This is a genomic window from Nitrobacter sp. 62-23 (assembly GCF_001897285.1).
Classification (GTDB): Bacteria; Pseudomonadota; Alphaproteobacteria; order Rhizobiales; family Xanthobacteraceae; genus Nitrobacter.
In genome coordinates this window covers 1-55,782 of the sequence record NZ_MKSM01000137.1, presented here as the reverse complement: position 1 = coordinate 55,782, position 55,782 = coordinate 1, and the positions used below count along the sequence as shown (strand labels likewise).

55 protein-coding genes and 2 pseudogenes (1 of these 57 only partly in view) are annotated in these 55,782 nt (G+C 63.6%); 33 read left to right on the top strand and 24 right to left on the bottom strand.

Annotated features, from left to right (window positions below):
• Both BGO16_RS17080 and BGO16_RS17075 read left to right on the top strand, forming a co-directional pair.
• Positions 1 to 2,642 carry the 3' portion of an EAL domain-containing protein gene (locus BGO16_RS17080; RefSeq protein ID WP_292620283.1) on the top strand. It extends 247 nt beyond the left edge of the window, so the window shows 2,642 of its 2,889 coding nt (coding positions 248–2,889); its start codon lies beyond the left edge, outside the window; it ends in the stop codon at positions 2,640 to 2,642.
• A gap of 62 nt (positions 2,643 to 2,704) precedes the next feature.
• A pseudogene (locus tag BGO16_RS17075) lies at positions 2,705 to 3,231 on the top strand (DUF6886 family protein).
• Positions 3,232 to 3,435: 204 nt separating this feature from the next.
• On the opposite strand, the gene BGO16_RS17070 reads toward BGO16_RS17075, so the two are convergent.
• Positions 3,436 to 4,086 (bottom strand): YqgE/AlgH family protein, encoded by a 651-nt coding sequence (locus BGO16_RS17070; RefSeq protein ID WP_292620280.1) that lies wholly within the window; start codon positions 4,084 to 4,086, stop codon positions 3,436 to 3,438.
• Between the two features lie 137 nt (positions 4,087 to 4,223).
• On the opposite strand from BGO16_RS17070, the gene BGO16_RS17065 reads away from it, so the two are divergent.
• Together BGO16_RS17065 and BGO16_RS17060 are read left to right on the top strand one after the other, a co-directional pair.
• Positions 4,224 to 5,066, top strand: coding sequence for a protein-disulfide reductase DsbD domain-containing protein (locus BGO16_RS17065; protein WP_292620279.1), 843 nt, complete (start codon positions 4,224 to 4,226; stop codon positions 5,064 to 5,066).
• Positions 5,067 to 5,225: 159 nt separating this feature from the next.
• Positions 5,226 to 6,551, top strand: coding sequence for an oligosaccharide flippase family protein (locus BGO16_RS17060; protein ID WP_292620314.1), 1,326 nt, complete (start codon positions 5,226 to 5,228; stop codon positions 6,549 to 6,551).
• Positions 6,552 to 6,623: 72 nt separating this feature from the next.
• On the opposite strand, the gene BGO16_RS17055 is transcribed toward BGO16_RS17060, so the two are convergent.
• From BGO16_RS17055 to cysG, 7 genes are all read right to left on the bottom strand, one after another.
• Entirely contained in the window at positions 6,624 to 7,145 is a 522-nt protein-coding gene (locus BGO16_RS17055) for a CAP domain-containing protein (protein WP_292620277.1), read from the bottom strand.
• A 143-nt stretch (positions 7,146 to 7,288) separates the two neighbouring features.
• A complete protein-coding gene (locus tag BGO16_RS17050; protein WP_292620275.1) occupies positions 7,289 to 8,338 on the bottom strand; it encodes a sulfate ABC transporter ATP-binding protein in 1,050 nt (349 codons plus the stop codon).
• On the bottom strand, positions 8,328 to 9,197 hold the full coding sequence (cysW, locus tag BGO16_RS17045; protein WP_292620274.1) for a sulfate ABC transporter permease subunit CysW: 870 nt from the start codon (positions 9,195 to 9,197) through the stop codon (positions 8,328 to 8,330). The genes BGO16_RS17050 and cysW overlap by 11 nt, the downstream gene beginning before the upstream one ends.
• 12 nt (positions 9,198 to 9,209) lie before the next feature.
• Entirely contained in the window at positions 9,210 to 10,046 is an 837-nt protein-coding gene (cysT, locus tag BGO16_RS17040) for a sulfate ABC transporter permease subunit CysT (protein WP_292620273.1), read from the bottom strand.
• 24 nt (positions 10,047 to 10,070) lie between these two features.
• A complete protein-coding gene (locus tag BGO16_RS17035; protein ID WP_292620271.1) occupies positions 10,071 to 11,060 on the bottom strand; it encodes a sulfate ABC transporter substrate-binding protein in 990 nt (329 codons plus the stop codon).
• 120 nt (positions 11,061 to 11,180) lie between these two features.
• Positions 11,181 to 11,945 carry a phosphoadenylyl-sulfate reductase gene (locus BGO16_RS17030; RefSeq protein ID WP_292620269.1) on the bottom strand — a complete coding sequence of 255 codons (765 nt, stop codon included), beginning with the start codon at positions 11,943 to 11,945 and terminating at the stop codon, positions 11,181 to 11,183.
• Positions 11,942 to 13,375 (bottom strand): siroheme synthase CysG, encoded by a 1,434-nt coding sequence (cysG, locus tag BGO16_RS17025; protein WP_292620267.1) that lies wholly within the window; start codon positions 13,373 to 13,375, stop codon positions 11,942 to 11,944. Before cysG ends, BGO16_RS17030 begins: the two co-directional genes overlap by 4 nt.
• 245 nt (positions 13,376 to 13,620) lie before the next feature.
• Here cysG and cysD point away from each other — a divergent pair, with 245 nt between their 5' ends.
• From cysD to BGO16_RS17010, 3 genes are all read left to right on the top strand, one after another.
• Entirely contained in the window at positions 13,621 to 14,427 is an 807-nt protein-coding gene (gene cysD, locus BGO16_RS17020; RefSeq protein WP_292611839.1) for a sulfate adenylyltransferase subunit CysD, read from the top strand.
• A 25-nt stretch (positions 14,428 to 14,452) separates the two neighbouring features.
• Positions 14,453 to 16,378 carry an adenylyl-sulfate kinase gene (gene cysC / locus BGO16_RS17015; RefSeq protein WP_292620266.1) on the top strand — a complete coding sequence of 642 codons (1,926 nt, stop codon included), beginning with the start codon at positions 14,453 to 14,455 and terminating at the stop codon, positions 16,376 to 16,378.
• 464 nt (positions 16,379 to 16,842) lie between these two features.
• Positions 16,843 to 19,014 (top strand): malate synthase G, encoded by a 2,172-nt coding sequence (locus BGO16_RS17010; protein WP_292620264.1) that lies wholly within the window; start codon positions 16,843 to 16,845, stop codon positions 19,012 to 19,014.
• 116 nt (positions 19,015 to 19,130) lie between these two features.
• Here BGO16_RS17010 and BGO16_RS17005 read toward each other — a convergent pair whose 3' ends face one another.
• A complete protein-coding gene (locus BGO16_RS17005) occupies positions 19,131 to 19,286 on the bottom strand; it encodes a Thivi_2564 family membrane protein (protein ID WP_292620263.1) in 156 nt (51 codons plus the stop codon).
• A gap of 316 nt (positions 19,287 to 19,602) precedes the next feature.
• Between BGO16_RS17005 and BGO16_RS17000 the strand changes: the two genes are divergently transcribed.
• Positions 19,603 to 19,971 (top strand): DUF883 domain-containing protein, encoded by a 369-nt coding sequence (locus tag BGO16_RS17000; protein ID WP_292620261.1) that lies wholly within the window; start codon positions 19,603 to 19,605, stop codon positions 19,969 to 19,971.
• 106 nt (positions 19,972 to 20,077) lie between these two features.
• Positions 20,078 to 20,509: a hypothetical protein gene (locus BGO16_RS16995; protein WP_292620259.1), complete on the top strand. Its 432-nt coding sequence runs from the start codon at positions 20,078 to 20,080 to the stop codon at positions 20,507 to 20,509.
• A gap of 20 nt (positions 20,510 to 20,529) precedes the next feature.
• Here the strand turns inward: BGO16_RS16995 and BGO16_RS16990 are convergent, their stop codons facing one another.
• Together BGO16_RS16990 and BGO16_RS16985 are read right to left on the bottom strand one after the other, a co-directional pair.
• Positions 20,530 to 20,937 (bottom strand): hypothetical protein, encoded by a 408-nt coding sequence (locus BGO16_RS16990; protein ID WP_292620258.1) that lies wholly within the window; start codon positions 20,935 to 20,937, stop codon positions 20,530 to 20,532.
• 315 nt (positions 20,938 to 21,252) lie between these two features.
• Positions 21,253 to 22,059, bottom strand: a complete 807-nt coding sequence (locus tag BGO16_RS16985) for a response regulator (RefSeq protein WP_292620257.1) — start codon at positions 22,057 to 22,059, stop codon at positions 21,253 to 21,255.
• Positions 22,060 to 22,320: 261 nt separating this feature from the next.
• Between BGO16_RS16985 and BGO16_RS16980 the strand changes: the two genes are divergently transcribed.
• Together BGO16_RS16980 and BGO16_RS16975 are read left to right on the top strand one after the other, a co-directional pair.
• The gene (locus tag BGO16_RS16980; protein ID WP_292620312.1) at positions 22,321 to 22,539 is read left to right on the top strand and encodes a NepR family anti-sigma factor; all 219 of its coding nucleotides are present in this window, start codon (positions 22,321 to 22,323) and stop codon (positions 22,537 to 22,539) included.
• Entirely contained in the window at positions 22,539 to 23,084 is a 546-nt protein-coding gene (locus BGO16_RS16975) for a sigma-70 family RNA polymerase sigma factor (protein WP_292620256.1), read from the top strand. Before BGO16_RS16980 ends, BGO16_RS16975 begins: the two co-directional genes overlap by 1 nt.
• A gap of 58 nt (positions 23,085 to 23,142) precedes the next feature.
• On the opposite strand, the gene BGO16_RS16970 is transcribed toward BGO16_RS16975, so the two are convergent.
• The 3 genes from BGO16_RS16970 to dapF all read right to left on the bottom strand — a co-directional run bounded on the left by BGO16_RS16970 (position 23,143) and on the right by dapF (position 27,256).
• Complete coding sequence (locus tag BGO16_RS16970; RefSeq protein WP_292620254.1) at positions 23,143 to 24,813, bottom strand: HWE histidine kinase domain-containing protein; 1,671 nt, start codon at positions 24,811 to 24,813, stop codon at positions 23,143 to 23,145.
• A 293-nt stretch (positions 24,814 to 25,106) separates the two neighbouring features.
• Positions 25,107 to 26,384, bottom strand: a complete 1,278-nt coding sequence (mtaB, locus tag BGO16_RS16965; RefSeq protein WP_292620310.1) for a tRNA (N(6)-L-threonylcarbamoyladenosine(37)-C(2))-methylthiotransferase MtaB — start codon at positions 26,382 to 26,384, stop codon at positions 25,107 to 25,109.
• The gene (gene dapF / locus BGO16_RS16960; RefSeq protein WP_292620252.1) at positions 26,384 to 27,256 is read right to left on the bottom strand and encodes a diaminopimelate epimerase; all 873 of its coding nucleotides are present in this window, start codon (positions 27,254 to 27,256) and stop codon (positions 26,384 to 26,386) included. Before dapF ends, mtaB begins: the two co-directional genes overlap by 1 nt.
• A 281-nt stretch (positions 27,257 to 27,537) precedes the next feature.
• On the opposite strand from dapF, the gene BGO16_RS16955 reads away from it, so the two are divergent.
• From BGO16_RS16955 to BGO16_RS16910, 10 genes are all read left to right on the top strand, one after another.
• Positions 27,538 to 28,269 carry a GyrI-like domain-containing protein gene (locus tag BGO16_RS16955; protein ID WP_292620250.1) on the top strand — a complete coding sequence of 244 codons (732 nt, stop codon included), beginning with the start codon at positions 27,538 to 27,540 and terminating at the stop codon, positions 28,267 to 28,269.
• Between the two features lie 8 nt (positions 28,270 to 28,277).
• Positions 28,278 to 28,985 (top strand): SIMPL domain-containing protein, encoded by a 708-nt coding sequence (locus BGO16_RS16950; RefSeq protein WP_292620249.1) that lies wholly within the window; start codon positions 28,278 to 28,280, stop codon positions 28,983 to 28,985.
• Positions 28,986 to 29,358: 373 nt separating this feature from the next.
• Positions 29,359 to 30,900 (top strand): signal recognition particle protein, encoded by a 1,542-nt coding sequence (gene ffh, locus BGO16_RS16945; RefSeq protein WP_292620247.1) that lies wholly within the window; start codon positions 29,359 to 29,361, stop codon positions 30,898 to 30,900.
• Between the two features lie 185 nt (positions 30,901 to 31,085).
• Positions 31,086 to 31,418 carry a 30S ribosomal protein S16 gene (gene rpsP, locus BGO16_RS16940; protein ID WP_292620245.1) on the top strand — a complete coding sequence of 111 codons (333 nt, stop codon included), beginning with the start codon at positions 31,086 to 31,088 and terminating at the stop codon, positions 31,416 to 31,418.
• A 12-nt stretch (positions 31,419 to 31,430) separates the two neighbouring features.
• Complete coding sequence (gene rimM, locus BGO16_RS16935; protein ID WP_292620243.1) at positions 31,431 to 31,967, top strand: ribosome maturation factor RimM; 537 nt, start codon at positions 31,431 to 31,433, stop codon at positions 31,965 to 31,967.
• A gap of 11 nt (positions 31,968 to 31,978) precedes the next feature.
• On the top strand, positions 31,979 to 32,224 hold the full coding sequence (locus BGO16_RS16930; RefSeq protein ID WP_292620241.1) for a DUF3658 domain-containing protein: 246 nt from the start codon (positions 31,979 to 31,981) through the stop codon (positions 32,222 to 32,224).
• A 30-nt stretch (positions 32,225 to 32,254) separates the two neighbouring features.
• Positions 32,255 to 32,974, top strand: a complete 720-nt coding sequence (trmD, locus tag BGO16_RS16925; protein ID WP_292620239.1) for a tRNA (guanosine(37)-N1)-methyltransferase TrmD — start codon at positions 32,255 to 32,257, stop codon at positions 32,972 to 32,974.
• A gap of 222 nt (positions 32,975 to 33,196) precedes the next feature.
• Positions 33,197 to 33,583, top strand: coding sequence for a 50S ribosomal protein L19 (rplS, locus tag BGO16_RS16920; RefSeq protein ID WP_292620237.1), 387 nt, complete (start codon positions 33,197 to 33,199; stop codon positions 33,581 to 33,583).
• 459 nt (positions 33,584 to 34,042) lie between these two features.
• Entirely contained in the window at positions 34,043 to 35,449 is a 1,407-nt protein-coding gene (leuC, locus tag BGO16_RS16915; RefSeq protein ID WP_292620235.1) for a 3-isopropylmalate dehydratase large subunit, read from the top strand.
• A gap of 246 nt (positions 35,450 to 35,695) precedes the next feature.
• Positions 35,696 to 36,106 (top strand): hypothetical protein, encoded by a 411-nt coding sequence (locus tag BGO16_RS16910; protein ID WP_292620233.1) that lies wholly within the window; start codon positions 35,696 to 35,698, stop codon positions 36,104 to 36,106.
• A gap of 282 nt (positions 36,107 to 36,388) precedes the next feature.
• Here BGO16_RS16910 and BGO16_RS16905 read toward each other — a convergent pair whose 3' ends face one another.
• On the bottom strand, positions 36,389 to 36,685 hold the full coding sequence (locus BGO16_RS16905) for a hypothetical protein (protein ID WP_292620231.1): 297 nt from the start codon (positions 36,683 to 36,685) through the stop codon (positions 36,389 to 36,391).
• 214 nt (positions 36,686 to 36,899) lie between these two features.
• On the opposite strand from BGO16_RS16905, the gene BGO16_RS16900 reads away from it, so the two are divergent.
• On the top strand, positions 36,900 to 37,301 hold the full coding sequence (locus tag BGO16_RS16900) for a hypothetical protein (RefSeq protein ID WP_292620229.1): 402 nt from the start codon (positions 36,900 to 36,902) through the stop codon (positions 37,299 to 37,301).
• Positions 37,302 to 37,530: 229 nt separating this feature from the next.
• Here the strand turns inward: BGO16_RS16900 and BGO16_RS16895 are convergent, their stop codons facing one another.
• Entirely contained in the window at positions 37,531 to 37,866 is a 336-nt protein-coding gene (locus BGO16_RS16895) for a hypothetical protein (RefSeq protein ID WP_292620227.1), read from the bottom strand.
• 124 nt (positions 37,867 to 37,990) lie between these two features.
• Here BGO16_RS16895 and BGO16_RS16890 point away from each other — a divergent pair, with 124 nt between their 5' ends.
• Positions 37,991 to 38,389 (top strand): metallopeptidase family protein, encoded by a 399-nt coding sequence (locus tag BGO16_RS16890; RefSeq protein ID WP_292620225.1) that lies wholly within the window; start codon positions 37,991 to 37,993, stop codon positions 38,387 to 38,389.
• A 146-nt stretch (positions 38,390 to 38,535) separates the two neighbouring features.
• Positions 38,536 to 39,141 (top strand): 3-isopropylmalate dehydratase small subunit, encoded by a 606-nt coding sequence (gene leuD, locus BGO16_RS16885; protein ID WP_292620224.1) that lies wholly within the window; start codon positions 38,536 to 38,538, stop codon positions 39,139 to 39,141.
• Positions 39,142 to 39,225: 84 nt separating this feature from the next.
• On the opposite strand, the gene BGO16_RS16880 is transcribed toward leuD, so the two are convergent.
• The gene (locus tag BGO16_RS16880) at positions 39,226 to 40,260 is read right to left on the bottom strand and encodes an aspartate-semialdehyde dehydrogenase (RefSeq protein WP_292620223.1); all 1,035 of its coding nucleotides are present in this window, start codon (positions 40,258 to 40,260) and stop codon (positions 39,226 to 39,228) included.
• Positions 40,261 to 40,729: 469 nt separating this feature from the next.
• Between BGO16_RS16880 and BGO16_RS16875 the strand changes: the two genes are divergently transcribed.
• Entirely contained in the window at positions 40,730 to 41,122 is a 393-nt protein-coding gene (locus BGO16_RS16875; protein ID WP_292620222.1) for a hypothetical protein, read from the top strand.
• A 116-nt stretch (positions 41,123 to 41,238) separates the two neighbouring features.
• On the opposite strand, the gene leuB is transcribed toward BGO16_RS16875, so the two are convergent.
• Positions 41,239 to 42,351, bottom strand: coding sequence for a 3-isopropylmalate dehydrogenase (gene leuB, locus BGO16_RS16870; RefSeq protein WP_292620221.1), 1,113 nt, complete (start codon positions 42,349 to 42,351; stop codon positions 41,239 to 41,241).
• Positions 42,352 to 42,552: 201 nt separating this feature from the next.
• Between leuB and BGO16_RS16865 the strand changes: the two genes are divergently transcribed.
• Positions 42,553 to 43,770, top strand: coding sequence for a YbfB/YjiJ family MFS transporter (locus tag BGO16_RS16865; protein WP_292620220.1), 1,218 nt, complete (start codon positions 42,553 to 42,555; stop codon positions 43,768 to 43,770).
• A gap of 115 nt (positions 43,771 to 43,885) precedes the next feature.
• On the opposite strand, the gene BGO16_RS16860 is transcribed toward BGO16_RS16865, so the two are convergent.
• The 3 genes from BGO16_RS16860 to BGO16_RS16850 all read right to left on the bottom strand — a co-directional run bounded on the left by BGO16_RS16860 (position 43,886) and on the right by BGO16_RS16850 (position 45,989).
• Positions 43,886 to 44,395, bottom strand: coding sequence for a superoxide dismutase family protein (locus BGO16_RS16860; protein ID WP_292620218.1), 510 nt, complete (start codon positions 44,393 to 44,395; stop codon positions 43,886 to 43,888).
• 84 nt (positions 44,396 to 44,479) lie between these two features.
• The gene (locus BGO16_RS16855; RefSeq protein ID WP_292620217.1) at positions 44,480 to 45,265 is read right to left on the bottom strand and encodes a molybdopterin-dependent oxidoreductase; all 786 of its coding nucleotides are present in this window, start codon (positions 45,263 to 45,265) and stop codon (positions 44,480 to 44,482) included.
• 94 nt (positions 45,266 to 45,359) lie between these two features.
• On the bottom strand, positions 45,360 to 45,989 hold the full coding sequence (locus BGO16_RS16850; protein WP_292620216.1) for a cytochrome b/b6 domain-containing protein: 630 nt from the start codon (positions 45,987 to 45,989) through the stop codon (positions 45,360 to 45,362).
• 164 nt (positions 45,990 to 46,153) lie between these two features.
• Between BGO16_RS16850 and BGO16_RS16845 the strand changes: the two are divergent.
• The 5 genes and pseudogenes from BGO16_RS16845 (at position 46,154) to BGO16_RS16825 (ending at position 51,467) form a co-directional block, all read left to right on the top strand.
• Positions 46,154 to 47,664, top strand: a pseudogene (locus tag BGO16_RS16845) (malonyl-CoA synthase).
• 215 nt (positions 47,665 to 47,879) lie between these two features.
• Complete coding sequence (gene sdhC, locus BGO16_RS16840) at positions 47,880 to 48,278, top strand: succinate dehydrogenase, cytochrome b556 subunit (RefSeq protein WP_292620214.1); 399 nt, start codon at positions 47,880 to 47,882, stop codon at positions 48,276 to 48,278.
• A gap of 29 nt (positions 48,279 to 48,307) precedes the next feature.
• Complete coding sequence (sdhD, locus tag BGO16_RS16835; RefSeq protein ID WP_292620308.1) at positions 48,308 to 48,682, top strand: succinate dehydrogenase, hydrophobic membrane anchor protein; 375 nt, start codon at positions 48,308 to 48,310, stop codon at positions 48,680 to 48,682.
• Positions 48,683 to 48,685: 3 nt separating this feature from the next.
• A complete protein-coding gene (sdhA, locus tag BGO16_RS16830) occupies positions 48,686 to 50,506 on the top strand; it encodes a succinate dehydrogenase flavoprotein subunit (protein ID WP_292620213.1) in 1,821 nt (606 codons plus the stop codon).
• Positions 50,507 to 50,684: 178 nt separating this feature from the next.
• On the top strand, positions 50,685 to 51,467 hold the full coding sequence (locus BGO16_RS16825) for a succinate dehydrogenase iron-sulfur subunit (protein ID WP_292620212.1): 783 nt from the start codon (positions 50,685 to 50,687) through the stop codon (positions 51,465 to 51,467).
• A 33-nt stretch (positions 51,468 to 51,500) separates the two neighbouring features.
• Here BGO16_RS16825 and BGO16_RS16820 read toward each other — a convergent pair whose 3' ends face one another.
• The gene (locus tag BGO16_RS16820) at positions 51,501 to 51,929 is read right to left on the bottom strand and encodes a CAP domain-containing protein (protein ID WP_292620211.1); all 429 of its coding nucleotides are present in this window, start codon (positions 51,927 to 51,929) and stop codon (positions 51,501 to 51,503) included.
• Positions 51,930 to 52,125: 196 nt separating this feature from the next.
• Between BGO16_RS16820 and BGO16_RS16815 the strand changes: the two genes are divergently transcribed.
• Positions 52,126 to 52,362, top strand: coding sequence for a hypothetical protein (locus tag BGO16_RS16815; protein WP_292620210.1), 237 nt, complete (start codon positions 52,126 to 52,128; stop codon positions 52,360 to 52,362).
• Positions 52,363 to 52,610: 248 nt separating this feature from the next.
• On the opposite strand, the gene BGO16_RS18210 is transcribed toward BGO16_RS16815, so the two are convergent.
• Positions 52,611 to 53,054, bottom strand: coding sequence for a hypothetical protein (locus tag BGO16_RS18210; RefSeq protein WP_363092324.1), 444 nt, complete (start codon positions 53,052 to 53,054; stop codon positions 52,611 to 52,613).
• A 413-nt stretch (positions 53,055 to 53,467) separates the two neighbouring features.
• On the opposite strand from BGO16_RS18210, the gene BGO16_RS18205 reads away from it, so the two are divergent.
• Positions 53,468 to 54,451: an OmpA family protein gene (locus BGO16_RS18205; protein WP_363092322.1), complete on the top strand. Its 984-nt coding sequence runs from the start codon at positions 53,468 to 53,470 to the stop codon at positions 54,449 to 54,451.
• Positions 54,452 to 54,539: 88 nt separating this feature from the next.
• Here BGO16_RS18205 and BGO16_RS16805 read toward each other — a convergent pair whose 3' ends face one another.
• Positions 54,540 to 55,769 (bottom strand): argininosuccinate synthase, encoded by a 1,230-nt coding sequence (locus BGO16_RS16805; protein WP_292620306.1) that lies wholly within the window; start codon positions 55,767 to 55,769, stop codon positions 54,540 to 54,542.
• Positions 55,770 to 55,782 lie beyond the last annotated feature (13 nt).

Genomic DNA, 55,782 nt, shown 5'->3' with positions numbered 1-55,782 from the left:
ACTGGGTGGTGTTCGCGCTTGCCAACAACACCGACGACCAGCTCGACCGCCTGATCGTCGCGCCGCATTATCGCCTGGTGTCGTCGGGACTGCTGTGGCCGGACCTCGGACAATCGCGCATCGCGACCATCACCCCCTCGACCGGCGACCGCCCCGAGCGGCAGGAGAGCGCCACCGCCGACGTCTTCCGCATCACGCTCGATCCCGGCGCCGTCATCACCTTCGTCATGGAGTTGCGCACCGACAAGCTGCCGCAGCTCTATCTCTGGGAACCCGACGCCTACAAGGACAAGGTCAACTCCTTCACCCTGTATCAAGGTATCGTCATCGGCATCTCCGGGCTGCTGGCGCTAGTGCTGACAATCCTGTTCGTGGTCAAGGGCAGCATCATGTTCCCGGCGGCCGCGGCGCTCGCCTGGGCGGTGCTGGTCTATATCGGCGTCGATTTCGGCTTCTGGGGCAAGGTGCTGGACATGTCGGCCGGCGCCGAGCGGATCTGGCGCGCCGCGGGCGAGGCGATCCTGGCCGCGACGCTGCTGGTGTTCCTGTTCGCCTATCTCAATCTCAATCGCTGGCACGTGCGCTACTCGCACATCACGCTCGGCTGGCTGGCGTTCCTCGGCTCGCTGGTGGCGCTGGCTCTGTTCGATCCCGCCGTCGCCTCCGGCATCGCGCGGATGTCGCTGGCGCTGATCGCGGTGTTCGGCTTCGGGCTGATCGTCTATCTCGCGATTCACGGCTTCGATCGCGCGGTGCTGCTGATCCCGACCTGGTTCCTGCTGGTGGTGTGGGTTGGCGCCGCCGCCATGACGATCGAAGGCAACGTCACCAACGACATCGTCGGCCCGGCCTTGCTCGGCGGCCTCGTGCTGATCGTGATGCTGATCGGATTCACGGTGATGCAGCACGCTTTCGCCGGTGGCGGCGCCGCCGCCGGCGTGGTCTCCGACGTCGAGCGCCGCGCGCTGGCGCTGACGGGCTCGGGCGATCTGGTGTGGGACTGGGACGTCTCCGCCGACAAGGTCTTCACCAGTCCCGAGACCGAAAGCCTGCTCGGCCTGAAACGCGGCGCGCTCGAAGGCCCGGCGGCGACCTGGCTGGAGGTGCTGCATCCCCTCGACCAGGATCGGTTCCGCGCGGCTCTGGACAGCGTGCTCGACCAGCGCCGCGGACGTCTGGTGCAGGACTTCCGGCTGCGCACGCCCGACGGCCATTTCATGTGGTTCGCGCTGAAGGCGCGTCCTGTGGTCGGATCTGACGGCGAGGTCTCACGTGTGGTCGGCACCCTCACCGACGTCACCGAGACCAGAAAAGCCGAAGAACGCATGCTGCACGACTCGGTGCACGACAATCTGACCGGGCTGCCCAACCGCAAGCTGTTCATCGACCGCCTCAACGCGGTGGCGACCTTCGCCAAGACCGTGCCCGGCTTGCGGCCGACCCTGATGGTGATCGATCTCGATCGCTTCAAGCAGGTCAACGATTCCGTCGGCATCGCGGTCGGCGATTCGATCCTGCTGACGCTGGCGCGGCGGTTGACGCGCATCCTTAAACCCCAGGATACGCTGGGCCGGCTCGCCGGCGACCAGTTCGGCCTTATCCTGATGTCGGAGCAGGACCCATCGCGCATCACCGCGTTCGCCGAAACCATGCGCAAGACCATCCGCGCGCCGATCGGCTTCAATGACCGCGAGATCTTCCTGACCGCCTCGATCGGCGTCGCACTGAGCGACCCGCAAACGCCGTTGACGGAGGAGATCGTCAAGGACGCTGAACTGGCGATGTACCATTCCAAACGCATCGGCGGCGACCGCATCGACATTTACAAGCCCGCGATGCGCGCCCGGAAGAACGACCGGCTGACGCTGGAAGGAGACCTGCGGCGGGCCCTGGAACGACGCGAAATCACCCTCCTCTACCAGCCGATCGTCCGCCTGGAGAACCGCTCGATCGCCGGATTCGAAGCGCTGGCGCGCTGGGACCACCCCAAGCTCGGGCGGATGGCGCCGGACGAGTTCATCACCATCGCCGAGGAAGCCGGCCTGATCGTCGATTTGGGCACATTCGTGATGGACCAGACCGCACGCCAGCTCGCGATCTGGCAGCGCGCCATGCGGTCGCGCGCACCGATCTTCGCCAGCGTCAATGTCTCGTCACGCCAATTGCTGCGCCACGACCTGATTCAGGACGTCCGTTCCGTTCTGTCGCGCTCCTCGATCGCGCGCGGCACGCTCAAGCTGGAACTGACCGAATCGCTTGTCATGGAGAATCCGGAGCATGCCGCGCATATGCTGCAACGGATTCGCGAACTCGGGGTCGCCCTCGCGCTGGACGACTTCGGCACCGGCCATTCCTCGCTGTCCTACCTCCAGCGATTTCCGTTCGACACCATCAAGATCGATCAGTCGTTCGTTCGCACCACGAGTCGCGGCAGCCGGCCGGTTATTCTCAAGTCGATCATCGCGCTGGCGCACGATCTCGGCATGGATGTGATCGCCGAAGGCGCCGAGACCGATTCCGATGCGGTGGAACTCTATCAACTGGGCTGCGAATACGCGCAAGGCTTCGCCTTCGGCGAGCCGATGGACGCCGATGCCACCATGCGGCTGCTGGCCCAGGAGCGGCTCGAGGCCGCGAGCTGAAGCGTGACGAAGCGGGGCTGAATCAACGTCTCCGCTCTGGCCGGACAGGTTGAGTAGCCAACATGCGCCTGTTTCACTTCAGCGATGATTCCGCCATAGCCACCTTCATGCCGCGTTCGGTGATGGTGCCGTCTCAACGCGCGCCCGGCATGGAATGGCTGAATGCCCCCTTGGTATGGGCCATCGAGGAGCGGATGGATTTTATGTACCTGTTCCCCCGCGACTGCCCGCGCATCCTGATATGGGCAACCGAACAAACAAACGACGCCGACAGGATGGAATGGCTAGGCGAGTATCGCGCAGCCGCTTACGTCGAACGTGAACAGCTTCCCGGTCTCACGAACGTCGCGATACACCGCTACGATCTACCCACCGATAGCTTTGAGGATTTGCACGATGCAGGCATGTGGGTTAGCCGGGTGGCCGTGAAGCCACTAGGTTGCGACACCCTTCTCAACCTGCCGTCAACCTTCGCCCCCGGGGCGTGGACCTGCGGGTGGTCGATAGCCTGCTTCCCTTGAAACCTCTTTGGGAAACGACCCTTCACACCAGCGGAATCAGGCTGCGCAATGCGAAGGGATGGGTGTAGGCAGCGATCTTGTCGCGTAACTCCTAAAACCCCGCTATGCTGCGGGCTTCGGGATTTTCGCGACACGCAACATAATAGTGCACGAACAGCTTGCCCGTGCCTTCTCCCATTGCCGGTTCCCGCGGCGCAGCGCTTGCCCGCACTCGCTCATCGCGGATCAGGTCAGCGCATAATGCCGCGGCCATAAAAACAGAAACCGTCCGCTCAGGCGTGGCCGGCTTCGTTCGACAACATGCCGGGATCGATGCCGATCTTGTGCAGCGCGCGGGCGTATTTGTCCTCGATGTCGCGGCCGAAGATCAGGTCCGGATCGGCCGGACAATGTAGCCATCCGTTGTCCTGGATTTCGGTCTCGAGTTGGCCCGGCGCCCAGCCGGCGTAACCAAGCGCGAGAATCGCATGTTTCGGGCCGGCGCCTTTCGCGATCGCTTCCAAAATATCGAGCGTCGCGGTCAGGCAGATGCCCTCGTCGATCGGCAGCGTCGCATCCTCAATGAAGAAATCGCTTGAGTGCAGGACGAAGCCACGGCCGGTTTCGACCGGGCCGCCCTTCATCACCTTCATCGCCTCGGCGGTTTCCGGCAGCTTGATCCGGTCGGACCTCTTGATGATGTCGAGTTGCACCAGCAGATCGGTGAAGTCGACGCTTCCGGCGGGCCGATTGAGGATGATTCCCATCGCGCCCTCGGAGGAATGCGCGCAAACATAGATCACCGAGCGCGCGAACCGCTCATCTTCCATGACCGGCATCGCGATCAGCAACTGGCCGTCCAGATAGCTCCGATCCGCATCGTCGGCGTCCGCATCGTCCGCCTGACGACGGTCCCTGCCGGGCCTCTTACGGGCTGGATTCATCAGCAAATGACCCTCATGTTGCCCTCACATCCTGATATTGGACGTCCATTCTGTCAATCAACCTCCCCGCCATGACTAAGCAGCGGATCACAAGCATTTCAATGGTTTGGCGCGGCACCAGCCTGTAAGGACGTCGGATGACCACCAGGATTACCCTCCATGCAAGATCCGGCGTTGCGGTCGGGTTGCTGGCGCTCGCGCTTTCGGCTGCTGCGGCGGCTCAGGACGCCTCGCCCTGGCAGCAGGGCAACCACTCCGCGGTCCGCCTGCTCGCAGGCTCGCGCAGCGGAGCGGTGCTGCTCGGCGGCGTCGCGTTTCAGCTTGAGCCGGGCTGGAAAACCTACTGGCGCACGCCGGGCGATTCCGGGGTGCCTCCGCATTTCGATTTTTCCAGGTCGGACAACGTCGACGCCGTGACCGTGCTGTGGCCCGCGCCGTCGAAATTTCCCGACGGCGCGGGCGGGCATTCGCTCGGCTACCACGATCAGGTCGTGCTGCCGCTGCGCATCGCCGCCAAAAACGCCGACAAGCCGATCACGCTCCGTGCCACCATCACTTATGCCGTGTGCGCCAAGCTGTGCGTTCCCGTCGAGGCCAACATCGAGCTTCCTTTCGTCAGCGTCGCCAGCACGGAGGACAGCACGCTGGCGGCCGCGCTCGACACGGTGCCGAAGCCAGCCAGGGTCGGCGATCCCAATCCGCTGACGATCCGTGACGTGACACGCAAGGGACAATCCACCGTGACCGTCGATGTGGCCACCTCTGACCCCAAGGACGACGTCAGCCTGTTCGTCGAAGGCCCGACGCCGGACTGGGCGCTGCCGATTCCGACGCGGCTCAATCGGGCGCCGCGCGGCGTGAAACGGTTTTCGTTCAAGCTCGACGGCCTGCCGCCGGACACCAAACCGGACGGCGCCGCCCTGAAACTGACGCTGGTGGGCGGCAAGCAGGCCTACGAATTCAACATCAATCTGGACTGAGTGCGGAATCCCCGCCGACAGCGCGTCCGTTCATCTCCCGCCCAACCGAATCTTAACGAATCCTTGCTAACTCCAGACCGTGGCGCACTCCCGCCTCACGAGGATTCCGCCGTGGCCGTAACGGACGCTCCATCCGCACCCGCGAGGCGATCGCCCGTCATGGTCGGACGGTTGCGCGCGATGCTGAATGGATCAAACGAGGCTTCGCTGACAAAGCGCCTCGCCGGCACAATCTTCATCATCCGCGTCATCAGCGCCGGGCTCGCCTATGTCGCGCAGATTCTTCTGGCGCGCTGGATGGGCGGCTCCGACTACGGCGTCTATGTCTATGTCTGGACCTGGGTGCTGCTGCTCGGCAGCATGATGGACTTCGGCATCTCGGCCTCGGCGCAGAAGATCATTCCGGAATATCGCGCCAGCGGCGACGAGGCGCGGCTGCGCGGCTTCCTAAGCGGCAGCCGCTGGATGACGTTCATCGTCGCCGCGCTGATCTCGCTGCTGCTCGCGGGCCTCGTCAGATTGTTGTCGCCGTGGATCGATGCAGCGACGGTCCTGCCGCTCTATATCGGCTGCCTGACGCTGCCCGCCTTCGTTGTCGCCAACACCCAGGACGGCATCGCGCGTTCGCACGACTGGATGCGGCTCGGACTGATGCCGCAATTCATCGTGCGGCAGTCGCTGATCATCGGTTTCACCGCCGGCGCCTTTGCCCTCGGATTCCATCTCAGTGCCGCCATCGCGATGCTGGCCAGCACGGCGGCGGTGTGGGTCGCCATGATCGGACAGATGATCGTGCTCAACCGCAGGCTTGGCACTGTCGTCACGGCGGGCCCGAAGCAGCACGATTTCCGCGGCTGGCTCGCGGTGTCGCTGCCGATCCTCCTGGTCGAAAGTTTCTATCTGCTGCTGTCGTATACCGACGTGCTGGTGCTGCAGCAGTTCCGTTCCTCCGAGGAGGTCGGCGTCTACTTCGCCGTGGTCAAGACGCTGGCGCTGGTGTCCTTCATTCACTACGCGATGTCGGCGACGACCGCTCACCGCTTCACCGAATATCACGCCGCCGGCGACAGGGAGCGGCTGTCGGCCTATGTGACGCATGCGATCAAGTGGACGTTCTGGCCATCGCTCGCCGCGACGCTGGTGCTACTCGCGCTAGGCAGGCCGATGCTGTGGCTGTTCGGGCCGCAGTTCGTCGCCGGCTACAGCATCATGTTCGTCGCCGCGATCGGACTCGTGGTGCGTTCCGCCATCGGCCCGGTCGAGCGGCTGCTCAACATGCTCGGCCATCAGCACGCCTGCGCATCGGCTTACGCGCTGGCCTTCGGCATGAACGTCGTGCTGTGCTTTGCGCTGGTGCCACGCTACGGCGGCCACGGCGCCGCCGCCGCCACCTCGATGTCGCTTGCGTTCGAGACGGTGCTGCTGTTCTGGATCGTGCGGCGCAGACTGGGCCTGCATGTGCTGGCGTTCGGGAAGAAGACGTAGCGGCGGGCTCTTTTCTCTTTCCTTTCGCCCCGTCCTCTCCGCTTGCGGGAGAGGGAGATCACCTCGCACCGGCTATTGCGCAGCGAGGACGGGTGAGGTGGACGCGAGAACCAGGGTCCAGAACACCTTGTATTTGCTGTCCGGAGCATAGGTCGCGGCAATGCCCAGTTTTGTGACGCCGTTCTTCAGCATGTTCGCCCGGTGAGGCGGTGAATCGCGCCAGCCCGAGAACGCCTCGGCGAGGGTATGATAGCCCGCGCCGATATTCTCGACCGCCAGCGTCGCCGGATAGCCCGCCGCCGCCAGCCGCCTCGGCAACGTCCCGGCCACGTTGTGGTCCATCTTGTTGCGCTTGGCCATGGCCATGGATTGCGTTTCGGCAACCTGCATCAGTTCCGGATCAACCGTCACCGGGCCAAGGCCGTTATTGGCGCGGTAGCCCGAAATCATGGAGGCCGCGACAGCAGGATCCAGCTTCGCCCCGCCGTGGGCCATGTCGAGGTAAAACGCCGGCTGCTCCGGAGCAGGCGGCTTGTCCGCGGCGCAACCGGCGAGAACCAGAAAGCCGAAAATCGCGGCAAAGGTGCGGATCATTCTTATGTCCTGAATCCGAAGTTCGCCTCACCAGGCTGTGCCTTCCGTAGCGAACTTCGGATTCGAAAGGACACGACCAACTTAAATCTGCCAGCGGTCCTTCGAGTTGTTGCATACCAACCGTGGCTGAAAGGTGAACGATCTCAGGCCGGGTCTGCGAAAATGCGATAGCGCCGCGGCTGCAAACCGACAACCTCGCCATCGCGAAGCTCGCGGTCGCGCGGCACATCGATTTCAATGATGGTTTCGCCCCGGTTGCCTGACACGGCGATGTCAGCCCGCTGGATTGGGCCGAAGGTCCGCACCCGCCGCACGGTCCCTTCGAGGCCACCCCAGCCGGGCGGGCTGATCTGCATGTCGTGGCGGCGAACGAACAGCTTCGAGGGTCCCATATTGCCGCGCTCGGCGGCGATATTCAGCGGCGTGTCGCCCAGCCGTACCCGGCCGTCGTCAACCTCGACCGGCAGCACGATGGACTCGCCGATGAAGCCGTGGACGAACGCCGTCTGCGGATTGTCATAGACGTCCGTCGGCGTTCCGATCTGCTCGATGCGTCCCTTGTCCATCACAACGACGCTGTTGGCGACTTCGAGCGCCTCCTCCTGATCGTGGGTCACGAAGATGGAGGTGACGTTGATTTCCTCGTGCAGCGAGCGCAGCCAGGTCCGCAATTCCTTGCGCACCTTGGCGTCGAGCGCGCCGAACGGCTCGTCGAGCAGCAGCACGCGCGGCTCGATCGCCAGCGCGCGCGCAAGCGCAATGCGCTGACGCTGGCCGCCCGAAAGCTGGCTCGGATAGCGGCTCGACAGCCAGTCGAGCTGAACCAGGTCCAGCAGCTCCTTGACCCGCGCGCGGATGGTGGCTTCGTCCTTGCGAACGGAACGAGGCTGCACGCGCAGGCCGAACGCGACATTTTCGAACACCGTCATGTGGCGGAACAGCGCGTAATGCTGGAACACGAAACCGACGCTACGCTCGCCGGGCGCGCGCGACAGCGCATTCTCGCCGTCGAAGGCGACCTCTCCGGAATCCGGCCAGTCGAGCCCGGCGATGATACGCAGCAGCGTGGTCTTGCCGGACCCCGACGGGCCGAGCAGCGCCATCAGCTCGCCATGCGGCACCGTGAGATCGACGTGATCCAGCGCGGCGAAGTCCCCGAACTTTTTCACGATATTGCGGACTTCAATGCTCACTCGGTCGTTGCCCTTCGTCGAGATGCCGTTCGAGAACAGTCTTCGCCACCAGCGTGACCAGCGCCAGCAGGGCCAGCAGCGAGGCGATCGCGAACGCCGATACGAACTGATATTCGTTGTAGAGGATTTCAACCAGCAGCGGCATGGTGTTGGTCTCGCCGCGGATGTGCCCGGAGACGACGGACACCGCGCCGAACTCGCCCATCGCGCGCGCATTGCACAGCAGCACGCCGTAGAGCAGGCCCCACTTGATGTTCGGCAGCGTGACCCGGAAGAAGGTCTGGAGCCCTGAGGCTCCCAGCGACAGCGCCGCTTCCTCCTCTGCCGTCCCCTGCTCCTGCATCAGCGGGATCAGCGCGCGCGACACGAATGGAAACGTCACGAAGGTGGTCGCCAGCGCGATACCCGGCAGCGCAAACAGAAGCTGAATGTTGTTATCCTGCAGCCAGGGTCCGAGAAAACCCTGCGCACCGAACAGCAGCACGAACACCAGACCGGAGATGACAGGGCTCACCGAGAACGGCAGGTCGACCAGCGAGATCAGGAGCGTCTTTCCCGGGAATTCGAATTTCGCGATGGCCCAGGCGGCGATCAGCCCGAACACCAGGTTGAGGCCAACCGAAATCACGGCGACTATCAATGTCAGCTTGATCGCCGACTGGGCTTCCGGATCGGCAAGCGCGGCGAGATAGGCGTACGTCCCTCTGGCGAACGCTTCCGCAAACACGATCACCAGCGGCAGCACGATGAATACCGTGAGAAACAGGATCGTGAAGCCGATCAGCAGACCACGCACCCAGCGCGGTTCGGAGCGGGCATCGGTCCGCTCCAGCGGCACCGCGATCGCGGGTTTGGGCATCGACGTCGCCTCTCAATGCGCCGGAACGCGCAGTTGCGCCCAGCGTTGCATCCGGTTGACGGCGAAGATGACCAGGAACGCCACCAGCAGCATCACGACGGCGATCGCGGTGGCGTCGGCATAGCGGAATTCAGACAGCCGGATCACAATCAGCAGCGGCGCGATCTCCGACACGTTCGGCAGGTTGCCGGCGATGAAGATCACCGAACCGTATTCACCAACCGCGCGCGCGAATGCGAGAGCAAAGCCCGTCAGCAGCGCGGGCAAAAGGCTCGGCAGAATGACGCGGGACACTGTCTGCCAGCGGTTGGCCCCAAGACTCGCGGCCGCCTCCTCGATCTCCGGATCGAGATCGATCAGCACCGGCTGCACGGTGCGAACCACGAAGGGAATGCCGATAAACACCATCGCGACGAAGATGCCGAGCGGCGTGAACGACACCTTGATGCCGAGCTCGGCCAGCGGCGCGCCGAGCCAGCCGTTCTGCGCGAACAGCGTCGTCAGCGCGATCCCCGCAACGGCGGTCGGCAATGCGAACGGAACATCGACGATCGCATCGAAGATGCGACGCCCCGGAAAACGGTAACGGACCAGCGCCCAGACGATGATGCCGCCCATCACCAGGTTGACCAGCGCGGCGAGAAACGCGAGCCCGAATGAAATCTTCAGCGCGTTCAACGTTCGCCGGCTGGTGACGATGTCAACGAACTGGGCGAGGCTCAATTCGAACGACTTGAGGAACAGACCCGCAAGGGGAAGCAGGATGATGATCGAAAGCCATGTCAGCGTCAGCCCCATGGTGAGGCCGAAACCCGGCAAGGTCCGTCGTCGTCCCGATCCTCCTTTCACGTCGCCCCGCTCCGCCCCGTCGCATCAGTCCTGGTAGATCTGATCGAAGATGCCGCCCTCGCCGAAATGGACCTTCTGCGCCTTGGTCCAGCCGCCAAACACATCGTCGATCTTGAACAATTCAACCTTGGGAAAAGCATCGGCATACTTCTTGATGATCTCGGGATCGGTCGGACGGTAGAAATTGCGCGCCGCGATCTCCTGGGCGTCCGCAGTATACCAGTATTTCAGATATGCCTCGGCGACGGCGCGCGTTCCTTTCCTGTCCACCACTTTGTCGACGATAGCAACCGGCGGTTCCGCCAGAATGGAGACCGACGGCACGACGATCTCGAACTTGTCCTTTCCGAATTCCTTGAGCGCGAGAAAGGCTTCGTTCTCCCAGGCGAGCAGCACATCGCCAACGCCGCGCTCGACGAAGGTGACGGTCGAGCCACGCGCGCCGGTATCGAGCACCGGAACGTGCTTGTAGATATCGGCGACAAATTGTCTTGCCTTGTCCTCTCCACCGAATTTCTTCAGCGCATAGCCCCACGCCGCCAGATAATTCCAGCGCGCGCCGCCGGAGGTCTTCGGATTCGGCGTGATGACGCTGACGCCCGGCTTGATGAGATCGTCCCAGTCCTTGATGCCCTTGGGATTGCCCGTGCGCACCAGAAAGACAATCGTCGACGTATAGGGCGAGGAGTTCTGCGGCAACCGCTTCTGCCAGTCCTTGGCCAGCAGCCCGCGCTCGGCGATCGCGTCGATATCATAGGCCAGAGCCAGCGTGACCACATCCGCCTGCAAACCGTCGATCACCGAACGCGCCTGCTTTCCTGACCCGCCGTGGGACTGCTTGATCTCGACGCTCTTGCCGGTTTCCTTCTGATAGTGCGCGGCAAACGCCTTGTTGAAATCGACATAGAGTTCGCGCGTCGGATCGTATGACACATTCAACAGCGAGACGTCGGCCGCGTAGGCAGAGCCAGCCCAGATCAATCCGGCCAAGACCATAAAGCTACGACGAAGCATTTTCATCTCCATAAGGCCCGCTCGCGCGATCATCGCCGCGGGCCCATGAAACTCGTCAAACGGCAGCTTCAAGTCAACGAAACCACATTTCAATGTTTGCGGCGGCGCAGGATCATTCCACTACGAAGTCTTCATCGTGTGGATGCCGCATTCCGTCTTGGCTCTGCCGCGCCAGCGGCCGGCGCGCGCTTCCTCGTCCGTGGTCGCGCGCGAGGTGCATGGCATGCATCCGACGGAACGGAATCCCGAGGCGACAAGCGGGTGCGGCGGCAGTTTCGCCGACGCATAGATCGCCTCGATGTCTTCGCGCGAGGCGTTCGCGAACGGATTGAATTTCAGCCGCGCGCCGTCATCCTCGACCACCGGAATGTCGGCGCGCAAGCCACCCTGAAACCGCTTGCGGCCATTGATCCAGGCGTCGAAGGAGGTCAGCGCGCGCGCCAGCGGCTCCACTTTCCGGATACGGCAGCAGGCGTCCGGATCGGTGAACCACAACTCGCGATCGGGGTCCTCGCTCTTCAACGCATCCTCGGACGGTTGAATGGAGCGAACGTCTTTCAACCCGAGCGCGGCGATCAACGTGTCGCGATAGGCGAGCGTTTCCTCGAACAGCCATCCGGTGTCGAGGAAGATCACGGGAACGGCCGGATCGACCTCCGCCATCACCTTCAGAAGCGCCGCCGATTCGGTGCCGAATGACGACACCAGCGCCAGGCGGTCGCGCCCGATCGCGCGCAGCGCCGCCCCGATCACCTCCGCCGGCGAGGCATCGCCCAACGCGTCGTTCAGCGCCGCCGCGGACGGCAACGCAGACCGCGCCACCGTCGACGCCGATCGTATCGCCGCGCGTGCCGCGGCGCTTTCATTATCGCGCGAAGACGTCATTCGGCGGCCATCTGGAATGTCTGCAACAGTGGCGTCAGGTTTGAATCGCGCCACGGCGCGGAGCGCGAAACCACGTCGCCGATCACAAGAATCGCGGGACCGCCGTCGATCCGGCGAACCAGCGCCGGCAGGCGATCCAGGGTGCCGACGACGGCTTTCGCATTGGGGCAGGTGGCGCGCGCGAACACGCCGACCGGGGTTTCCGGCGAACGTCCGGCCGCGAGCAGCCCGGAACAGATCGCATCGGCCGCCGTGATTCCCATGTAGACGACGACCGTCATTTTCCGGTCGGTCAGCGCCGACCAGTCCACACTCTCTGCATCCCGCGCTTTGTGAGCGGTGAGGAAGGTGACGCGCAGCGCCTCGTGACGGAAGGTCAGCGGCACCTCTGATTCCGCAGCCGCACCGAGCGCGGCCGTGATTCCCGGAACCACCGAACAGGCGACACCGGCCTCGCGCAGGGCCTCGACCTCTTCGCCGCCACGCCCGAAAATGAAGGGATCGCCGCCCTTGAGACGGACGGCGCGCTGCCCCGACTTCGCCGCATCGATCAGCAGGCGGTTGATCGCGTCCTGGCCGATGCCGGGCTTGCCGACGCGGCGACCCACCGGGACCCGCGCGGCGTCGCGGCGCGCGCGATCGAGGATTTCCGGCGAGACCAGTTCGTCATAGAAGACGATGTCGGCGTCCTGCAGCGCGCGCAGCGCCTTGACGGTGAGCAGATCCGGATCGCCCGGCCCCGCGCCGACCAGCGTGACGCGGCCTTCGGCCTGTCGCGACGCCTGTTCGCCCGCGTAAGCGGACGGATCCGCGATCGCTGTCAGCGCGTCGTCGGCCTCATTGGAGCGGCCGGCGAGAACCGCAGCGCCGATCGGACCATCGACGACACGCTCCCAGAAGCGGCGACGCAACGGCGCATGAGCAATGCGATCGTGAACCGGCTTGCGCCAGCGCCCGATCAGCGCTGCGAGATCGCCGATTCGCGCCGGCAACAGCGCCTCGATGCGCTCGCGCACGCGGCGCGCCACCACAGGCGATGCACCGCCGGTGCCGACCGCCACCACGACCTCGCCGCGATCGACGACCGCCGGAACGATGAAACTCGAATGCGCGGGATCGTCCATCACATTGACGGGCAAACCCGCCGCCCGCGCTCGCGCCGCCACCGCAATGCCGATTTCGCCGGCACCTGCGCAGAACACCGCAATGATTTCGTTCAGCCCGATCGTTGCGGGGTCGTCTACACGCTCGATCCGCGATGCGGCGGCAGGATCGAGACCGGCGACCGCGAAGTCGCCGTCGGTTGCATGCCAGCGCACCTGCGCCTCCGCGGCAAGCAGCAGGCGCAGCCTGGCCCGGACCGGATCGCCCGCTCCGACCAGAAGGATCGGACCGGCGCGCGAATCGAGAAAGATCGGAAGGAATTTCATTCGGTTCTTCTTCTCCCCAACAGCGGGGTTGACTGAAATTATTTTCTATTTATGTATCTTGCAAGCGCATCAAACAGAAAATTATTTCTTCTATGTGGGTACAAAAGTATAGAATTTCCTACTTCCAAATACCCCACAGAAGAGATGCATCTTCTCAGCCCCCCGGATCCGCAATTTTGGCTACCGCTGACGTCGACAATCAGCGGCTCGGCCGTCGATCGCGCATGTAAGCCAAGGAGCAGGCCATGCAGCCTGGAATGGACCACCTCGATGCGCTGGAAGCGCAGAGCATCTACATTTTCCGGGAAGCCTTCGCCCGGTTGAAAAAGCTCGCGCTCTTGTGGTCGCTTGGCAAGGATTCCAACGTGATGATCTGGCTGGCGCGCAAGGCCTTCTTCGGCCGCGTGCCGTTCCCCGCGCTGCACGTCGACACCGAGAAGAAATTTCCCGAGATGTACGCGTTCCGCGAGCGCTATTCCAAGGAATGGAATCTCGATCTCAAGGTCGATTACTGCCCGCCGATCGACGCGGTCGACCCGACGTTGCCGCCGGCCGCGCGGTCAGCGGCGCGCAAGACCGAGGGATTGAAGCTCGCGCTGAACAAATACGGCTTCGACGGCCTGATCGCCGGCATTCGCCGCGACGAGGAAGCGACGCGCGCCAAGGAGCGGGTGTTTTCGCCGCGCGGCCTTGAGGGCGGATGGGACGTGCGCGACCAGCCGCCGGAATTCTGGGACCAGTTCAACGCATCGCCGCCGCCAGGTGCGCACTTGCGTATCCATCCGATCCTGCATTGGACCGAGGCCGACATCTGGGCCTACACCAAGCGTGAGAACATTCCGATCATTCCGCTCTATCTGGCCAAGAACGGCAAGCGCTATCGCTCGCTCGGCGATGCCGACATCACTTTCCCCGTCGCGTCGACCGCCTCGACCATCGATGAGATCCTGATCGAGCTTGAAGGCAGCAAAATCCCGGAACGCGCCGGTCGCGCGCTCGATCATGAAACCGAAGACGCGTTCGAGCGGCTTCGGGTCGCCGGCTATCTCTGACCTGAATCGAATTGAGCGTTTTCCGATGAATATGATCGCCCCCACCATCGCACCGAATACCATCCTCGCGACACCGAACGGCACCACACGTCCACAGGTCCGCATCGTCATCGTCGGCCACGTCGACCACGGCAAGTCGACGCTGGTCGGACGGCTGTTGCACGAGACCGGCAGCCTGCCCGACGGCAAGCTGGAGATGCTGAAAGCCGTCAGCGCTCGGCGCGGCATGCCGTTCGAATGGTCGTTCCTGCTTGATGCGCTGCAGACCGAGCGCGATCAGGGCATCACCATCGACACCACGCAAATCCGCTTCCGCACCCGTTCGCGCGACGTGGTGCTGATCGACGCGCCCGGCCACGCCGAGTTTCTCCGCAACATGATTACCGGCGCGGCGCAGGCCGACGGCGCGGTGCTGATCATCGACGCGCTCGAAGGCGTGCGCGACCAGACCCGGCGGCACGGCTATCTGCTGCATCTGCTCGGCGTCAAACAGGTCGCGGTCGTCGTCAACAAGATGGACCGCGTCGATTTCAGCGCGGAACGCTTCGGCGCGATACGCGACGAGATTACCGCGCACCTGACCGGCCTCGGCCTCGCGCCGACGGCGGTGATTCCGATCTCCGCGCGCGACGGCGACGGCGTTGCCGACCGCACCGCGAAGATTGCATGGTACAAAGGGCCGACCGTCGTCGAAGCTCTCGATGCGCTGCTCCCGGCGCGGCCGCTGGACGAACTGGCGCTGCGGCTGCCGGTGCAGGCGATCTACAAGTTCGACGATCGGCGCATCGTCGCCGGCCGCATCGAGTCGGGCAGCCTGGCCGCGGGCGATGAGATCGTCATCATGCCGGCCGGCAAGATCGCGAAGATCCGCAGCATCGAGGGCTGGCCGGCACGTCCGGCGGGCGCGCAAAGCGCCGGACGGTCCGTCGGCATCACGCTCGATCGCGAACTGTTCGTCGAGCGCGGCGACGTCATCGCCCATGTCGGGTCGGCGCCGCGCGATACGCGGCGGATTCGCGCGCGCATCTTCTGGCTGCACGAGACCCCGCTTGCGGCCGGCGCATCCATCCTGCTGCGGCTCGGCAACAAGGAAACCCGCGCCGTCGTCGTCGCCATCGAGAAGGCGGTCGATCCGGGCGAACTGGCAAGCGCCGAGGCCAAGGCGATCGCGCGCAATCATGTCGGCGAAATCGACATCTCGCTGGCGCAGCCGCTCGCCGCCGATCCTTACGTCGACAACCCCCGCACCGGCCGTCTCGTGATCGAAGTCCAGGGACGCATCGCCGGCGGCGGTCTCGTGCTGAGCGTCGACGCGGGACAGCGCGCGGTGCCGGTCGATATCGTGCCGGTGGAATCGGCGCTGCGCCCGGATGAGCGCTCCGCGCGCTATCGCCACAACGGCGCGGTCGTCTGGCTGACGGGACTGCCCGGTTCGGGGAAATCGACGCTGGCGCGCGCGCTGGAGCGAAAACTGTTCGGCGACGGCGGTTCGCCGATCCTGCTCGACGGCGACACGCTGCGCGCCGGACTGAACGGCGACCTCGGCTTCTCGCCGCAGGACCGCACTGAAAACATCCGTCGGCTCGCGGAAGTCGCTGCCCATCTCGCGCGCAACGGCCATGTGGCGATCGTGGCGGCGGTCTCGCCGTCGCGCGAGGATCGCGCCGCCGCGCGGCGCATCGCCGATTCCGCCTTCCGCGAGGTCTATGTCGCAACGCCGGCTGATGTTTGCGAGAGCCGCGACCCGAAGGGCCATTACGCCAAGGCGCGCGCCGGCGTGCTGCACGGATTCACCGGCATCGGCAACGACTACCAGCCACCGGAATCGGTGGAACTGACGATCGATACATCATCACGCACCGTGTCTGAGGCCGCTGGCGAGATCGAGCGGATGCTGATCAGCACCGGCATTCTGTTCGACGAACTGACCGACGTCGCCGCCAACATCTGAGCCCGCGAATTCCGCAGGTGCTGGACGTGGACGACCGCCGCGAGTTGCATCGCGGCGGTCGTTTGGCTTTTCAGCGGGATTATTCACCTTTTGTAGGGGCGCACGACGCCGGCTTTGGCGCTAGAGTCTGACCCGACTTGGTTGGATCAGACTCTAGTGGAGTGAATTTGACATTCGCTACCCACTTTGCAGCGAACTTGTCAGGCGAATGTCAAATTCAAAACTCCACTAGAAACCTGATAGTTGCTAGTGGTCCTTTGATTCTAACATTTGCAAGAACTCCCTGCCGCAACGGGATGCAAATGTTAGAATTGGACCACTAGCTTTATCCTTTTGATTGAGCATGATCATATCCGAAAGCCGGTTCCCATTTGTCGGGATCATGCTCTCAAAGTCGATTGACGCCGAATTTTTGCAAGCCGCCTTGAGGCAGCGTCGGCGCTGTTTCTCGTGAGACCTCCGACATGACCCGCATTGACGCTCACGGACTGAAGATCGCGCCGGTCCTGTTCGATTTTATCGAGCAAGAGGCCACGCCCGGGACCGGCATTTCGCCGGATGCCTTCTGGGCCGGGCTTGCCGCCATCGTCCGCGATCTTGGGCCGAAAAACCGCGAGCTGCTGGCGGTGCGCGACGCGCTGCAAGCGAAGATCGACTTCTGGCATCGCGCCAACAGAAGTCATCCGTTCGACATGGAAGCCTACACCGCGTTCCTGAAAGAGATCGGCTATCTACTGCCCGAGCCGGAGACCCACTCGGTCGAAACCGCCGATGTCGATGAGGAGATCGGAAAGATCTGCGGCCCGCAATTGGTGGTGCCGCTGACCAACGCGCGTTACGCGCTGAACGCCGCCAACGCGCGCTGGGGCAGCCTTTACGACGCATTGTACGGCACCGACGCCATTCCGCATGAGGCCGGCGAGGCCAGAGGTTACGACAAGGCGCGCGGCGACAAAGTGATCGCGAAGGCCAAGGCGTTTCTCGATCAGGCCGCACCGCTAGCGGCCGGCAGCCATGCCGACGTCGTGGGATACGTCGTGACCAATGGAGCGTTAAGGGCGAGACTCCATGACGGCGGCGAGACCGGCCTGACCTCGACATCGCAGTTCGCAGGCTATCGGGGCGATGCCAGCGCGCCGTCCGCGATCCTGCTGGTGAACCACGGCCTGCACATCGAGATTCAAGTCGACCGCGGCCACGCCATCGGCAAGGACGATCCTGCCGGAGTCGCCGACGTGATTCTTGAGGCCGCCGTCAGCACCATCCTCGACATGGAGGACAGCGTCGCCGCCGTCGATGCCGAAGACAAGGTTCTGATCTATCGCAACGTCCTCGGCCTGATGAACGGCACCCTCACCGACACTTTCGAGAAGGGCGGCAAGACCATTGCGCGCGCCCTTAACGCCGATCGGGTCTACACCGCGCCTGACGGCGGCGAGCTCAGGCTGCACGGCCGCAGCCTGCTTCTCATTCGCAACGTCGGCCATCACATGTTTACCGACGCGGTGCTCGACGGGAACGGTGCCGACATTCCGGAAGGCATGCTCGATGCCGCGGTGTCCGGCCTGCTCGCGATTCATGATCTCAACGGCGCTTCGAAAACGAGGAACAGCCGGACCGGCTCGGCCTATGTCGTCAAGCCGAAGATGCATGGACCGGACGAGGTCGCGCTGGCCTGCGAGCTGCTCGCCCGGGTCGAGAACATGCTGGAGCTGCCCGAGAACACACTCAAAATTGGCGTCATGGACGAGGAGCGCCGCACCACGGTCAACCTCAAGGCCTGCATCCAGGCGGCCGCAAAACGCGTCTGCTTCATCAATACCGGCTTCCTCGACCGCACCGGCGACGAGATCCACACCTCGATGGAAGCGGGACCCATGGTCCGCAAAAACGAGATGAAGGCACAGCCCTGGATGAAGGCGTACGAAGACTGGAACGTCGACATCGGCCTGATCGACGGCCTGCCCGGCCACGCCCAGATCGGCAAGGGGATGTGGGCCGCGCCCGACAGGATGGCCGACATGCTGGCGCAGAAGATCGGCCATCCCCAGGCCGGCGCCACCACCGCATGGGTGCCGTCGCCAACCGCAGCGACGCTCCACGCACTGCACTATCATCAGGTCGATGTGCTGAAACGCCAGCAGGAGCTGAAAGCCGGCGGCCGTCGCGCAGAACTTGCCGACCTCCTCACGATCCCGGTCTCGCAGTCGAACGGGGCGCCCGACGATGTGAAGCAGGAGATCGACAACAACTGCCAGGGCATTCTCGGCTATGTGGTGCGCTGGATCGATCAGGGCGTCGGCTGCTCGAAAGTGCCTGATATTCACGATGTCGGCCTGATGGAAGACCGCGCCACGCTGCGCATCTCCAGCCAGCATCTGGCGAACTGGCTGCATCAGGGGGTCGTCACCAGGGATGAGGTAATGGAGTCGCTGAAGCGCATGGCCGCCGTCGTCGACGGGCAGAACGCCGGGGATGCCCTCTACAAACCGATGGCGCCGCAATTCGACGGGATCGCCTTCCAGGCCGCATGCGACCTGGTGTTCAAGGGACGCGAACAACCGAACGGCTACACCGAATACATCCTGACCGGGCGGCGGCGCGAGGCCAAGGCCAAAAATCAAGGCGTAGATTGAAGGCGAGAGGCAAGACTCAGTCAGGACGCCGGCTGAGGGGCTGATCCTGTTACCGGAAGGAAACGTCCCCGCCGCAGCCGCCGGGGACATTCTTATCCAGAGCGCTGACGTCGGTTTCAGAATATCGGAAGATACCTCAGCGCCGAGACAACACCCAGCACGATAACGGCGACGCGGGCAATCTGCTTGCCGCGGACGTCCAGCGGCGCCACGCTGATGAAGTACAGCACAAGAACAACGACGAAGAACGTAATCAGGACGCTGATGAGCATTGTTGCCTCTCCAAAATTAATCGCAAGATTTCAAGACGGAGAAAGCGCCCTCGCGACATTTGGCGCGCGAGGCAATCCCGACAGGGCCTGAAAGTTCCGCCGAGCGGCGCAGGACGCGTCGGGCAATCCTACCCTGTCCGCACTATCGACCTCGTGGAGATCGATGCGGCGCCGTCATCGCTTTCCGGTCTGCTGCTCGCCGCCAAGGCGTCGTCGAACAGGGGCAGGCTCGCCAACCGTCTGACGGACAGGGCGCGGAACTTAAGCCGTAACGGCACGTTGGTTGCGCATATCCTTTCGGTTTCAGGAGCGTTGGATGGCAAGCGATGACGAGGAAGCAATGAAGAACTTGACTGATAAAGCGACTTACGACCGCCTTGAGAAGGATTTATCAGCCGTGAAAAACGATATCTCCGCCCTGGCGGATCAAGTCTCCGACGCGCTTGGTACATTCACTGGCTCTGCTAAAAAACAGGCTCGCCGCGGGTACAAGCAGGCCAGAGCCAATGTGGATTCCGTCCTCTCCGATGTGTCGGAGCGCGGCAACGCGGCGTTTGATGCGGCACAGAACGCCGTAAGCTCCATCGAGGACACGCTGGAAGAAGCGATCCAGCAACGCCCTCTCGCAACGGTCGGGCTTGCCATCGGCCTGGGATTTTTGATCGGCGTGACCTGGCGTCGATGAGGCGCAGGTAATTTCAGTTTGGTCGGGCTGCGGCGAACCTTGTCGCCGCGGCTCTGATTCTGCCAATCATTTCAACAATCAATTTTCAAGCCGGGCGAGGCGTTGAATGTTTCAGCGGGCGATCGATGACCTCAAGGAAAGCGCGGGCAATGCTGTGCGGCTCACCTCCGTCGCCGCCGTGGCGGTCGTCGCAGGCTCCATCACCATCGTGTTTTTATGTGCCGCTGGGTTTGTCTTCGTGCTTCAGAACTACGGCTTGATCGAGGCTTGCCTCGCCGGCGCGGCTATCTTCTTCCTGATCACCATGATCGCGGTCGCGATCTATGCGATCCGGCGAAACGCCATGAAAAAAAGAGCAGCCGCAAGAACCAGAGCGACGGCGCAAAACTTTTTGGCTGATCCGATGGTCGTGGCGGCCGGACTTCAGTTGGCCCGCACGGTCGGCATCAAAAAGCTGATTCCGATCCTGGCCATCGGCGGCTTGGCGCTGGGATTACTTGCAGGCCGGCGCGACCGTGGTGACGATGCCGGCACCTGATGTCATGATAACGACAAACCTCAGGTGACGCAGCGGCCGGGCTCGAGTTGCCGGGCGATATCAGTCAAAACACTTACCACCGGCTCGCACGCGATCGCCCGTCGGGCCTGTGAGGCGGGCGCACGACGGACGCGTGGGCTAGTACCGCGTTCACCCACCACGAGGGAGTTGTCGCCCGGAATCCGGATCACGATCGACGCATCCGGCAGACTGTCAATCCGAATGGAAACGGTCCGGCCCTCCACCGGCGTTGATCGGACAGAACCGCGATCGGACTTCGCGGTGCGATTGATAACCGCAGCAGCGGTTACGTCAGCACGCGTAGCGAGATCGCGACCTGGGGGATGGTGCCCCGGGGGAAGGTGCATCGCGCCGAAGGGCAGGATCACCGCCAGCGCACCGAGGACGCCCGTCGATACCTGAAACATCATTGCCTCACCCGTTGTGTTCCGGCCCACCACGAAGTCACGCCACGGTGTATGGGCCGAACCGCGAGCAATAACGCGATCCTCGAGACATCGTTCATTCATGGATCGGAAAAAAGAGAGCGAAGCGGAACGCATCCCCCATCGTCGCGTTGTCGGCTCAGCCGGTCATCCTCCCCCTGCCCGCCCGACCGGCGACGAGGACGCGGCTGATAGTGATGCCAGCCGCGTCCGTTTTTTTGCAACCCGCAAACTTTGCGCTCCTGCAAGCGCGACCGGAGATCGCCGGCCGCGGGTGCGATCGTCCGCAGCCGTGCGTCAGGATGCGGCGGCGCGGGGTTCCCGGTTGCGCGAGTTTCGGTGGAAGAACAATGCCTGGCTGGCGACCGCCGAGACCATGGCCGGCTGGAACGGCTTCGAAATGAGGAACGCCGGCTCGGGCCGCTCCCCGGTCAGAAAGCGCTCGGGATAGGCTGTGATGAAGACGACCGGCACCTCGACGACGCGCAGAAGTTCGTTCACGGCATCCAGGCCGGAGCTGCCGTCAGCGAGTTGGATGTCGGCCAGAATGAGACCGGGTTTGCGGGTTTTGGCCATGGCGACCGCGTCGCTGTGGGTGCGGGCGACGCCGATCACACGGTGTCCGAGATTCTTGACGAGACTCTCCAGATCCATCGCGATGAACGTCTCGTCCTCGATGATCAGGACGTCGGTTGCGATTTCCGCCGCCATCTCGCGGCCGGCCATATCGCTCAGTCTGCGAACTTCGGCCACGCTGGTCTGCAGGACGAACGCGGCCTCCTCCTCGGAAAAACCTTCGAGCGACAGGAGCAGGAACGCCTGACGTGGCAAAGGCGTAATATTTGTCAGCCGCCGCTCCGTCGGCGCCAGCGCCGGCGCCTCGTCGACGCCATCGTTGATCGACACCGAATTCCAGATTTGAGTGAACAGCCGGAACAGCCCCGCCCGCGACCCGTGCCGCTCGTCGAGCACGGTTGGATCCTGAAGCAGCGCCTCCAGCATGGCTCCGACATAAGCGTCTCCGGAGGCCTGATTTCCCGTCAGGGCGCGGGCGTAACGTCGCAAGAGCGGCAAATGCTCGGCAACAACCTGTGATCGAAACATCCCGTCCATCCTTTATGAGACCCCGTCATGCCGGGATCAGGCATCGCTTCTGTTTGAGCGACGCACGGCACAAGGCAGCAGCCGATGCCCGTCCGTCGCCGCGCTTGTTTACGCTCAAGCATGACAAAAGTTCCCCGTCCCCGGAACTTTCCCTTGCGCTTCGCATTAGCCCGTACGAGTTCCGCAAACACGGTCGGCCTTCAAAACGGGAGAAATTCTCGATTTTTCAATAGCTTGGAACTTTGGGAATGAAACAAAATGATGAAAGATTCGAAGCCATCACCCGGCAAGGGCGGCCTTAACGCCGAGATTCAGTCCAGAATCGGACATCAGCTTCGCGCGATGTATGACGACGTCGTGAGACAGGGCGTCCCCGACCGGTTTGCGGAATTAATCCGAAAGCTCGATGGATCGGGGTCAAGTCATCCACAAGTAACCCCCGCGGGCGATTTCGACACAAAAGATAACGGGAGGGACTAATGCCTCTCACGGATTCACTTCGCGAGGATATCCTGGCATCCGTGCCGAACCTGCGGGCCTTCGCAATTTCGCTGAGCGGAAACGGCGATCGTGCCGACGACCTGGTGCAGGAAACGCTGCTCCGCGCGCTTGCCAACATCGATTCGTTTCAGCCCGGGTCGAATCTTCCGGCGTGGCTGTTCACGATCCTGCGCAATCTGTTCCGCTCGGATTATCGCAAGCGCCGGCGCGAGGTGGAGGATTCCGATGGCAGCTACGCCAAAACGCTGAAATCGCAGCCGAACCAGAACGCTCATCTGGAATTCGAGGAATTCCGGGCCGCGCTCGACAAGCTGCCGCAGGATCAGCGCGAAGCCTTGATCCTGGTCGGTGCTTCGGGGTTCTCCTACGAGGACGCCGCCAAGATCTGCGGATGCGCCGTCGGCACCATCAAGAGCCGCGTCAACCGCGCGCGATCGAAGCTGAGCGCGCTGCTTTACGTCGAGGGTGCCGAGGATTTCGGCCCGGACGACACCGTTCGGGCGGTGATCGGCAGCGGCCGATAATCCGGCCACAAGGCTTCGGCGCAATTCGGGTCGGCTGCCCCCTGCGTGTCCATTCAACTTATCGGCTTGATGGGGTCGCGGACCTGATCGGCGCAGATATTTGCAGCGTGCGATCTCTCTCGGTCATGTCCACGACGGTTTCCATGGGAGCGGCGAGTTCGTAGACATAACTCACCTCGGTAAAATACCGCTTGGAATAGCCACCAAGCGCCTCCGGCGCGACGCGGTCCAGCAGGATGATCCCAAAATCGCTGTCCTCGCGGCGGGTGGCGGCGCTGGTGTTGAATTCCTCCCATCGAAAGCGAAACATCGATTCACTGCCCTCGCCCTCGACCTCCCAATGCGCGGCAATGTGCGGATGCTTGCCGACCAGCGAGAGGCCTTCGTCGGAATGCGACGCAAGTTCGAAGAATAGCAATGACAGGCTCTGCGCCGCGCGCGCGCTCACGGTGATGTCGGGACCTTCGATCGCGATGCGGTCGGCGTTGGGGATGGCGCGCGCCTCGAACAGTCCTCTCAGTTTGACGCCCTGCCACTGGGTCTCGCTGAGCAGAGAGACCACATTGGACATGGCGTGGATCCGGCCAATCAGCAGCTCACGGGCGACTTCGATGTCGGAGCCGTGTCGCAGCGTACGCGTGACAATCGATTGAATCACGGCAAGAATGTTTTTGACCCGGTGATTGAGTTCGTCGATGACGGCGGTCAAACGCCGCTCAAACCCGATTCGAACCTGGATTTCCCGGCTGAGCCGCAGATTATTGTAGGCGACATATCCGAACAGGCCGCAAATGATGGTCGTCAGCGCCAGACCGATCGCGGCCACCACCACGGCGAGCCTTTGCGCGCGAAGGGCCGCATTGGTTTTCGGATAATAGCCAAGCGACCAGTCCCGTCCGCCGAACGTCACCGTCCGGAGCACCAACGGAACGGGATCAGCCGCCCTTCTGAGCCGTGAGGTGACGTTGCCGCTATCGTCGGCGACCCATTCGGTCGCCGGGTTTCGCGGATCCTTCAGGACAACGGAGAACAGCGACAGTTCGTCGTTTGTCAGCATCAGCGACGCAAGCCGATAGGAAAACGTAATAAAGCCGGCCGCCTTCTCGTTCCCGTCCGGGAAGACCGGTGTCGCGATCACGAGGCCGATCGGCCCGTCGGGCCGCAGCAGATTGACCGGATCCGACACCACCGACGTCTTCGTCTGCATCGCACGGTCGAGCATCGGTCCCAGGATGGGATGCTCGTCGAGCGAGCGGCCGACGAATGCGCCCGTTTCAGCGTTTTTCGGTTCGACGTCCATCACCACGTCGATCGGCTTGTCGAGCGAGCGCAAATCGCGCGGCGTGTCGTCGAAGCTGCGGATTTGCGGATTTGGAAATCCGGCCGACGCCATCGCCGCCTCGGCCTGCGCAAACTCATCCGGCTGAAGACGTGCAACCCAGGTGGCGACGACGAAATCGGTCTTGAAGGCATAGATCGAGGCCCTCAACGGGTGAAGCATGTTGGCCCGCACGGCGGCGGGTGATCCGAACAATCCCGAGGCGACCCGCGCCAGCAGCTCTCGCTCGATCAAGCGCTCCTGCACCAGGCTGGCATGAACGTCGATCGCGCGCGACAGCGCGATCCTGTCGATCGTCAGCTCCTGATCATGAGCGCGCCAGGCCGCAAGGCCGGAGAGAAGAACCCCGATAACCGCGACAAATCCGATGACAAATCCCAGCCGAACCACACGCCTACCCGGAAAATCAGGAGAATGAAGCCGCTCGCACCATCGGCCGGCCTTTGCAGTTTAGCAGCAGCGCCCCCGCCCTGAGGATGCACCACGTCAATCGCCCCGCGCCAGCCTGGTTCCGTCCTACCGGGCAAAACCCGGGACGATCGTTAACAGACTCAGGCTGGCCGAGTCGGGTATTTATGATGGCGAAAGCCCACTCACCTTCCGTGACGCGCATCTTCGTCGCGGCGAAACGTCGGGCGCGGGATCGGGCCTGTCGGCAGGCGCCAAATCAACCTTACGCGCAGCTAAACCGCGGGCCGTAGTCGGGCGCCATCGTGCCCCGCAACCCTCAGCATTCGCACCGCGCCGGGCGTTTCCCCCGCAACCGCGACCGGGATAAAATGCTCGGTGCGGCCCTGGGTGGCGCTTTCGATCAGCACCTGACGCGTCGCCCCGACCTCCGCGGCCAGCCGCCGACGCAGCGCTGCTTCTGCCGCCGCGCGCAGCCGCCTCGCGCGATCCCTGATCACCTCGCCCGCGACCTGCGGCATCCGCGCCCCCGGCGTCCCCGGGCGCGGCGAATAGGGAAACACATGCAGGAAAGCCAGATCGCACGCCGCGACGAGATCCAGCGAGCGCGCGAACATCGCCTCGGTCTCGGTGGGAAAACCGGCGATGATGTCCGCGCCAAAGGCGATGCCCGGCCTCAGCCGCCGCACCTGCGCGCAGAAGTCGATGGCGTCCCGGCGCGAATGCCGCCGCTTCATCCGCTTCAGGATCATATCGTCGCCGGATTGCAGCGACAGATGCAGATGCGGCATCAGCCGCTCCTCGTCGGCGACCGCATCGAGCAGGTCCCGGTCGGCCTCGATCGAATCGATCGACGAGATTCGCAGCCGCCTCACCTCGGGCACGTGGCGGAGGATCCGCTTGACCAGTCCGCCCAGCCGAGGCGCACCGGGCAGATCGGCTCCGTAGCTCGTGAGGTCGACGCCGGTCAGCACGATCTCGGCATGACCGGCATCAGTGAGCGCGCGCACCTGATCGACCACCGCGCCCATCGGCACCGAGCGCGAATTGCCGCGCCCGAACGGGATGACGCAGAAGGTGCAGCGATGATCGCAGCCGTTCTGCACCTGCACGAAGGCGCGTGGCAGGCCGGATTGAAAGCCCTCGACGAGGTGTGGCGCCATCTCCCTCACCGCCATGATGTCGGCGACCGCGACTTTTTCTTCGTTGGCGATCCCGAAACCGGATGCGGCCGCGAATGCGGTCCGTGCCTCGCGCCAGGCATCACCCCGCATCTTGTCATCGTTGCCGACCACGCGATCGACTTCCGCCATCCCCGCGAACATCGCCGGCTGGATCTGCGCCGCGCAGCCGGTAACCACGATGCGCGCCGACGGCCGCTCGCGCCTCAGCCTGCGGATCGATTGGCGCGCCTGCGCTACCGCCTCGTTGGTGACCGCGCAACTGTTGACGATGACGACGTCATCGAGGCCGGCCTCGCTCGCGTTGCGGCGGATGACTTCGGATTCGAAGGCATTGAGCCGGCAGCCAAAGGTGACGACATCGACCGGCATCACGCAACAGACGCGAACAATGCCGGATCGAACCTGCCGGCATACTCGAACACGGCCGGACCGGTCATCAGCACGTGATCGTCGCGCTCGCGCCACTCGATGGCCAAGCCGCCGCCAGGCAGCGTCATCTCGACCGCGCGGTTGGTCCGCTTGAGCCGCGCCGCCGCTACCGCGGTCGCACAGGCCGCCGAGCCGCAGGCCCTGGTCAGTCCCACGCCGCGCTCCCAGGTCCGCATCACGATGTGATCGCGATCCTCGATATGCGCCAGCGTGATATTGGCGCGCTCGGGAAAGATCGGATGATTCTCCAATAGCGGCCCGAAGCGTTCGAGGTCATAGGCGTTCACGTCATCGACCCAGAAAATCGCGTGCGGATTGCCCATGCTGACGACCGAGGGCGAATGCAGCACGGGCGCATCGATCGGCCCGACCTGCAGTTCGATGTAGCGGGTATCGCGGAATTCCTCGGCGAGCGGAATGTCCCGCCAGCCAAATTTCGGTGGCCCCATGTCGACGGTGTAGAGACCGGCCGCGGGCCCCTGCCAGCAGTTCAACAGCCCGGCGCGGGTCTCGAAGGTCAACGCAGCCTTGCCGGTGGCCTCGAACACCTGCCGCGCCACACAGCGCATGCCGTTGCCGCAGGCGTTCGCTTCCGACCCGTCATTGTTGTAGATGCGGACGAAGGCTTCCGTGCCGGGTAACCGCGGGGATTGCAGCACCATCAACTGATCATAGGGAACGCCGGCCGGCGAAGCGACGGCGCGCGCCTCCTCGGAGGTCACCGCGGCGGCACTGTCGCGCAGATCGACCACGACGATCTCGTTGCCGATGCCATTCATCTTGCTGAAAGCGTGGTTAGCGAGCGCGCCCATCTCCGGCATCCATTTTCCGCCATCCGTCCTCCGCTTTATATGGCGAATATCCGGTGATTGGCCAGCGCCCGGCATCCGCACGGTCAATGCGATATCCAGTCCGCGCCCCACGCCCGCCACGATGCGGCATGACATATTTTCTCATGACATACTCCGTCGCGAGTCGGATATCAGAGCAGCCTGCCAGGCATCGCATAATTCCGCCGCAACGGCGGCCAAGGGTCAGGTCTTGCGGATATCGGTCAGCGCGAGACGTCGGCCAGCACCAGGGAGACCCGTCAATGAACCGCCCCCGCCTTTTTCGTCACCTCGCGATCGCAATGATCCCGGTGGCCATGTCCCTGGGGCTTTCCACCGTGCTCGCCCAGACCCCGCCCGCGACGCCCCCAGGCGCGACGGCGCCGCCAGCGACTCCGGCCCCTCCGGCTGCGCCCGCCCCGCCCGGAACGGCGACACCGACGACGCCGGCTCCGCCGCCGGCCGAAGTCCAGACGCCGGCGAACCCGACCGCAGAGGCGCCGAAGCCGGCGGTCACCGCGCCGGCACAAACCGCCGATCCCTTCGGCGAGGAATTCACGCTGACACCGAAGACAGTCCTGACCTTGCGAAACACCGCCACCTGGGACACCGCGTTCGAGACGCTGATCGATTCCTTCAAGTCGCTTGCGGCCGTTCTCGACAAGCGGGGCGTCAAGGCCGCCGGCAACATGATGATCGTCTATACCTCGACCGACGACAACGGCTTCTCGTTCCTGGCGGAAGTCCCGGTCGACCAGGAGCTGAAGGACCTGCCCAAGAACATGAGCATGGGAAAATCACCGGAGGGCAAGGCGCTGAAATTCGTGCATCGCGGCTCCTACGACAACATGGACAACACCTATGAGGCGATCACCAACCACCTTGACGACAAGAAGCTCGAGGCCAAGGATACATTTATCGAGGAGTACATGACCGATCCGCTGAAGACCGAGGAAGACAATCTGGTCATCAACGTCTATGTGCCGCTGAAATGAGGACCGTCATGCAGAACCGGATTCCGCTCACGATGGCCGTTGCCACCGTCGCCGCTCTGGCCGCGATGCCGGCGCAAGCCGATGGTACGCCGCCGCCGACCATCTCGGTGACCGGCGAGGCCACGATCTCGGCTCCCCCGGATCTCGCGCAGATCGAAGCGGGCGTCTCGACCGACGCCAAGACCGCGCGCGAAGCTGCCAGCGCCAATAATGACGCCATGGGCAAGGTGCTGCTGGCGCTGAAAAGCGCAGGTCTTTCCGAAAAGGACTACCAGACCTCGCGACTGTCGCTGCAGCCGCAATATGCCAATCAGAACCGCCCGGGACCCAGTACCCTCTCGGGTTTTCGCGCCACCAACCACGTCACCATCAGGCTGCGTGATGTCACCAGGATCGGCAGCGTGATCGACGCGGTGACCGCGGCCGGCGCCAACGATATCGGCGGCATCAACTTCATGGTCTCCAATGCTTCGAAGCTGCTCGATAACGCACGCGCCGAGGCGGTCACTGATGCGCGGCGCAAGGCCGAGATCTATGCCAAGGCCGCGGGCGTCACGCTCGGCGCACCCGTCAGCATTTCCGAGCACGGCGCAGCGATGCCGGTTTTGTATCGCCGCGCCGCGGCGCCGATGGCCGCGGAGGCCCCGATCGCACCCGGCGAGGAAACATTGCGCGTGACGGTCGGCATATCCTGGGAGATCAAGGCGACGCCATAACCAGCGGTCCCGGTCAAAACAGGGTCCGCCGGCGGTCCGGCATCTCGTTTTCCGCCAATCGGCTTGACTTTGGCGGGTCGCCGCCTGTAAATCCGCCGGAATTCTCGGAAAGACTCTTCTTTTCGACCCGCCGACCGGCCGCAGGGGCCGGAGGTCAACGCCCGACAGCGCTGTGCGCCCTCGGGCGCAAACGTGTTTTGGGTTTGCGTCTCACAGACCCTCGGTCGTCATGCCCGGACTTAATTCCGGGCATCCACGACTTAAATTGTCTTCAAACGGGACGAGACGTGGGTGGCCGGCATAGGCGAGCAAGGCAACGCCGTTCTTCGAACGACTATGCCCGGCCACGACGAAGAGAAGACGGGAACAGCTCATGTTCGACAATCTGTCGGAAAGGCTTGGCGGCATTCTCGATCGGCTGACGCGGCGCGGCGCGCTGACGGAAGCCGATGTCGACGCCGCCATGCGCGAGGTGCGCCGGGCGCTCCTGGAGGCCGACGTCTCGCTCGACGTGGTGCGCAGCTTCACCGACAAGGTCCGCAAGCAGGCGATCGGCGCCACCGTGGTCAAATCGGTGACGCCCGGACAGATGGTGGTGAAGATCGTCCATGACGAACTGATCGCCACGCTCGGCGCCGACGGCCAGACCATCGACCTCCATGCAGTGCCGCCGATCATCATCATGATGGTCGGCCTGCAAGGTTCCGGCAAGACCACCACGACAGCCAAACTGGCGCGACGGCTGACCGAGCGCGACAAACGCAGGGTCCTGATGGCCTCGCTCGACATCTACCGCCCGGCGGCGATGGAGCAGCTCGCGGTGCTCGGTCGCGACCTCGACATCCAGACGCTGCCGATCGTCGCGGGCCAGAAGCCCGAACAGATCGCGCGGCGCGCGCTGGAGGCCGGCAAGCTCGGCGGCTACGACGTGGTGCTGCTCGACACCGCCGGCCGCACCACGCTCGACGAAGACATGATGTCCGAGGCGGCGAACATCAAAGCCGCCGCGCATCCGCACGAAGTGCTGCTGGTGGCGGATTCGCTGACCGGCCAGGACGCGGTGAACCTCGCGCGGTCCTTCGATGAGCGCGTCGGCCTCACCGGCATCGTGCTGACACGAGTGGACGGCGACGGCCGCGGCGGCGCGGCGCTGTCGATGCGTCAGGTCACCGGCAAGCCGATCAAGCTGATCGGCACCGGCGAAAAGACCGACGCGCTGGAGGATTTCCACCCCTCCCGCATCGCCGGCCGCATCCTCGGCATGGGCGACGTGGTCACGCTGGTCGAAAAAGCCGCCGCCAATATCGACGCCGAGAAGGCCGCGCGCACAACCGAAAGGCTGCGCAAGGGCCAGTTCGACCTCAACGACATGCGCGAGCAGTTGTTGCAGATGGCGAACATGGGCGGCGTCTCCGGGTTGATGGGCATGATGCCCGGCATCGCCAAGATGAAGAACCAGATCGCAGCGGCCGGTCTCGACGACAGGATCATCAAGCGCCAGGTCGCGGTGATCGATTCGATGACGCGGCAGGAGCGCAAGCATCCCGATATTCTCAAGGCCAGCCGCAAGCGTCGTATCGCCGCCGGTGCCGGCCAGAAGGTCGAGGAGGTCAACAAGCTGCTCAAGATGCATCGCAGCATGGCCGACATGATGAAGATGATGGGGACCGGCAAACGCGGGCCCCTCGCCGGCATCGCGCAGGCCATGGGGTTCGGCGGCGGCATGCCGATGCCGACGCCCGAACAGATGAAAGCGCTCGCGGAAAAAATGCCGAAAGGCGCCGACGGCCAGCCGCAATTGCCGAAGGATCTGGCGGCGGGACTGCGCGGCGGCCTGCCCAACCTTCCTGGCCTCACCGGACTTGGCGGCAAGCCGCCGCTGCCGGGTCTCGGCTTTCCCCGGAAGAAGAAATGAGCGGAACGGTCTCACAGATTTCGCTGCCGTATCGTCCGCGCAAGCGGACGATCCAGTATTCCGCAACGCTTCGCTTTCAAACGAACGTCTTCAACTACTGGATGTCCGCCGTCGCCGGCATGACGACCTCCCCTCGCTTTAACAACACAAGCAACTCATCAGACAGACTTCACAAGGAGAACCAAATGTCCGTCGTCATCCGCCTCGCTCGCGCCGGCACCAAGAAGCGGCCGGTCTATCATGTCGTCGTCGCCGACTCGCGCTATCCGCGCGACGGCCGCTTCATCGAGCGGCTTGGCCACTTCAATCCGCTGATGCCGAAGGATAATGCCGACCGCCTCAAGCTCGACCTCGACAAGGTCAAGGCCTGGCTCGCCAAGGGCGCGCAGCCGTCCGACCGCGTGGCGCGTTTCCTCGATGCCGCCGGCGTCAAGAAGCGCGCGGCGCGCAACAATCCGGAGAAGGCCGTGCCGCGCAAGGAGCGCAAGGCGCAGGCCGAAGCCGCCGCGAAGGCCTGAGGCTGAACCGGCATGACGGCGCGCGTCTGCGTGGCCCGGATCGGCGCCGCGCACGGCCTGCGCGGCGAGGTGCGGCTGTGGACCTTCACCGAAGACCCGATGTCGGTGACGCGATACGGCCCGCTCTCGACAAAGGATGGCGCGCGGCAGCTTGAGGTCGCGCACGCGCGGACCGCCAGGGACCACCTCGTCGCAACGTTCACAGGCGTGACCACGCGCGAGGACGCCGAGCGGCTCAACGGCATCGAGCTCTACATCGCGCGCGACAGGCTGCCCGCGACGGACGAAGGCGAATACTATCACGCCGACCTGATCGGCCTCGCCGCGGTCGATGCGGCCGGCACGCCGCTCGGGACGGTGGCCGCCATCCATAACTTCGGCGCAGGCGACATCATCGAGATCGCGCCCGCACATGGGCCGACGTTGATGCTGCCGTTCACAGACGCCGTGGTGCCGGTCGTGGACCTCGCCGGCGGACGCGTGGTGATCGAGATGCCTGGCGAGATCGAGGGCGAGGAGCCGGATTTCGACCCTCCAGGCGTTCGATAGCGGAGGCAATTATGCAGCCCGAGCCCCCAGACGATCTCAATCACATAATTCTCTCTTTCGTCAGAAGCGATTGGCGGAAAGTTGCACTTGTTGTTGGAAGTGTTTTGCACTGGTGCGAGGATCGCCAAATCAAAATGGACGAGCAAGAGATCGTGAAGAAAATTGTTGCTTTGATCGACGCCAAGAAGATCGAAAATCAAGGAGACATCTCGGATTGGAGGCGGAGCGAGGTCCGCTTCAGACAGTCAGATAGCTAGGACAATTCCTCTGATGCGATCCGCAGATCAATGACCTGGCGCGCGACCGTCCTGACGCTGTTTCCCGAGATGTTTCCCGGCCCCCTCGGCGTCAGCCTCGCCGGAAGGGCGCTGGCTGGCGGCCTGTGGGCGCTGGAGGTCCGTGATATCCGGAACTCCGCCACCGATCGTCACCGCAGCGTCGACGACACGCCAGCCGGCGGCGGCCCCGGTATGGTGCTGCGCGCCGATGTGCTGGCCAGGGCCATCGACGCGGCGGAGGTTTCGCCGGACAGGCCGCGCCTGCTGATGAGCCCGCGAGGTCGGCCATTGACCCAGTCGCGCGTGGCGGAACTCGCCGGGGGAACCGGACCGCTGATCGTTTGCGGGCGGTTCGAGGGCGTCGACCAGCGGGTCATCGAGGCGCGCGGGCTCGAGGAGGTGTCCATTGGAGATTATGTGCTGTCAGGAGGCGAACTCCCTGCGATGACGCTGATCGACGCCTGCGTCCGGCTTCTGCCGGGGGTGATGGGCAAGGCAAAATCCGGCGCGGACGAGAGTTTTTCGCACGGACTGCTCGAATATCCCCAGTACACCCGCCCGCAGGAGTTCGAGGGTCGTCCGGTTCCGGACGTTCTTCTGTCGGGCGACCACGCCAGGGTCGACGCCTGGCGGCAGGCGGAGGCCGAGGCCCTCACACGGGCTCGGAGACCTGATCTCTGGGCCGCGAGGAGCCGTCAAATTCCGCCAAAAAGCAAGACAGGCGGGTGACAAAGCCCCGGCTTTGCTCTATAGGGAGCCCGAAATCCGCGCAGCGAGCGTTTTCAGGCAAAGTGGAATCCGGTTTGCCGGTCGAAAATGCTCTCACTCGTTGAGTTGCGCGTATTCTGTTCGCAAAACCGGTATCCACTTTTGCGAAATACGCGCCACGGGATAGATGAATTCCGCGCAGCCCGCTGATACGGCCGGGCGCGCCGCCGATGGAGATTTGCAATGAACATCATTCAGCAGCTCGAAAAAGAGCAGTTTGACAAACTGTCGGCGACCAAGGCGATTCCCGAGTTCGGCCCCGGCGACACCGTGATCGTCAACGTCAAGGTGGTGGAAGGCGAACGGACCCGCGTGCAGGCCTATGAAGGCGTCTGCATCGGCCGCTCCGGCGGTGGGCTCAACGAGAGCTTCACGGTCCGCAAGATTTCCTACGGCGAGGGCGTCGAGCGCGTGTTTCCGCTGCTCTCCCCGATGATCGATTCGATCAAGGTGGTGCGCCGCGGCAAGGTGCGCCGCGCCAAGCTTTATTACCTGCGCAACCTGCGCGGCAAATCGGCCCGCATCGTCGAGAAGCAGGACAAGCAAGATAAGCAGGCCGCAACGAGTTGAGCGCCCTCCCGCTCCGCCTGCAACATTTTTGAAAGCGCGGCCGCGGCCGCGCTTTTTTATTGCTTCGCTCGCGCCTATCTATCCGGAATGCAGGCTTCGCCGATCGTCAGAGCGTCGCTTCTGATGAAAACAGCAAGGCTCCACGATTTTGTTTTGACGCGTTTTCGTCACGCGAACCGGTACCCATCCTCGGGTCAAGTCCGAGGACATGCTTCGTTCGAAAACGCTATAGATTGTCGCGGCGGACGCGGTCGTGGTAAAAGACGAACATGGTAACGGATCATATCAGTAGCGACATCGGCCGATACATGGCGCGCATCGTGATCGACGACCGCAGCCGTTTGCCGGGGCGCTTCTTCGGACGGTTCGCGACATCGGCGTCCTGACGCTGCGTCCTCGCCGACGATTGTCCCGCGCGCCCGCTGCGACTGCTCGAAGACTTCCAATAGGCTCACGTCCATGTCCAAACCGACCACCCTGTACGACAAGATCTGGAACGATCATCTGGTCCACGAAGCCGAGGACGGCACCTGCCTGCTCTACATCGACCGCCATCTCGTGCATGAGGTGACGTCGCCTCAGGCGTTCGAGGGCCTGCGCGTTGCCGGCCGCAAGGTCCATGCGCCGCAGAAAACGCTCGCCGTGGTCGATCACAACGTGCCGACGACCGATCGCACCAAGCCCAATCCTGACGCGGAGAGCGCCGAGCAGATCGCGGCCTTGGCGCAGAACGCCCGAGATTTCGGCATCGAATATTACAACGAGTTCGACAAGCGTCAGGGCATCGTCCACGTCATCGGCCCCGAGCAGGGCTTCACCCTGCCCGGCACCACCATCGTTTGCGGCGACAGCCACACCTCGACCCACGGTGCGTTCGGCGCGCTGGCGCACGGCATCGGCACCTCCGAGGTGGAGCATGTGCTGGCGACGCAGACGCTGATCCAGAAGAAAGCAAAGAACATGCGCGCCGTCGTCGACGGCCGCTTGCCCGACGGCGTCACCGCCAAGGACATCATCCTCGCCATTATCGGAGAAATAGGCACCGCGGGCGGCACCGGCTACGTGCTGGAATACGCCGGCGATGCGATCCGCGCGCTGAGCATGGAAGGCCGCATGACCGTCTGCAATATGTCGATCGAGGGTGGCGCGCGCGCCGGCCTCGTCGCGCCGGACGAGAAGGCCTACGCGTTCCTCAAAGGCCGCCCCAAGGCACCGAACGGCGCCGACTGGGATGCCGCGATGCGGTACTGGGAGACGTTGCGCAGTGACGACGGTGCCCACTTCGATCATGAGATTCGGCTCGACGCCGCGAAGCTGCCGCCGATCGTCACCTGGGGCACGAGCCCCGAGGACGTGGCGTCGATTACCGGCGTGGTTCCGGATCCCCGCAAGATCGAGGACGAGGCCAAGCGCCTCTCCAAGGAGCGTGCGCTGCATTACATGGGGCTGACCGCGGGCACGAAGATCACCGACATCAGCGTCGACCGCGTGTTCATCGGCTCATGCACCAACGGCCGCATCGAGGATCTGCGCGCGGCGGCGAAGATCGCCGACGGCAGAACCGTGAACGGCAATGTCAACGCCATGGTCGTGCCGGGCTCCGGCATCGTCAAGGAACAGGCGGAAGCCGAAGGCCTCGACAGGATCTTCACCAAGGCCGGATTCGAATGGCGCGAGCCGGGCTGCTCGATGTGCCTTGCGATGAACCCCGACAAGCTGAAACCGGAGGAGCGTTGCGCCTCGACCTCCAATCGCAATTTTGAGGGACGGCAAGGTTTCAAGGGCCGCACGCATCTGGTATCGCCGGCGATGGCGGCTGCGGCTGCGATCGCCGGACATTTCGTCGACGTGCGCGATTGGCATTGAGACCCCGCGTGACGTACGCCATTCGCGGCGGCACGCAATGCGCGGATCCGCCGATCGAAAGCGTCGTCAACATGGATGCGATGGAGAATCCATTCTGACTCGACTGGCGGGTTGCCTTTGCCGGAGAATTCCGTCACTCGTAACGACGTAATGAAAAAAACCAAGACCAAAGCCCCTGCCCGTAAGGCAGCGAAAACGGCGCGCCCATCCACCAAAGCGAAGGCATCGGTAAAGGCGACCACAAGAATGCTTCCCAAGACACCCACAAAGCCGGCGACCGCAAAGGGCAAAGTCGCAAGGTCGACGTCGGTCGCGAAAAGCAGCGGCAAGACCGCACCGCGTACGGCTGAAAAGCCGTCATCGACCGCGCCGCGCGAGGCTCTCACCCTCCCGCCGAAGCCAGCCCCCGTCACCGCGCCGATTCCAGCGTCCACGGCCGCGTCGCCGCCGGCTGTGCCGCCCAAACCGGTAGGTGGTCCGCCGCGCGCCGACGTGCCGCCACAAACCGGCTTTACGCTATTGGTCGACGGGCATTTCAAAAATCAGTTCGAGACGCTGGCCCAGGCGAAGCACGCCGCCACCGACTTGAAATCGCGTTTTCCGATGCTGCGAATTGCGATCTACGACGCAGCGACCAAGACACGGTTGCCTGTCTGAGCGACATCGCTTCTGTCTGAGCGCATCACTGAGCCGGCGCGCGGGCATTGTAAGCGCATCGTGACGCATGATGCGGCGAGCGTATTTCAAACGCCGCTTCAAGGCACAGCGACGCCTTATGGCGTTTTCGAGCGAAATGTCCTCGGGCGCGAGCCGGGCATGGACACCGGTTCGCGTGAAGAAAACGCGCCAAACAATAATTCAGAGCTTCGCCCTCTGACTGAACAGAAGCGAAGCTCTCGTCTGAAGCCGATGGTCTTCCGGAGCTTCGACCCGTGGTCCTCACCAGGATGGATCGAGGCCGTAACCGAAGCCGAACGGGAAAAACGGCGCCGGCCCCCGCGGCACGTAGAAAGCCGGCCTTTCGTAATAACGCCGGCCGTGCACGTAAACGCGCGGGCGATGGTGCCGATGGCGATAACTCCGGCCGGAGCGATGGACCGCACTCACGTCGGTCACCGCCGCGGACTGCGCGGCAACGGCTCGCGCGCGCACGGTCGCCTCCGCACTGTGGACAGATGCCGCGCCCGACAACGTCATGATCACCACCGCCAGGCTCATGCCGAGATATGTCTTCATGGCAACTCCCTATAGAATTCACACGATAGAACCTGATCCAACCGGATTGAAGCAGGGTCCCATCTAACCTTTCTGAAATCTACCCTCTGATTGAGCATGATCTTGTCCAAGACCGGTTTCCACTTTTCGAAAATCATGCCTGTAACGTTTTTCGAGCGAAGCATGTCCTTGGTCTTATACCGGTTCGCGTGAAGAAACGCGTCAATTCAAGATCATGGGCCATCGCTTCTTCGCGCACGGTCCGTCCGACCTTACGGTTGATCACAGCGCGCTGTCTCAAAAAACAGGCCCGCGATGCGGGCCTGTTCGACTTCCTGAAACGAGATTCTCCAGCCTGATCAGATCAGCGCCAGTGACGATGATGTCGATGGTGGTGATGATGTCGATGATGCCAGTGGTGGTGATGTCGGGGATGGTGCCAATGGCGGGGCTGATGCCAATGGCGATGATGCCGCCAATGGGAATGGGGATGATGCCCCCACTGCACCTGTGTGGTCAGCTTGCCGGCGTCGCCCTGCTCGGCCGCGGCGATACCCGGACTGACCGGCGTTGCCGCCTGCGCCTGCTGCGCGGGAGTCGCCGCAACCAAAAGCGCGCCAAGAGCGGCAAACCCTAAAATTTTCTTCAGATGCATTATGGGACCTCCATGGAAGAACATCGATAACCACGACCGACAGCAGATGGTTCCGTTTCCGCCGCGCTACGTGCGACGCAGGCTAGGAGCAACGATCTGAATACGATGTGAATACACCGTCGTAATTATGCGAGGCGACAATGCGCCGCACGCACCCGCAGCCCCACGCACGTTGAAAACGAATTTATGAAGCCGGCCCGCCCGCGGATCGTCAGCCGTGGCGCCAGTAACAGGTCATCCGCGGGACAATCACCGTACCGCTCGGGCGAAACTCCTGCACATAGTGAGCGGTGCAGTCGCGCACGGCGTCGGGACCGGGATTGTAGCTCGGATAAACTCCGCGATCGTCCTCGCGATAGATGCGCACGCGCGGCCGCCGCGTCTGGGCCGACAGGTCCGAGGGCGCGGCGCGATCCGCGCTACGCGCCGCGGTCTGCGCCTGCGCACCGTAGACAAACAGCAGCGTACCCGGCACCAGCAACAACAGTAACAGCAGCAACATTGCTGCCCCCGCCGCAAGCCCCGCCGCCGTCATCCTGACGTTCATGACCGTGCCCCGATTGCCCCTGCAGCGAACGGTCTCCGATTGCCGCGCCCGCGTCAACCGCAAGAGAGCGCCCCGATCGCAAAAAACCGGTGCGATGACGACGAAACACGGGTTAAACAGACTCATGTGGACGTCCGCCAAAGCCCCCTCGCTGGCTGACATGGAAGCCATGGCGCACGAGGCGTTTGCGCGCCTGCCCGAGCGTTTCCGCCGGCTGTGCGAGGGTCTCATCATCCGCGTCGAGGATTTCCCCACCGACGAGGTGCTGGACGAAATGGAGGCCGGCAGCGAATATGATCTGCTCGGACTCTTTCAGGGCACGGGCCTGCCGTTCCAGAGCAACGACGATATTGCCAGGCTGCCCAATCTGATCTGGCTCTACCGCCGTCCCATCATCGACTACTGGGCCGAGCATGATGAAACGCTCGCTGGTATCATCAGCCATGTGCTGGTCCACGAAATCGGCCACCACTTCGGGCTCTCCGATGCCGACATCGAGGCGATCGAGGCGCAGGCGGGTTAGAGCGTTTTCAAGCGAAGCATGTCCTCGGGCTTGACCAGAGGATGGGCACCGGTTCGCGTGAAGAAAACCGGTCAATGCAAAATCACCGATGGACCTTGGATCAAGGCCGGGATCGGGATAGAATTGCTGCTCACGAGGACACTGCCATGGACAAGTTCACAACGCTGGAAGGCGTCGCGGCGCCGCTGAAGATCATCAATGTCGACACCGACATGATCATTCCGAAGCAGTATCTGAAGACCATCAAGCGCACCGGCCTTGGCAGGGGACTTTTCTCGGAACAGCGCTACAGGGAAGACGGCTCGGAAAATCCGGATTTCGTTCTCAACAGGCCGGCCTATCGCAACGCCAAAATCCTGGTCGCCGGCGACAATTTTGGCTGCGGTTCGTCGCGCGAGCACGCGCCGTGGGCGCTGCTCGATTTCGGCATCCGCTGCGTGATCTCGACTTCGTTCGGCGACATCTTCTACAACAACTGCTTCAAGAACGGCATTCTGCCGATCCGCGTGACGCAGGTCGACCTCGACAAGCTGTTCGACGACGCCGAGCGCGGCGCCAACGCGACGCTGACCATCGATCTCGCCAATCAGGAAATCCGCGGTCCCGATGGGGGCAAGGTGACATTCGACATCGATCCGTTCCGCAAGCACTGCCTGCTGAACGGACTCGACGACATCGGCCTGACGATGGAAAAGAAGGCGGCGATCGACAGCTTTGAGGACAAGGCGAGGCGCGAACGCGCCTGGGCCTGACCACTGTCGCCGCCCGACGGCATAGGTCGCCACCTATGGGGACGCTCGAACGAGGCGGAGATTGCTCGCAAAGCGCAGTAACCGTCAGGCAGCCTTCTGCTTGGCGCTGATCAGCTTGCGGTTGATCAGGCACTCGGCGATCTGCACCGCGTTCAATGCCGCGCCCTTGCGAAGATTATCGGAGACGACCCACATCGACAGGCCATTCTCCACCGTCGCATCCTCGCGGATGCGGCTGATGTAGGTAGCGTCCTCGCCGGCCGATTCGTACGGCGTGACGTAGCCGCCCGGCTCGTGCTTGTCGATCACGAGACAACCCGGCGCGTTGCGCAGGATGCTGCGCGCCTCGTCCGGCGTGATCGGCTTTTCGAACTCGATGCTGACGGCCTCCGAATGGCCGATGAACACCGGCACGCGTACGCAGGTCGCGGTCAGCCTGATTTTGGGATCAAGAATCTTCTTGGTCTCCGCCATCATCTTCCATTCTTCCTTGGTGTAGCCGTCCTCCATGAACACGTCGATCTCGGGGATGACGTTGAAGGCGATACGCTTTGGAAACTTTTTGTTAACCAGTTCGCTCGCGGTGTAGACAGACTTGGTTTGCGCGAACAACTCGTCCATCCCCTCCTTGCCAGCTCCGGACACCGACTGGTAGGTCGAAACCACGACGCGCTTGATGGCAGCCTTGTCGTGCAGCGGCTTCAACGCCACCACAAGCTGCGCGGTCGAGCAGTTCGGATTGGCGATGATGTTCTTCCTGGTGAAACCCGCGACCGCGTCCGCGTTGACCTCGGGCACGATCAGCGGAACGTCCGGGTCCATCCGCCAGGTCGACGAGTTGTCGATCACGACCGCGCCGGCCGCGCCGATCCTCGGCGACCATTCCTTCGAGACGGCGCCGCCGGCCGACATCAGGCAAATATCGACGTCGCTGAAGTCGTGATTTTCCAGCGCTTTGACTTTGAGGGTTTTGTCGCCGTAGGACACTTCGGTGCCGACGCTGCGGCGCGAAGCCAGCGCCACCACCTCGTCAGCGGGGAATTTCCGCTCGTCCAGAATGTTGAGCATTTCACGCCCGACATTGCCGGTCGCTCCGACCAGCGCGACTTTGTAACCCATCGTTCACTCTCCGAAGAAATCGCCTTCCCGGGTCGCCTGCGCGCGAAACGCGGAAAGACGCTGCGCTTCTATGCGAGAAACGCCCTCAAGACAACGCCGGACCTGGTTCCTGACATCACCGATTCGGTCCGAGCAGTCCGCCAACGCTCCCTTGGGTTTTGCCCGCTTCGCCGGGGCTGGCGCGAGAAGATGAAACTGCTGGTCCGAATGGTTCGCGGCACCGCGCCCCATGCCAACCCGCGCATGGGCGCGGCCATGCCGACAGCGGCTTATATCTAACTGAAAAGAAAGGCACATCTGTTTCAGCACGCCATGCCGGACATGCGCTCACATTAGCGCCGATGCGCGTCGGATCGAGGCAACGTTTCCGGCCCGGCTGCATTATTCTCCCAAGGTGTGGCCCGATTGGCCTTGTGGCGCGAGCCCCCCGGACGATAAAAAGGTGGTCAATCGGATCGATGAGGACACGATGACTGTGAAATTCTCCGCCGCGACCGGGCCTGCGAAAAACGTCGCGCTGTTGCTTGCGGCGGCGGCCTTCGTCGCGGTCGGCTTCGGCGCCACCGACGCGAGCGCGGCAAAACGCAAAGTCTATGATCGCAGCGGCGCTTATGGTTCGAGCGGACCGAATGTGTCCTACCAGTCCGGCCCGCGCACCCGTGTCTATATCTCCAAGCGCTCGTGGCTGGATGCCGGCACCGAAGTGCTGCCCGGCGAGCGCAAATTCACCGACTATGCCTTCCCGCCGGCCATCGGTTATCCCTCGTTCGCCCGCGAAAACCTGAACCGGCCGATCGACCGGCAGCCGCTCAGCCCGCCGTCCGATCTCGGCGGATATCCGACGGCATTTCCGTTGTACTGAACCAAACCTCGGCGTTTTTTAAGTAATTTAAGAAAAATGCCCGGCACGACCGGGCATTTTTGTTAAGTGCCGCATTCGATGGTCGTCCGCGCAGGCAGGGGCGACGCCGTTCGAACTCAGGCGTGCAGCGCCTGAAGTTCCTTCAGCACCGCCTCGCCCATCTGCGAGGTGCTGACAACGGTCGAACCCTCGGATTTCAGGTCGGCCGTGCGCAGGCCCTTGGCGAGCACCGCCGCGATCGCCGCATCGAGCTTGTCGGCGAGTTCGCCCATGTCGAAAGAATAGCGCAGCGCCATCCCGAACGACGCCAGCATCGCGATCGGATTGGCCGCGCCCTGCCCCGCGATATCGGGCGCTGAGCCGTGCACAGGCTCGTAGAGCGCACGACGCTTTTTGGTGCTCGCATCGACGTCACCGAGCGAGGCCGACGGCAGCATGCCAAGCGAACCCGTCAGCATCGCCGCGATGTCGGAAAGCATGTCGCCAAACAGGTTGTCGGTGACGATTACGTCGAACTGCTTGGGACGGCGCACGAGTTGCATGCCGCCAGAATCCGCGAGCTGATGCTCGAGCGTGACGTCGGGGTATTCGCGCTTGTGAACCGCGCCGACGACCTCCTTCCACAATACGCCCGACTTCATGACGTTGTTCTTCTCCATCGACGTCAGCTTGTTGCGGCGCTTGCGGGCGAGATCGAAGGCGACGCGCGCGATGCGCTCGATCTCGTAGGTGTCGTAGACCTGGGTGTCGACGGCGCGCTTCTGGCCGTTGCCGAGATCGGTGATGGTTTTCGGCTCGCCGAAATAGACCCCGCCGGTCAGTTCGCGCACGATCATGATGTCGAGCCCCTCGACCAGATCCCGCTTGAGGCTGGAGGATTCCGCGAGCGCCGGATAGCAGATCGCCGGGCGCAGGTTGGCGTAGAGCGCGAGGTCCTTGCGCAACCGCAACAGGCCGGCTTCCGGCCGCACCTCGTAGGGCACCGGGTCCCACTTCGGGCCGCCGACCGCGCCGAACAGCACGGCGTCGGCGGCGAGCGCCCTCGCCATGGTGGCGTCGGTGACACTGACCTTGTCGGCGTCATAGGACGCACCGCCGACGAGCCCGTCCTCGGTTTCGAATTTGACGATGCCTTGCGCGTCCAGCCACCCGATCAGCCGCTTCACCTCCGCCATCACCTCCGGGCCGATGCCGTCGCCGGGCAGGAGAAGCAGCTTGTAAGTCGCCATGACGAAGTCCTTGCGAGATGGATTGCGTTCTTCCGGACGCCGAGTGCAAACGCCGGCGATACGGGAGCCAGATGTCAGATATGGATTCCGGGTTCGCGCTCGGCACGCTTCGGAATGACGGAAATGCCGATTGCTAGGACGGCGTTGCGCCGTTGGCAAGACGCCTTTGCGCCAATTGCCTCGCCTTCCGAAGCTGCCACAATGCGCTGCCGGAGGTTCGAGTTGAGCGCACTAGACCCACAAAACGCGCCTGCGAGCCCCGCGCGGCTGATTCTGATCCTGTCGCTTGCGGCCACCGTCGGCCTCGGCTTGGGCCGATTCGCCTATTCGCTGGTGCTGCCGGACATGCGCGACAGTCTCGGCTGGTCCTATTCGGCTGCCGGCTTCATGAATACGATCAATGCGGCCGGCTACCTCGCCGGCGCGCTGATCGCGGCCTCGGTCGCAAAGCGCTTCGGAACCGTGGCGAGCACGCGCTGGTCAACGGCGGCCGCAGCCGTCTCATTGGCGCTCTGCGCGCTGACGGGAAACTTCATCGTTCTCAGCTTCGCCCGCTTGATCGTCGGAATCGCCGCGGCGATCGGATTCGTCGCCGGCGGAACATTGGCCACGACGATCGCGCAGTCGCAGCCGGCACGATCGAACTTCCTGATCAGCCTGTTCTACATCGGCCCCGGCATCGGCATTCTCTCATCGGGTCTCGTCGCGCCGTTCGTGCTGCAATATTTCGGGCCCGGATCATGGTGGATCGTGTGGTGGGTGATGGCCGCGCTCGCTTTTGTGATGACGGTGCCGATGTTCCTCGCACGCTTCGACGTCGCTGCGGGCGGTCCGCAGACCGCACGGGGGCGCTTCGCGGTTGGCCCCGCCATCATCTTCCTCGCAGGCTACTTCCTGTTCGGCGCCGGCTATATCGCCTACATGACGTTCATGATCGCCTATGTCCGCGACGGGGGCGGCGGCGCGCTGGCGCAAAGCGCGTTCTGGAGCCTGATCGGCCTGAGCACGCTTGCTACGCCGTGGATCTGGCGGCGCACCTTCGGCCTCGACCGCGGCGGTCTCAGCATGGCCATCGTCCTCGGCGTCAACACCATCGGCGCGGCGCTGCCGCTGCTGGGCCATACGCCGCTCTTGCTCGGATTGTCGGCGCTGGTGTTCGGCGTGTCGTTTTTCGCGGTGGTGACATCGACCACCGCGTTCGTGCGCTTCAACTATCCGCCCGCGGCATGGCCCACGGCAATCGCGGCAATGACCATATCCTTCGGCATCGGACAGACGGTCGGACCTGTCATGGTCGGCGCGATCACCGACGCCATGGGCAGCCTGTCCTACGCGCTCAACGTCTCGGCGGCGATGCTCGCGGCCGGCGCGATCCTGTCTGCGTTCCAGCGGCGACTACGGCGCGATCCAACATCCTGAGTCATTTGGAGTGAGGCGTGAAACGCCCCTCACCCGGAGCCTTCGGCTCCGACCTCTCCCCCGGCGGGGAGAGGTAAGGAGACCGCCATCCCGATCCACCTGACAGTGATGGACTCTACTGGATGACGCCACAGGCGATGCGGCCGCCAGCCTCGCCGGTCGGGTCGGTCTTGTAGTCGTCCGCCGCCGCGTGGATGACGATGGCGGTGCCGTCCGGCTTCAGGACCGAATTCGGCTTGTCCTTGTCGAGCGTGACGGCCGTGTTGACCACTTCGAATTTTAATTCGCCCGAGGCGGGCACGACGAGGTTCGGCATGTCGCCGGCGTGGTGACCATCGGCCGCCATCATGCCGTGCTTCTTGTTGGCGGGATTGAAATGACCGCCAGCCGACGTAAACGGCGGCTCGCATTTGCCGACCGCGTGAATGTGAAAAGCATGATCGCCGGGCGGCAGGCCTTTGAGGGCAGCCTTGAGCAGAACCCCGTCATCGACCTGCGTCAGTTCGACGGTGCCGACGTCGGCGCCCTGGGCGTTTTTCAGAGAAGCCTTGGCGGAATTGGCCGAAGCCGCGGTCGCGGTCATGGTCACGAGAGTCGCCGCCGCGAACAGGGTACGAGCGATCATGGAAAACCTCCGGCTGGGGAATCAGGGCTTCGGATATCGGTGCGGCCCACCTATAGCAGCCGGAAATGGCAGCGGCCAGTCGCGTCAGATGCCGCTAAAGGAATTATAACCTTGGTCCTCCCAGTAGCCGCCCTTGTAGTCGTTGGTGACCTCCATCGAGACCACGTATTTCGGGTTTTTAAAGCCGAGCTTGGTCGGAACCCGGATCTTCATCGGATAGCCGTACTTGCGCGGCAGGATTTCGCCGTCGAACTTGAACGTCATCTGGGTCTGCGGATGCAGCGCGCTCGCCATGTCCAGCGGACTGTTGTAGCCGTCGACATCCGCGCACTGGAACCAGCAATATTTCGCACGGGTGTCTGCGCCGACCAGTTTGAGAAAATCGCGCAACGGCGTTCCGCTCCAGCTTCCGATTGCGCTCCATCCCTCGACGCAGACGTGCCGGGTGATCTGCGTGACCTCGGGCAGCTTGTAAAGTTCGTCGAGCGTCCATGATTTGACGTTGTCGACAAGCCCTCGCACCTCGAACGTGTAATCCTCGCGGTCGATGTCCGGCGCTTCATCCTCGGAATAGTAGCCGTTGAAGGGAAACGGCCGAGTGATGTCGGCTTCCGTATAGGTCGGCGCCAGCGTGTTCGGATTGAAGATCGCGGCCTGCACCTTGTCGTTGAACTTTGAAACCTGAGTGAGCAGCTTCTCCGCCGAGAAGCTGTCCGATACGTCGCACCCGGTCAGCAAGGTCAATGCGCCGAGGCTGGCGCCCCCGGCGATGAAACGGCGGCGCGCCGGATCGGGCAGCAATTTCGCCGCGTCCCTGACAAGCAGCTTTTTGTCGACGCCCGGGATCAGAAGCGAACGGAGACGGCGCATGACTAGCTCTCCCAGAGCATGATCCCGAAAGTGGAAACCGGTTTTCAGATAAGCTCATGCTCAATCAAAAGAATCAGGCCAGGTCCGATCAGACCTAGCGACCTGTAACCATCGCGCGCAGGCTTTTTGGCACCAGCAGCGCGAGCGCGACATGCACGACCAGAAACGCGACGATCAGCGCCATGCAGGCGAAATGCACATAGCGCGCGAAATCATAGCCGCCGAACACCGCCGTCAGCCACTGAAACTGGACCGGTTTCCAGATCGAGAGGCCCGACAGCACCACCACGATCCCGACAAGGATGATGGCGGCGTACAACAGCTTCTGCACCTGATTGTATCTCGACAGGTCGGCATGGGACAGCTTGCCGGTCAGCGCCGCTTTGGTATCGGCCGCAACGCCCGATGGCGTGATCGGCCATAGCTTCCGGCGGAAGCGCCCGGTGGCGAGCCCGAGACCAAGATAGACGAGACCGTTGACCACCAACAGCCACATCGCCGCGAAATGCCACAGCAACCCGCCGGCGAGCCAGCCGCCGAGCGTGATCGAACGCGAGAAGGTGAAGTCGAACAGCGGCGAGGCATTGTAGATCTGCCAGCCCGACATGATCATGACGATCATCGCCGCCGCATTGATCCAGTGAACGACGCGCACCCACGCCGGCTGAATAACCTTGACGGGAGGAGAGGCGGTGCGGCCGTCGCTGGCTGATATGCTTGTCATGAGAAAATCCACGTCCGTCGGCCGTCAGTGGCGCATGAGGAAGATGTATAGATATTGTATGCCGGTATTGGTTGCGGCATCGCCGAATATCACCGGATCGAGACACCAACGCGTCACAACTTAGCGATCAGGCCGACGGGATCAAAGCCAGCAGGAACTCCGCCATGACCGCCAACCTGTTTTCGCGCCTGTTCGACGATCTCGACGACGCAGACCGGCTCGCGATCGAAACGCCGGACGGCCGCCGCATCACCTATGGCGATCTGATCGCGTTTTCGGGGCGGCTGGCCAACGTGCTGGCGGCGCGCGGCCTCAATCCGGGCGACCGCGTCGCCGTTCAGGTCGAAAAGTCGGTACCGAATCTCGCGCTCTATCTTGCGGCGTTGCGCGCCGGGGCGGTCTATTTGCCGCTCAACCCGGCCTACACCCTCAACGAACTCGACTATTTCATCACCGACGCCGAGCCGTCGCTAGTGGTCTGCGATCCGTCGAAAGCGGAAGACCTCGCGGCGATCACGGCGAAGGTCGGCGCCAGGGTCGAAACGCTTGACGCCAATGGAAAAGGATCGCTGACGGAAGCCGCAATGGCGGCACGGCCCGAATACATCACGGTCGCGCGGGCCCGAGATGACCTTGCGGCGATTCTCTACACCTCCGGCACCACCGGACGCTCCAAAGGCGCGATGCTGACCCACGACAATCTGGCATCGAACGCTCCAGCCTCGTCGACTGCTGGCGCTTCACCGACCAGGACGTGCTGATCCACGCGCTGCCGATCTATCACACACACGGACTGTTCGTGGCGAGCAATGTCACGCTGCTGGCGCGCGCCTCGATGATCTTCCTGCCGAAGTTCGAGCCCGGCCTCGTCATCGAACTGATGGCGCGCGCCACGGTGCTGATGGGCGTGCCGACGTTCTACACACGCCTGCTGCAAAATCCGGCACTGACGCATGAATCGACCAGCCACATGCGGCTGTTCATCTCCGGCTCGGCGCCGCTGCTCGCCGACACGAACCGCGAATGGTCGGCCCGTACCGGTCACGCCGTGCTGGAACGCTATGGCATGACCGAGACCGGCATGAACACGTCGAACCCCTATGACGGCGATCGCGTTCCCGGCGCTGTGGGGCTTCCCCTGCCCGGCGTCTGCGTCCGCATCGCCGATCCCGAAACCGGCAGGGAACTGCCGCGCGAGGCTATCGGCATGATTGAGGTCAAGGGCCCAAATGTGTTCAAGGGCTATTGGCGGATGCCGGAGAAGACCACGGCGGAGTTTCGCCCCGACGGCTTCTTCATCACCGGCGACCTCGGCAAAATGGACGAGCAGGATTACGTACACATTCTCGGCCGCGGCACCGACCTCGTGATATCGGGCGGCCTCAACGTCTACCCGAAGGAAATCGAGAGCGAGATCGACGCGCTGCCGGGCGTGGTCGAGACCGCCGTCATCGGCGTGCCGCACCCGGACTTCGGCGAGGGCGTCACCGCTCTCGTGGTCCGCGACAAGGGCATCGAGGTGACCGAGGCCGGGGTGCTTGGCGCGCTTGAGCAGCGGGTGGCCAAATTCAAGATGCCGAAGCGCGTGATCTTCATTGACGAGCTGCCCCGCAACGCCATGGGCAAGGTGCAGAAGAATATCCTGCGCGACACCTATGCTGATCTCTATGAGTGAAGTTAGCCCGGAGCAGCCATGAATCGCGCTTCAGGATCCGGTCCACTGCGGGGTATGTTAAGGAAAAGTGAATGCGCTAGCCCTGAACTGCCATTCGCAAATAGCGATTTGAGCGTTGCGCAGGCTGTTTTGACTCCATAAGTATATGTGCAGAATTGCTTGTCGCGGAATCCCAACCGGGTGGCGCCGCGCGCCCGCAACCAGCGAAGGCATCGATGACTATCAGAATCGAACGTCCGCTTTCGCCGCACATACAAATTTACCGCTGGACCCTGACGATGACATTGTCCATCGTCCACCGCGCGACCGGCATGGCGCTCTATTTCGGAACCCTGCTCCTGGTCTGGTGGCTGTTTGCGGTGTCATCCGGGCCCGGCGCCTACGCTGCGGTCCAGTCGTTCACCGCGAGTTGGATCGGCCAGCTGATCGCATTCGGATACACATGGGCGCTGATGCACCACATGCTGAGCGGCGTTCGGCACCTGGTCTGGGATCTCGGTTATGGATTCAAGCCCGCTGAGCGGGAATGGCTCACCCGGGCAACGCTGATCGGCGGCATCCTGCTCACGGTGCTGCTGTGGATCGTGGCCTATGCGATCGGAGGCGGACGATGACCATGCAGCCGCTTTCCCGTCCGAAGTCGATGCGGACGCCGCTGGGACGGGTTCGCAACCTCGGCGCCGCCCATTCCGGAACCAAGGACTTCTGGCGGCAGCGCGTGACCGCGGTCGCCATGGTCCTGCTGATCGTGCCGATGGTCGTGGTCATGATGATCCTGCTCGGCCGCAACCAGGCCGGCGCGGCGCAGATTCTCGGCTCGCCGCCGATCGCCATCATCATGCTGCTGTTCGTCATCGCCAGCATCTGGCACATGAAGATCGGAATGCAGGTGATCATCGAAGATTACGTGCACGACGAGAAGATCAAGCTGATGTCGATCATGGCCAACAATTTCTTCTCCGTCACACTGGCGCTCGCCGCCACTTATGCCATCTTCAAACTGTCATCCGGAGTGTAGTGCATGGCCGGAAACGGCAGCGCGGCGGCCGCCAACGGCAAGGCCTATCCCATCGAAGACCACACTTATGACGTCGTCGTCGTCGGCGCCGGCGGAGCCGGCCTGCGGGCCGTCGTGGGTTGCGGCGAGGCCGGCCTGCGCACCGCCTGCATCACCAAGGTATTTCCCACCCGTTCGCACACCGTTGCGGCGCAGGGCGGCATCTCCGCCTCGCTCGGCAACATGCACAAGGACGACTGGCGCTGGCACATGTACGATACCGTCAAGGGATCGGACTGGCTCGGCGATCAGGACTGCATCGAATACATGGTGCGCAACGCGCCGGAGGCGGTCTACGAACTCGAGCATTGGGGCGTGCCGTTCTCGCGCACCGAAGACGGTAAAATATACCAGCGCTCGTTCGGCGGCATGACCATCGATTACGGCAAGAGCCAGGCCCAGCGCACCTGCGCTGCTGCCGACCGCACCGGCCATGCGATGCTGCACACGATGTATGGCCAGGCGCTACGCCACGCCGCGGAATTCTTCATCGAGTTCTTCGCCATCGACCTCATCATGGACGATCAGGGCGTCTGCCGCGGCGTGATCGCGCTGAAGCTCGACGATGGCACCCTGCACCGCTTCCGCGCCCAAACCACCATCCTCGCCACCGGCGGCTACGGACGCGCCTACGCCTCCTGCACCTCGGCGCACATCTGTACCGGCGACGGCGGCGGCATGGCGCTGCGCGCAGGGCTGCCGCTCCAGGATATGGAGTTCGTCCAGTTCCACCCGACCGGCATCTACGGTTCGGGCTGCCTCGTCACGGAAGGCGCGCGCGGCGAAGGCGGCTATCTCGTCAACGCCGAGGGCGAGCGTTTCATGGAACGCTATGCGCCCTCCGCCAAGGACCTCGCCTCGCGCGACGTGGTCTCGCGCGCGATGACGATCGAACTTCGCGAAGGCCGCGGCGTCGGCAAGAAGAAAGACCATATCTTCCTGCATCTCGACCATCTCGACCCCAAGGTGTTGCACGAGCGGCTGCCCGGCATCTCGGAGTCGGTAAAGATATTCGCCGGCGTCGACGTCACCCGGGAGCCGATACCGATCCTGCCGACCGTGCACTACAACATGGGCGGCATCCCCACCAACTTTCATGGCGAAGTCGTCACAAAGAAGACCGGCGACGACAATGCGGTCGTGCCGGGGCTAATGGCGGTGGGCGAAGCCGCCTGCGTCTCCGTGCATGGCGCCAACCGCCTCGGCTCCAATTCGCTGATCGACCTCGTGGTGTTCGGCCGCGCCGCCGCCCAGCGCTGCGCCGAGAAGCTCACCGCCGGCGCCGAGCAGCCGGATCTTCCCGCAAACTCCAGCGAGATGGCGCTCGGCCGCCTCGACAAATTCCGTTACGCGTCCGGCGGCACGCCGACCGCGAGGCTGCGCGAGAGCATGCAGCGGGTGATGCAGGCCAACTGCGCGGTTTTCCGTACCCGTGACGTCCTGACCGAAGGTCAGAAACTGATTCACAAGGTTTATGACGGGATCGCCGACATCGCCGTGTTCGATCGCTCGCTGGTGTGGAACACGGACCTGGTGGAGACGATGGAATACGACAATCTCATCTCCCAGGCGGTGGTGACGATGGAATGCGCCGCCAACCGGACCGAAAGCCGCGGCGCCCATGCGCGCGAGGATTACCCCAACCGCGACGATCAGAACTGGATGAAGCATTCGCTGGCGCGACTGGGCGATCGCGGCATCACCACGATCGATTATCGCCCGGTGCACGATTTCACGATGACCAACGACGTTCAGTATATCCCGCCGAAAGCGCGGGTATATTGAGAGACAAAAATTTGAGACAGAACTTTCACAGGCCGGACTTCCGGGACGCGAGCAAAAGCGAGCGAACCCGGAATCCGTGGACCGGGTGAAGAGTAGAGTATGGGTTTCGGACCTGCATCCGGCCGGCTATCGCCGCCCCGAACGCATTCCGGAATGACGAAAAGGTGGGACCAGACCGATGGTTAAATTCGCGCTTCCGAGAAACTCAAAGGTGACCGGCGGCAAGACCTGGCCGAAGCCGGAAGGCGCGACCGAAACGCGCGAATTCAAGGTCTACCGCTGGAATCCAGACGATGACAGCAATCCCAGCATCGACACCTTTTACGTCGACGTCAACGAGTGCGGCCCGAGGGTGCTCGACGGCCTGATCTGGATCAAGGACCATATCGATCCGACCCTGACCTTCCGCCGCTCCTGCCGCGAGGGCGTGTGCGGCTCCTGCGCCATGAACATCAACGGCCAGAATACGCTGGCCTGCACCAAATCGATGCACGACGTCGCCGCCGACGCGGTGAAGGTTAGTCCGCTGCCGCACCAGCCCGTGGTGAAGGACCTCGTGCCGGACTTGACGAATTTTTACGCGCAATACGCCTCAATCGAACCATGGCTGAAGACCACGACGCCGACGCCGCAGAAGGAATGGCGGCAGAGCCGCGACGACCGCGAAAAGCTCGACGGCCTCTACGAGTGCATCCTGTGCGCCTGCTGTTCGACGGCTTGTCCGAGCTACTGGTGGAACAGCGACCGCTTTCTCGGCCCCGCCGCGCTGCTGCAGGCGGCGCGATGGGTTAGCGATTCGCGCGACGAAGCCACCGGCGAGCGCCTCGACTACCTCGAGGATCCGTTCCGGCTCTATCGTTGCCACACCATCCTGAATTGCACCAAGGCCTGTCCGAAGAACCTGAACCCGGCGGAGGCCATCGCCATGCTGAAGCTGAAGCTGGTCGAGCGGCAGATGTGATAGGCAGCGCGATAACGAGCCGCGCGCATCACCTCAATCCGTGATCACCATGGCCCAGAAGCGCCGATAGGGCGATGACGGCTTTGCAACCGATGCGACGCCGACACGCCGCGCGCCCGGCATCTGAAGATTGGCGCGATGTCCGCTGCTCTCGGCCCATTGCCTGATCGTTTCGGCGCAAGTGAGAAAACCGGCCGCGACATTCTCGGCCGCCAGCCGTCGATGGACCGGCGCGATCCGGACGAAGAAATTGCCATTCACGTCGTGGCTGATCGTTTCCGCCCGCGCCATCGCCGCGGCTTGTTGTCGCGCGATCCGATCGAGTGCTGCATCGGCGCGAACGGCTGTCAGTCCATGGGCGCGGCGATAGGCGCTGATCTCGGATGCGCAGCCGCCCGCATGAGCCACGCTGTTCGCGACCATGGCCAACACCGCGACCGCAGCCGGTGAAATGAATTTCATGCGAAGCCCCTCACCTCAAGTTCCACGACGTCCCGCTCCGCGACGAGACAGCGGCTAAGGGAACATCGCGCTGCATGAACCGTTAGGTCCGCAAGAGATTCCCGATCCTCCAAGGTCATGAGATTCCCGATCCTCCAAGGTCATGGAAATTGCGGATCGGCTTATTGCCACACGTTAACTTCGGTGGAGACACGCGATGGATATTCAACCGACGGAAGTGCCGCCCGTCAAGCCGGGCCGTCCGACGGAGCCACCGCGCGAAGCACCGCCTGGAAGTCCGCAGCCTGGTCCCGACATTCCCCCGCCAGTGCACGAGCCGGACGCGCCACCCCCGCCTCCGCGAGAAATGCCGGGCCAGACGCCGGAGGAATTGCCGACACCGGCTCCCCCGGCTCCGCCCGCCCAACCACCTGCAACCGATGTGCTCAGGTAGCAACGCGCGAGGCCGCTGGCGTAGCAGCTGAATGCGACATGAATTCCGGACGCTTTTCATCAGGCGCGCCCACAAATAAATCGTCCTTCGCCGCCGACCGCCGCCACATTACAGCCGTATCGCTATCCGTTGATCACGCCACCGTCACCATCGGCCAGCAAGCTCGCGCTCGTTGCCGAAATTTTTGTTGGGATAAAGAAAGATTGTCATGACGAACTTTCGCCTGCTGCTGCTGGCCACGTCGGCTCTCACTGTCGCGTCGTTGACGCCGCCGCCGTCACACGCGCAATCCGCGCCGGTCCAACTCGCGCAGGCTTCCGCGCCGGCCGAACAGAGCGAGGGCGAGCGAAGGCGGAGAGGTCAGTCACCGAACGCCGCGCCGAATCATCAAGCCCCTCCCGGCGCGCCGGCGCGGCCCGCTCCGCCTCATGCAGAACCGCCGAGAACGGCGGCGCCGCCGCCTGCTGCAGCACGGCCTGCCCCGCCGACAGCCGAGCGGCCAAGGCCGGCGACACCACCGTCACACGCAACGCCTCCAGCCGAGCCGCGAGCCGCACCTGCGACGCCTCCAGCAGCCCCGAAGTCTCCCGCGCCGCCAGCCGCCGCCGCGCCGCCGTCTCCATCGAAAAACGCGCCACCGCCGCCGGCCGCAGCAAGACCGGCGCCGACGCCTGCTCCGACCGCGCAACCACAAACTGCGCCGCCTGCCAACGCTGAGCCGAGCCCGGCGCGACGCGGCGAGGGAGGCCGTGGTGGACCTGGACGCGAGCATACCGGACCCGGTGGACGCGGGGGCCCGCCGGCTGGCCGCGGAGGCCAACCGGGCGGCGCAACGCCCGCGCAAACGGCCCCGGCGCCCGGCACGACGCCGGCAGCACCGACTGCAGCACCGACAGCGGCTCCGACGTCGCCCCGCGCGACATCCGCCCCTCCGGCTCCGCCCGCCGCCACGCCGCCGGCCGGAGCCCCGAACGGAACGAAGGCGGACTACCAGCCTTCCGCTCCTGGCAACCGAACGGCGCTGCCGCCCGGCACGCCCGTCTCCCGTCACGGACCGCCTACCGTCACGGCCCCGCTGCCGCCGCCACCGTCAGGGGTGCAGGAATTGGTACCGATCGCGCCCGGCACAGCACGGCAGGGACCGCACAACATCGACGCGTTCCGCTCCGAGCGGCGGCAGACCGAACAGGGCGGCCGCACCATCATCACCGAACCGGGCCGTGTCATCGTGCGCGACCCGAGCGGGCAGTCTTTCATTCGGCACAACGAGGAAGATCGCTTCCGCTATGGCGCGCGCGATGTCCGCCAGGAGCGGGTCGGCAACGACACCCGCAACGTGGTGACGCGGCCGGACGGCACGCAGATCATCACGATCAACGACCGCGACGGGCGGATGCTGCGGCGAATCCGCCGCGATCAGCGCGGTCACGAAGTGATCATCATCGACAACCGCCGCGGCTACGGCGGGGCGGCCGGCTTCGCCGCCGGCGCGGTGGCCGGCGCGATCGGCGGTTACTTCGTCTCGCTGCCGCCACCGCGCATCGCAATTCCGCGCGACCGCTACATCGTCGAGGCCGAAGATGCGCCGCCGGAGGTGATCTATGATACGCTGCTGGCGCCGCCAGTGGAGCCGATCGAGCGCGCCTATACGCTCGATGAAGTCCGCTACAGCCCGATGGTGCGCGCGCGGATGCCGAGCATCGATCTCGACACCATCAACTTCGAGACCGGATCGTGGGACATCTCTTCCGATCAGGCATCGAAACTGCAGGTGATCGGCGACGGCATCAATCGCGCGATCACCCGCAACCCAAGCGAGGTGTTCCTGATCGAGGGTCATACCGATGCGGTTGGCAACGACGTCGACAACCTGTCGCTATCGGACCGCCGCGCGCAATCTGCCGCCGAGTTGCTGACCCAGCGATTCCAGGTGCCGCCCGAAAACCTGGTGACGCAGGGCTACGGCGAGCAGAGCCTGAAGGTGCAGACCGACGGTCCCTCGCGGGAGAACCGGCGCGTCACCGTGCGCCGCATTACGCCGCTGCTGGACGGCGGATCGGCCTCCGCCGCGCCACCCCCGCCGCGCTGATACGCGGTTCAACACATGCGAATGGCCGGGAGCGATCCCGGCCATTTTTGTTATTGTTCGCTGTCATACGCAGGCACAGGCGCGAACCCTACAACCCCAGCTTCTTCCTGCGCTGGCCGAGCGTGCGCAGCCGCAGCGCGTTGAGCTTGATGAAACCGGCCGCGTCGCGATGATCATAGGCCACCGCCCCTTCCTCGAAGGTGACGAGGTCCTGATCGTACAGCGAGTATTTGCTATCGCGACCGGCGAGGATGACGTTGCCCTTGTAGAGCTTGAGCCGCACCTGCCCGGTGACATATTGCTGGCTGTGATCGATCGCGGCCTGCAGCATTTCGCGCTCCGGGGAGAACCAGAAGCCGTTATAGATCAGCTCGGCATATTTCGGCATCAGCTCATCCTTCAGATGCGCAGCGCCGCGATCGAGCGTGATCTGCTCGATGCCGCGATGAGCGACGAGAAGAATGGTGCCGCCGGGCGTCTCGTACATGCCGCGTGACTTCATGCCGACGAACCGGTTCTCGACCAGGTCGAGCCTGCCGATGCCGTTGGCGCGGCCGAGTTCGTTCAGCTTCGCAAGCAAGGCCGCGGGAGACATCCTGTTGCCGTCAATGGCGACCGCATCGCCCTGCTCGAAATCGATCGTGATATAGGTCGGCTGATCCGGCGCGGCCTGCGGATCGATGGTGCGCGAATACACGTAGTCCGGCACTTCCTGCGCCGGGTCTTCCAGCACCTTGCCCTCGCTGGAGGCGTGCAAAAGGTTGGCGTCGACCGAGAACGGCGCTTCGCCGCGCTTGTCCTTGGCGATCGGGATCTGATACTGCTCGGCGAACGCGATCAATTGCTCACGTGAACGGAGGTCCCACTCGCGCCACGGCGCGATGATGGTGATGTCGGGCTTCAGCGCGTAATAGCCGAGTTCGAAGCGGACCTGATCGTTTCCCTTGCCTGTCGCGCCGTGCGCGACCGCATCGGCCCCGACTTTCTCGGCGATCTCGATCTGCTTTTTCGCAATCAGCGGTCGCGCGATCGAGGTGCCCAGCAGATACTGGCCCTCATAGACCGCGTTGGCGCGAAACATCGGGAACACGTAGTCGCGGACGAATTCCTCGCGCAAATCCTCGATGAAAATGTTCTCGTCCTTGATACCGAGCAACTGCGCCTTCTTGCGCGCCGGCTCAAGTTCCTCGCCCTGACCGAGATCGGCCGTGAAGGTCACGACCTCGGCGCCATAGGTGGTCTGCAACCATTTCAAGATAATCGAGGTGTCGAGCCCGCCCGAATAGGCGAGCACCACCTTCTTCACCTTCTTGCTCATGAAAATCCTGTGG

Coding starts and splice junctions, on each gene's coding strand:
- BGO16_RS17070 (WP_292620280.1), bottom strand. CDS start 4,086: ATGAATCCAGCCCGTAAGAGGCCCGGCAGGGACCGTCGTCAGGCGGAC.
- BGO16_RS17065 (WP_292620279.1), top strand. CDS start 4,224: ATGACCACCAGGATTACCCTCCATGCAAGATCCGGCGTTGCGGTCGGG.
- BGO16_RS17060 (WP_292620314.1), top strand. CDS start 5,226: ATGGTCGGACGGTTGCGCGCGATGCTGAATGGATCAAACGAGGCTTCG.
- BGO16_RS17055 (WP_292620277.1), bottom strand. CDS start 7,145: ATGATCCGCACCTTTGCCGCGATTTTCGGCTTTCTGGTTCTCGCCGGT.
- cysW (WP_292620274.1), bottom strand. CDS start 9,197: ATGCCCAAACCCGCGATCGCGGTGCCGCTGGAGCGGACCGATGCCCGC.
- BGO16_RS17035 (WP_292620271.1), bottom strand. CDS start 11,060: ATGCTTCGTCGTAGCTTTATGGTCTTGGCCGGATTGATCTGGGCTGGC.
- BGO16_RS17030 (WP_292620269.1), bottom strand. CDS start 11,945: ATGACGTCTTCGCGCGATAATGAAAGCGCCGCGGCACGCGCGGCGATA.
- cysG (WP_292620267.1), bottom strand. CDS start 13,375: ATGAAATTCCTTCCGATCTTTCTCGATTCGCGCGCCGGTCCGATCCTT.
- cysD (WP_292611839.1), top strand. CDS start 13,621: ATGCAGCCTGGAATGGACCACCTCGATGCGCTGGAAGCGCAGAGCATC.
- cysC (WP_292620266.1), top strand. CDS start 14,453: ATGAATATGATCGCCCCCACCATCGCACCGAATACCATCCTCGCGACA.
- BGO16_RS17010 (WP_292620264.1), top strand. CDS start 16,843: ATGACCCGCATTGACGCTCACGGACTGAAGATCGCGCCGGTCCTGTTC.
- BGO16_RS17005 (WP_292620263.1), bottom strand. CDS start 19,286: ATGCTCATCAGCGTCCTGATTACGTTCTTCGTCGTTGTTCTTGTGCTG.
- BGO16_RS17000 (WP_292620261.1), top strand. CDS start 19,603: ATGGCAAGCGATGACGAGGAAGCAATGAAGAACTTGACTGATAAAGCG.
- BGO16_RS16995 (WP_292620259.1), top strand. CDS start 20,078: ATGTTTCAGCGGGCGATCGATGACCTCAAGGAAAGCGCGGGCAATGCT.
- BGO16_RS16990 (WP_292620258.1), bottom strand. CDS start 20,937: ATGTTTCAGGTATCGACGGGCGTCCTCGGTGCGCTGGCGGTGATCCTG.
- BGO16_RS16985 (WP_292620257.1), bottom strand. CDS start 22,059: ATGTTTCGATCACAGGTTGTTGCCGAGCATTTGCCGCTCTTGCGACGT.
- BGO16_RS16980 (WP_292620312.1), top strand. CDS start 22,321: ATGAAAGATTCGAAGCCATCACCCGGCAAGGGCGGCCTTAACGCCGAG.
- BGO16_RS16975 (WP_292620256.1), top strand. CDS start 22,539: ATGCCTCTCACGGATTCACTTCGCGAGGATATCCTGGCATCCGTGCCG.
- mtaB (WP_292620310.1), bottom strand. CDS start 26,384: ATGCCGGTCGATGTCGTCACCTTTGGCTGCCGGCTCAATGCCTTCGAA.
- dapF (WP_292620252.1), bottom strand. CDS start 27,256: ATGGGCGCGCTCGCTAACCACGCTTTCAGCAAGATGAATGGCATCGGC.
- BGO16_RS16955 (WP_292620250.1), top strand. CDS start 27,538: ATGAACCGCCCCCGCCTTTTTCGTCACCTCGCGATCGCAATGATCCCG.
- BGO16_RS16950 (WP_292620249.1), top strand. CDS start 28,278: ATGCAGAACCGGATTCCGCTCACGATGGCCGTTGCCACCGTCGCCGCT.
- ffh (WP_292620247.1), top strand. CDS start 29,359: ATGTTCGACAATCTGTCGGAAAGGCTTGGCGGCATTCTCGATCGGCTG.
- rpsP (WP_292620245.1), top strand. CDS start 31,086: ATGTCCGTCGTCATCCGCCTCGCTCGCGCCGGCACCAAGAAGCGGCCG.
- rimM (WP_292620243.1), top strand. CDS start 31,431: ATGACGGCGCGCGTCTGCGTGGCCCGGATCGGCGCCGCGCACGGCCTG.
- BGO16_RS16930 (WP_292620241.1), top strand. CDS start 31,979: ATGCAGCCCGAGCCCCCAGACGATCTCAATCACATAATTCTCTCTTTC.
- trmD (WP_292620239.1), top strand. CDS start 32,255: ATGACCTGGCGCGCGACCGTCCTGACGCTGTTTCCCGAGATGTTTCCC.
- rplS (WP_292620237.1), top strand. CDS start 33,197: ATGAACATCATTCAGCAGCTCGAAAAAGAGCAGTTTGACAAACTGTCG.
- leuC (WP_292620235.1), top strand. CDS start 34,043: ATGTCCAAACCGACCACCCTGTACGACAAGATCTGGAACGATCATCTG.
- BGO16_RS16910 (WP_292620233.1), top strand. CDS start 35,696: ATGCTTCCCAAGACACCCACAAAGCCGGCGACCGCAAAGGGCAAAGTC.
- BGO16_RS16905 (WP_292620231.1), bottom strand. CDS start 36,685: ATGAAGACATATCTCGGCATGAGCCTGGCGGTGGTGATCATGACGTTG.
- BGO16_RS16900 (WP_292620229.1), top strand. CDS start 36,900: ATGGGCCATCGCTTCTTCGCGCACGGTCCGTCCGACCTTACGGTTGAT.
- BGO16_RS16895 (WP_292620227.1), bottom strand. CDS start 37,866: ATGAACGTCAGGATGACGGCGGCGGGGCTTGCGGCGGGGGCAGCAATG.
- BGO16_RS16890 (WP_292620225.1), top strand. CDS start 37,991: ATGTGGACGTCCGCCAAAGCCCCCTCGCTGGCTGACATGGAAGCCATG.
- leuD (WP_292620224.1), top strand. CDS start 38,536: ATGGACAAGTTCACAACGCTGGAAGGCGTCGCGGCGCCGCTGAAGATC.
- BGO16_RS16880 (WP_292620223.1), bottom strand. CDS start 40,260: ATGGGTTACAAAGTCGCGCTGGTCGGAGCGACCGGCAATGTCGGGCGT.
- BGO16_RS16875 (WP_292620222.1), top strand. CDS start 40,730: ATGACTGTGAAATTCTCCGCCGCGACCGGGCCTGCGAAAAACGTCGCG.
- leuB (WP_292620221.1), bottom strand. CDS start 42,351: ATGGCGACTTACAAGCTGCTTCTCCTGCCCGGCGACGGCATCGGCCCG.
- BGO16_RS16865 (WP_292620220.1), top strand. CDS start 42,553: ATGCGCTGCCGGAGGTTCGAGTTGAGCGCACTAGACCCACAAAACGCG.
- BGO16_RS16860 (WP_292620218.1), bottom strand. CDS start 44,395: ATGATCGCTCGTACCCTGTTCGCGGCGGCGACTCTCGTGACCATGACC.
- BGO16_RS16855 (WP_292620217.1), bottom strand. CDS start 45,265: ATGCGCCGTCTCCGTTCGCTTCTGATCCCGGGCGTCGACAAAAAGCTG.
- BGO16_RS16850 (WP_292620216.1), bottom strand. CDS start 45,989: ATGACAAGCATATCAGCCAGCGACGGCCGCACCGCCTCTCCTCCCGTC.
- sdhC (WP_292620214.1), top strand. CDS start 47,880: ATGACTATCAGAATCGAACGTCCGCTTTCGCCGCACATACAAATTTAC.
- sdhD (WP_292620308.1), top strand. CDS start 48,308: ATGCGGACGCCGCTGGGACGGGTTCGCAACCTCGGCGCCGCCCATTCC.
- sdhA (WP_292620213.1), top strand. CDS start 48,686: ATGGCCGGAAACGGCAGCGCGGCGGCCGCCAACGGCAAGGCCTATCCC.
- BGO16_RS16825 (WP_292620212.1), top strand. CDS start 50,685: ATGGTTAAATTCGCGCTTCCGAGAAACTCAAAGGTGACCGGCGGCAAG.
- BGO16_RS16820 (WP_292620211.1), bottom strand. CDS start 51,929: ATGAAATTCATTTCACCGGCTGCGGTCGCGGTGTTGGCCATGGTCGCG.
- BGO16_RS16815 (WP_292620210.1), top strand. CDS start 52,126: ATGGATATTCAACCGACGGAAGTGCCGCCCGTCAAGCCGGGCCGTCCG.
- BGO16_RS16805 (WP_292620306.1), bottom strand. CDS start 55,769: ATGAGCAAGAAGGTGAAGAAGGTGGTGCTCGCCTATTCGGGCGGGCTC.